Annotated in this window: 41 protein-coding genes (1 of these 41 running past the window's edge); 35 read left to right on the plus strand and 6 right to left on the minus strand. The window is 47.0% G+C overall.

Going from position 1 to position 57,671, the window contains the following annotated elements; all coding sequences use genetic code 11:
- Positions 1-271: 271 nt before the first annotated feature.
- The 3 genes from AC58QT_RS33625 to AC58QT_RS33635 all read left to right on the plus strand — a co-directional run bounded on the left by AC58QT_RS33625 (position 272) and on the right by AC58QT_RS33635 (position 4,288).
- Entirely contained in the window at positions 272-757 is a 486-nt protein-coding gene (locus tag AC58QT_RS33625; RefSeq protein ID WP_497412792.1) for a GNAT family N-acetyltransferase, read from the plus strand.
- 12 nt (positions 758-769) lie between these two features.
- Complete coding sequence (locus AC58QT_RS33630) at positions 770-1,258, plus strand: dihydrofolate reductase (protein WP_497412793.1); 489 nt, start codon at positions 770-772, stop codon at positions 1,256-1,258.
- Positions 1,259-1,411: 153 nt separating this feature from the next.
- Positions 1,412-4,288, plus strand: a complete 2,877-nt coding sequence (locus AC58QT_RS33635) for a golvesin C-terminal-like domain-containing protein (RefSeq protein ID WP_497412794.1) — start codon at positions 1,412-1,414, stop codon at positions 4,286-4,288.
- 51 nt (positions 4,289-4,339) lie between these two features.
- On the opposite strand, the gene AC58QT_RS33640 is transcribed toward AC58QT_RS33635, so the two are convergent.
- The 4 genes from AC58QT_RS33640 to AC58QT_RS33655 form a co-directional block, all read right to left on the minus strand.
- Entirely contained in the window at positions 4,340-4,645 is a 306-nt protein-coding gene (locus AC58QT_RS33640; RefSeq protein WP_310502641.1) for a hypothetical protein, read from the minus strand.
- Between the two features lie 154 nt (positions 4,646-4,799).
- Positions 4,800-5,729, minus strand: coding sequence for an ABC transporter substrate-binding protein (locus tag AC58QT_RS33645; protein WP_497412795.1), 930 nt, complete (start codon positions 5,727-5,729; stop codon positions 4,800-4,802).
- A gap of 101 nt (positions 5,730-5,830) precedes the next feature.
- On the minus strand, positions 5,831-6,655 hold the full coding sequence (locus tag AC58QT_RS33650) for a helix-turn-helix domain-containing protein (protein WP_497412796.1): 825 nt from the start codon (positions 6,653-6,655) through the stop codon (positions 5,831-5,833).
- Between the two features lie 151 nt (positions 6,656-6,806).
- Positions 6,807-7,781 carry an aldo/keto reductase family protein gene (locus tag AC58QT_RS33655; RefSeq protein WP_497412797.1) on the minus strand — a complete coding sequence of 325 codons (975 nt, stop codon included), beginning with the start codon at positions 7,779-7,781 and terminating at the stop codon, positions 6,807-6,809.
- Between the two features lie 249 nt (positions 7,782-8,030).
- Between AC58QT_RS33655 and AC58QT_RS33660 the strand changes: the two genes are divergently transcribed.
- The 10 genes from AC58QT_RS33660 to AC58QT_RS33705 all read left to right on the plus strand — a co-directional run bounded on the left by AC58QT_RS33660 (position 8,031) and on the right by AC58QT_RS33705 (position 24,088).
- The gene (locus tag AC58QT_RS33660) at positions 8,031-8,993 is read left to right on the plus strand and encodes an ABC transporter permease (RefSeq protein ID WP_497412798.1); all 963 of its coding nucleotides are present in this window, start codon (positions 8,031-8,033) and stop codon (positions 8,991-8,993) included.
- A 26-nt stretch (positions 8,994-9,019) separates the two neighbouring features.
- Complete coding sequence (locus tag AC58QT_RS33665; RefSeq protein WP_497412799.1) at positions 9,020-9,898, plus strand: carbohydrate ABC transporter permease; 879 nt, start codon at positions 9,020-9,022, stop codon at positions 9,896-9,898.
- 108 nt (positions 9,899-10,006) lie between these two features.
- Positions 10,007-11,605 carry an extracellular solute-binding protein gene (locus AC58QT_RS33670; protein WP_497412800.1) on the plus strand — a complete coding sequence of 533 codons (1,599 nt, stop codon included), beginning with the start codon at positions 10,007-10,009 and terminating at the stop codon, positions 11,603-11,605.
- Between the two features lie 81 nt (positions 11,606-11,686).
- Positions 11,687-12,700, plus strand: a complete 1,014-nt coding sequence (locus AC58QT_RS33675; protein WP_497412801.1) for a response regulator transcription factor — start codon at positions 11,687-11,689, stop codon at positions 12,698-12,700.
- Complete coding sequence (locus AC58QT_RS33680) at positions 12,697-14,505, plus strand: sensor histidine kinase (RefSeq protein ID WP_497412802.1); 1,809 nt, start codon at positions 12,697-12,699, stop codon at positions 14,503-14,505. The genes AC58QT_RS33675 and AC58QT_RS33680 overlap by 4 nt, the downstream gene beginning before the upstream one ends.
- A gap of 378 nt (positions 14,506-14,883) precedes the next feature.
- Entirely contained in the window at positions 14,884-19,185 is a 4,302-nt protein-coding gene (locus AC58QT_RS33685; RefSeq protein WP_497412803.1) for a chondroitinase-B domain-containing protein, read from the plus strand.
- A gap of 33 nt (positions 19,186-19,218) precedes the next feature.
- Complete coding sequence (locus AC58QT_RS33690) at positions 19,219-20,256, plus strand: SGNH/GDSL hydrolase family protein (protein WP_497412804.1); 1,038 nt, start codon at positions 19,219-19,221, stop codon at positions 20,254-20,256.
- Positions 20,257-20,296: 40 nt separating this feature from the next.
- A complete protein-coding gene (locus AC58QT_RS33695; protein WP_497412805.1) occupies positions 20,297-21,067 on the plus strand; it encodes an SDR family NAD(P)-dependent oxidoreductase in 771 nt (256 codons plus the stop codon).
- On the plus strand, positions 21,064-23,115 hold the full coding sequence (locus AC58QT_RS33700) for a heparinase II/III domain-containing protein (RefSeq protein ID WP_497412806.1): 2,052 nt from the start codon (positions 21,064-21,066) through the stop codon (positions 23,113-23,115). Before AC58QT_RS33695 ends, AC58QT_RS33700 begins: the two co-directional genes overlap by 4 nt.
- 91 nt (positions 23,116-23,206) lie before the next feature.
- Positions 23,207-24,088: a TolB family protein gene (locus AC58QT_RS33705; protein ID WP_497412807.1), complete on the plus strand. Its 882-nt coding sequence runs from the start codon at positions 23,207-23,209 to the stop codon at positions 24,086-24,088.
- A gap of 469 nt (positions 24,089-24,557) precedes the next feature.
- Here AC58QT_RS33705 and AC58QT_RS33710 read toward each other — a convergent pair whose 3' ends face one another.
- Entirely contained in the window at positions 24,558-25,169 is a 612-nt protein-coding gene (locus tag AC58QT_RS33710) for an SGNH/GDSL hydrolase family protein (protein ID WP_497412808.1), read from the minus strand.
- Positions 25,169-26,572 (minus strand): FAD-dependent oxidoreductase, encoded by a 1,404-nt coding sequence (locus AC58QT_RS33715; RefSeq protein WP_497412809.1) that lies wholly within the window; start codon positions 26,570-26,572, stop codon positions 25,169-25,171. Before AC58QT_RS33715 ends, AC58QT_RS33710 begins: the two co-directional genes overlap by 1 nt.
- Positions 26,573-26,727: 155 nt before the next feature.
- Between AC58QT_RS33715 and AC58QT_RS33720 the strand changes: the two genes are divergently transcribed.
- From AC58QT_RS33720 to AC58QT_RS33825, 22 genes are all read left to right on the plus strand, one after another.
- Positions 26,728-27,768 carry a LacI family DNA-binding transcriptional regulator gene (locus AC58QT_RS33720; RefSeq protein WP_497412810.1) on the plus strand — a complete coding sequence of 347 codons (1,041 nt, stop codon included), beginning with the start codon at positions 26,728-26,730 and terminating at the stop codon, positions 27,766-27,768.
- 117 nt (positions 27,769-27,885) lie between these two features.
- Entirely contained in the window at positions 27,886-29,502 is a 1,617-nt protein-coding gene (locus AC58QT_RS33725; RefSeq protein WP_497412811.1) for a response regulator, read from the plus strand.
- A gap of 17 nt (positions 29,503-29,519) precedes the next feature.
- Positions 29,520-31,379, plus strand: coding sequence for a sensor histidine kinase (locus AC58QT_RS33730; RefSeq protein ID WP_497412812.1), 1,860 nt, complete (start codon positions 29,520-29,522; stop codon positions 31,377-31,379).
- Positions 31,380-31,603: 224 nt separating this feature from the next.
- Positions 31,604-33,097 (plus strand): carbohydrate-binding protein, encoded by a 1,494-nt coding sequence (locus AC58QT_RS33735; RefSeq protein ID WP_497412813.1) that lies wholly within the window; start codon positions 31,604-31,606, stop codon positions 33,095-33,097.
- A gap of 97 nt (positions 33,098-33,194) precedes the next feature.
- Positions 33,195-34,064 (plus strand): AraC family transcriptional regulator, encoded by an 870-nt coding sequence (locus tag AC58QT_RS33740; protein ID WP_497412814.1) that lies wholly within the window; start codon positions 33,195-33,197, stop codon positions 34,062-34,064.
- A gap of 107 nt (positions 34,065-34,171) precedes the next feature.
- Positions 34,172-35,431 carry a hypothetical protein gene (locus AC58QT_RS33745; RefSeq protein ID WP_497412815.1) on the plus strand — a complete coding sequence of 420 codons (1,260 nt, stop codon included), beginning with the start codon at positions 34,172-34,174 and terminating at the stop codon, positions 35,429-35,431.
- A gap of 195 nt (positions 35,432-35,626) precedes the next feature.
- Positions 35,627-36,901 carry an FAD-dependent oxidoreductase gene (locus AC58QT_RS33750; RefSeq protein ID WP_497412816.1) on the plus strand — a complete coding sequence of 425 codons (1,275 nt, stop codon included), beginning with the start codon at positions 35,627-35,629 and terminating at the stop codon, positions 36,899-36,901.
- Positions 36,902-37,075: 174 nt separating this feature from the next.
- On the plus strand, positions 37,076-37,264 hold the full coding sequence (locus AC58QT_RS33755; RefSeq protein WP_497412817.1) for a hypothetical protein: 189 nt from the start codon (positions 37,076-37,078) through the stop codon (positions 37,262-37,264).
- Positions 37,265-37,354: 90 nt separating this feature from the next.
- Entirely contained in the window at positions 37,355-38,320 is a 966-nt protein-coding gene (locus AC58QT_RS33760) for an ABC transporter permease (RefSeq protein ID WP_497412818.1), read from the plus strand.
- A 15-nt stretch (positions 38,321-38,335) separates the two neighbouring features.
- Positions 38,336-39,211, plus strand: coding sequence for a carbohydrate ABC transporter permease (locus AC58QT_RS33765; protein WP_497412819.1), 876 nt, complete (start codon positions 38,336-38,338; stop codon positions 39,209-39,211).
- Positions 39,212-39,288: 77 nt separating this feature from the next.
- Positions 39,289-40,845: an extracellular solute-binding protein gene (locus AC58QT_RS33770; protein WP_497412820.1), complete on the plus strand. Its 1,557-nt coding sequence runs from the start codon at positions 39,289-39,291 to the stop codon at positions 40,843-40,845.
- Positions 40,846-40,987: 142 nt separating this feature from the next.
- Positions 40,988-42,772 (plus strand): cache domain-containing sensor histidine kinase, encoded by a 1,785-nt coding sequence (locus AC58QT_RS33775; RefSeq protein WP_497412821.1) that lies wholly within the window; start codon positions 40,988-40,990, stop codon positions 42,770-42,772.
- Complete coding sequence (locus AC58QT_RS33780) at positions 42,769-44,265, plus strand: response regulator transcription factor (protein WP_497412822.1); 1,497 nt, start codon at positions 42,769-42,771, stop codon at positions 44,263-44,265. The genes AC58QT_RS33775 and AC58QT_RS33780 overlap by 4 nt, the downstream gene beginning before the upstream one ends.
- 188 nt (positions 44,266-44,453) lie before the next feature.
- Positions 44,454-45,380: an ABC transporter permease gene (locus AC58QT_RS33785; protein WP_497412832.1), complete on the plus strand. Its 927-nt coding sequence runs from the start codon at positions 44,454-44,456 to the stop codon at positions 45,378-45,380.
- Between the two features lie 21 nt (positions 45,381-45,401).
- Positions 45,402-46,271, plus strand: a complete 870-nt coding sequence (locus AC58QT_RS33790; RefSeq protein ID WP_497412823.1) for a carbohydrate ABC transporter permease — start codon at positions 45,402-45,404, stop codon at positions 46,269-46,271.
- A 64-nt stretch (positions 46,272-46,335) separates the two neighbouring features.
- A complete protein-coding gene (locus tag AC58QT_RS33795) occupies positions 46,336-48,054 on the plus strand; it encodes a type 2 periplasmic-binding domain-containing protein (protein ID WP_497412824.1) in 1,719 nt (572 codons plus the stop codon).
- A 19-nt stretch (positions 48,055-48,073) separates the two neighbouring features.
- A complete protein-coding gene (locus AC58QT_RS33800; RefSeq protein ID WP_497412825.1) occupies positions 48,074-50,329 on the plus strand; it encodes a glycoside hydrolase family 30 protein in 2,256 nt (751 codons plus the stop codon).
- An 825-nt stretch (positions 50,330-51,154) separates the two neighbouring features.
- Positions 51,155-53,440: a helix-turn-helix domain-containing protein gene (locus AC58QT_RS33805; protein WP_497412826.1), complete on the plus strand. Its 2,286-nt coding sequence runs from the start codon at positions 51,155-51,157 to the stop codon at positions 53,438-53,440.
- 234 nt (positions 53,441-53,674) lie between these two features.
- On the plus strand, positions 53,675-54,643 hold the full coding sequence (locus AC58QT_RS33810; RefSeq protein WP_310502619.1) for an ABC transporter permease: 969 nt from the start codon (positions 53,675-53,677) through the stop codon (positions 54,641-54,643).
- Positions 54,644-54,656: 13 nt separating this feature from the next.
- Entirely contained in the window at positions 54,657-55,544 is an 888-nt protein-coding gene (locus AC58QT_RS33815) for a carbohydrate ABC transporter permease (RefSeq protein ID WP_497412827.1), read from the plus strand.
- Between the two features lie 57 nt (positions 55,545-55,601).
- Entirely contained in the window at positions 55,602-57,239 is a 1,638-nt protein-coding gene (locus tag AC58QT_RS33820; RefSeq protein ID WP_497412828.1) for a type 2 periplasmic-binding domain-containing protein, read from the plus strand.
- 97 nt (positions 57,240-57,336) lie between these two features.
- Positions 57,337-57,671, plus strand: partial view of a heparinase II/III domain-containing protein gene (locus AC58QT_RS33825; protein ID WP_497412829.1) — the start only. 1,555 nt of this gene lie beyond the right edge of the window; only the first 335 of its 1,890 coding nucleotides appear in the window; it begins with the start codon at positions 57,337-57,339; its stop codon lies off the right edge, out of view.

The following is a 57,671-nucleotide window of genomic DNA, read 5'->3' on the forward strand; positions in this document are numbered from 1 at the left end:
TCATTATATCGTTGTCTTGAATCGCTCATGGACAAACACCTCTTAGTTCATAGTTAAGATTATTATTACTTCTACACTAAGAGACGTCCACTTTTTATTCTAGATGCATTTGGGGCCTTAAATGTTCCCTTGGCCGCCGCCCGGCGAGGAAAAGAGCACTTTAACGCCCTTTTTGGGCGCTAAAGCTAGTGCCGCTCCTGCGAGCACCCTTTCCTCAAACCGGATGCATTCGCTTTTCATTTTCTACTTTTCCATACTAGGAGGGGTTCCTATGTTCACATGTAGATCAGCAATTATCGCGGATTTCGAGACAATTAGCACTTTTCCACGGAACGCGGAAGAGTTGTATTTCATGTCTCCGGCATTCCAATTTCCGCTCACGCCTGAGCAACTCATAGCGTCTACCCAAAATAGGTTGAAGCAAACGGTCGTGGTAAATGAGAAGGGGCAGGTGCTCGGATATGCCAATATCTATGGCTATGAAGAGGGAAATCGCTGCTGGCTCGGCAATGTCATTGTATCTTCAGAGGCCAGAGGTAAGGGAGCGGCGGAATCGTTGATTCGAACGATGATGGCTCAAGCGAAGGATGAGCTCCAAGTAAAAGAATTGCATCTTGTTTGTCACAATGTGAACACAAGAGGGGTACTATTTTATGCCAAATTAGGATTCAAGCCCTATCAGGTTGAGAAGAAAAAGAATCAGGTAGATCAAACCATAGCAGGCATTATGATGAAAATGGTATTTTCAGAGGGATAAGGGTGTGATTGTATGAAAATTTCTTTTATTGTTGCCATGGACAAGAATCGCGTGATTGGTAAAAATAATGATTTACCGTGGAGACTGCCCAAAGAGTGGCAGTACGTGAAGAAAACGACGATGGGGCATGCGATTATTTTAGGTAGAAAAAATTTCGAATCTATCGGCAAAGCTCTTCCAGGTAGAAAAAATATCATTCTAACCCGAGATGTCACCTTTTCAGCGCAGGGGTGCGAGGTCGCACATTCCGTTACAGAGGTATTCGAGATGTGCCGTGGTGAGGAAGAGATCTTCATTTTTGGCGGAGAAGAGATATATCGTTTGTTTTTACCCTATGCGGACAAGCTTTACATGACCAAAATCGATTATGAATTTGATGGAGATACCTATTTTCCCGAGATTGACTATACGCAGTGGAATGAGGTTTCGGTGGAGCAAGGAGAGACAGATGAGGCCAATCCTTATATCTATTATTTTTATGTGTACACAAAGAAGGAATAGAAGGGCATATCCGATGATAAATAAGTCGTTCCGCAGGTCATATGACATGGCTGGGACGGCTTGTTTTTTATTTCGACAAACGTATTCAATCTTGTATAACGAACATATGACTAGGTGAAGGAGGTATTACAAGGATATAGGAGGTGTAAGATTATGACAAAATGTAGCAGGAAGGTGACTGCTTATCTACTTATAATCAGTTTGTTTACATGCATGCTCGGGATCTTACCAGCTGGAAATGGGGCTTACGCGGCAACGATCTTCAATGACAATTTCGAGGATGCGAATGCCACAGGGTGGACGGCTGCAAGTGGGACATGGTCTGTTGTATCAGATGGGACGTACACGTACAAACAGTCTAATACGAGTTCAACGGCAGAAGGGGTTGCATTTGTAGGAAGTACGAATTGGGCCAATTATTCGGTTACAGCTAGTATGAAGCTCAATACGATGAATGCAACAGCCGCTTCAGGCGTTATTGCGCGTTACACGGATGCAAACAATTATTATTTGCTCCGAATTCACGGAACGAACGGGCTGCAGCTCTATCGCAAAAGCAGTGGGACGTTTACACTCTTGGGTACATATAGTTTTGCGATGGATTTGAACACGTGGCACACGTTGAAGCTAGAAGTGAGTGGATCAGCGCTCAAAGGTTATTTAGACGATATGACAACAGCTAAAATCACCACAACGGACACGACCATCACACAAGGCGCAGTCGGTCTGCGTACGTATGGTCAGAGCGCTAGCTTCGACGCTATCGTCGTTGACGATGGAACGGCAGTTGCACCGATCATCATTACGAATGGAGATGCGGGTTACGCGGAGACAGGAACGTGGCTGAATAGTTCACTTACGGGCTTTAATGGAACCGCTTCCAGATATTCGACGGCTGCGAATAGTACGGCAACATGGAGCCAATATGCGCCAGCCACAGGCAATTACCATGTGTATGTGTGGTACCCGAGCAGTAATAACACGTCAAGTGCTGATTATACCGTTACCTCATTGAACGGGGTGTGGGCGAAAACGGTAAATCAGACGCTGAATCCGAACACGTGGAACAAAATTGCCACCGTCAGTGCAACTGCCGATGCGGCCCTCACGGTGTCGCTGAAAGTGAAGTCGGGGAATACGCGTGCTAATGCTGTGAAATTCGAGGCAACAGCGGACGCGGCAGAGCCTGTAACACCGCCGGGTGCGGGGTCAGATACTACGACGATTGCGGTATTTGTCAATCAGAGTGGGTATGATCTCGATAAACCGAAGCGGGCAACCGTCACGAATGTAGCGAATGGCACCCCTTTTTATGTGAAAAAGGCAACAGACAACTCCACTGTATTTACAGGTTCCGTCAACGGGCAAATCGCGGATTTCTCAAGCTTTAATCCTGCGAGCATCGGTGAGTACTACGTGCAAAGCAGTGGGCAGAACTCTTACAATTTTGCGATAGGCAAGTATTGGATGCAGCGGGTTTCGATTCTTCCTGCTTTGCGTTTTATGGATCAATCCCGTCAAGATACCTTTGATGTAGGTGGCAACACAGGGTATGGATGGCGCGATAGTCATCAGTTTTCGTTCGAATTAAACTCCTTAGTGCTGCAATATATGGCGAACCCAAGTGCCTATGACCGGATGCCGTATGGCATTTCCAATCTATCGACCAGTCAATATGCCGAGCTTCGTGTGCAAAATGAACCCGATATTGTGTGGCTCATGAAATTCGGTGCTCAACGTTATTACGATCTCAAGACGAATAATGCCAAAGATTTGCATGCGCTCATCAAAGGGCAGCTGGCTTATTTTCTCTACCTTTATCCGCAGATTAGCAACTATGTGAGCAGCAGTTTTTATACGCAGATTAGAGATTTTACGATTCAGCAGTGGTCGAATCCCAATTCGAATCTGCAATGGTATGATGTGGGTGGCTCCAGTGATAACAATTTATTTGCGACGCAGTCGGTCATCGGAACGGTGAAAGGGCAGCAGCCGCCAGGCTATGCCATTGTGCCGAATTTACTCATGTACGAAGTGGCAAAGCGTGATGGGTTATCGAATTATCAGGCATACTTTGATGCGGCGTATAACAATTGTTTGTGGTTAATTAACAATGTAGATCTGAACAATCCAGCTAACACCAAAGGACAACGCATGAGTGAGCATATTACGATGGAAGCATTGGCCTATTTCCAAGAAGTCTATCCAACTCTGGCACCGCCTGGACTATCAGCCAAAATTAATGCGTGGTCTGATCTGATGATCAAACGCTCCAATAATTTGTGGGATCTAAGAAAGTATGCCGATACTTCGGATGGGACGGGAACACTGGATCAATGGACGGGGGGATTAACAGCGTATAACGAACCGGGGAGTCCTGCAGGCTTCTTGGCATCAGCTTATGCTGCACGAAGAGTGCTCACGAATAGCACGATGAAGGATAGACTTGAGCAAATTGGTATTGCACAAATCGATGATGTGTTCGGACGCAATCCCTTTGGCAGGCACTTTAGTTATGATGCCGTTACGGAGATTGCAGGTGTTAATAAAGGTTGGTTTAACTTCTATAATGGTGGTTATGGTCATCTAATGAGTGTACCAGGCGTTCTAGATGGCGCACCAAAAGAAACGGCGTATCCATTCACGCCGACGGCGGATCATGGGTACACCGAGGGTTGGGTTGCTTTTAATACAGCATGGAATGATTCTCTTGCTTATTCTGCGGCGGATGATTTGGAAATCAAAGCATTCAATTCCGCATTCAGCACGGAGATTAGTTCAGCAGCAGCGGGATCGGCAATCGGAATTCGGCTGAAAGCACCGCTTAACTTCAACGAAAGTTCAGCCGAAACGGGGCAAGTCGTTATTACGACGAATACAGGAAGTCAGAGTAAGATCACGGTGACCGAGGCGAGCAGCAATGACTATTATTTGAGAGCGTCCTACACAATTCCAAGTGGTGTATCCTATCTAGATATCTCATACGGGATTGGATTTTTTAAGAAAACGGTGAGAGTGAACGTGAGCTAAAGCGTTTCATCCAGTGGACTGCCTGACACGAGGATGTGTCGGGTGGTCTCTTTAACGAGCCAACACCTTAATGCCCATCACAATATTCCAAATAAAGACGACCAAATAAGCAAGCCCGGTTAAAATCAACGGAATAATGAACTGTGACATGTGACCGCCATTCACGATACTGTTTAAACCCAATAGCCAGGTAAGAATGAAGCCTGCAATGGGTAAGCAATGGGAGAGGAACGCCCATTTCGCATGATGTTTAACCTCATGGTCCGTAACAACGAAATAAATAACAATAGGTAAAAGAAATGGAGCAAAAAATACGCTGAAATAGCTTAAAGCGGATAATATTTGCCGGTTATCCATAAAAGCCTCCCATTTTCTGATTTGTTAGATATGAAGTAATACGCCTCTTATTGGTTATTTATTACAAGACTTCCACTAGGAAATAACACCTATTCTATCATAAAAAGCCGTTCCTATGGTCATTTGACCTTAGAAACGGCATCTTTTGCATCGCTTATTTGGCAGAAAACAGTTTGCTCATATAGTCCAGCCCTTTAACTTGCCCCATGGCAAGAGGACCTAGAATTTCGGTATCGACAACGAACATTTTTTTGTTTTTGACAGCGGATAAAGAATTCCAAATCGGGTTCTGGTTGAGCGAATCTATTGTAACTTCACTCGTATTCGTATAATCTTTGCCGATGAAGATATACTCCGGATTCAATTCACTAACACCCTCCAGCGTAATTTCACCGACGTTTTTCATCCCTTCAAAAGGTTTAAAGCCCAGCTTCTCGTAGTATATGGCCATACGGGAACCGCTCCAGTAAGTAAAACCTTTCTTCCATGGCATGATGAATAACGCGGTTTTTCCTTTTACCCCAGATTTCTCGATCACGGAGCTGACTTCCGTTTGTTTGCTAAGGAACTGATTGACATAGGTGTCGGCAGCAGCCTCTTCCTCTACAGCAGCGGCAACGCCACGAATCGTTTCTTGCCAGTTCAAAGTGGCTTTCACTGTGACGGTTTTGGCGATTTTATTCAATTGATCAAGATCTTTCTGGTCAGCATCCGAAGCGATAATGAGATCGGGATTCAACGCCAGGATTTTCTCAAAATCAATTTTATCCCCGAGATTTGCAACCTTCCCGCTTTTCAGAAACGTGTCGTAGACCGGGAAATCTTGCAACGATTTCAGATTGACAACACCCGCTACCGCATCAGCTTTGCCAAGTGCAAAGAGGTGATCCGCATAGGGGAAATAGGTGACGACGATTTTGGAGGGACCTTTTTTGGCAGGGGCAGGTGTGGCAGTCGCTGCAGGTGATGAAGCAGGCACATCTGTTGAGCTAGCATTACCGCCATTTCCGCAGCCAGCTGCGAGTATTGCAAAGACACATAAGATACTGAATGTAACCATCCAGCCTTTTTTGAATAGAAACATGATTCATTCTCCTTGATAATGATTTTCATTACCAAAAGACTATAACAAACAAGTCCACTTTCTGAAAATGGACAAATGAAGAAACGGATATGGATTATTCGCTAATTCCTTTGGGATTGGCTTGGGGTGTAACCGAAGTGCTTTTTATATAATCGGCTAAAATACAGGGCATCTTCATAACCAACGCTCGCGGCAACCTGCTTAATCGAATAATTACCGAGTGAAAGCAGCTCCTGCGCACGTTTCATACGGTGTTGAATCAAGTAATCGATCGGGAACACACCTGTGTATTTTTTGAAAAAATAAGAAAAAGACTGCGGGCTTGTTCCATGGATGTCAGCAAGCTTTTGCAAATTCAAAGTGTCCATATAGTGGTTATGAATGTAATCTCGAGCAAGTGAAATCATGTCCTTACTGTTCCCATTGAGACGATTGAGGCAGGCAGCAAACAGTTCATAAATAATCATCTGGAATAGAAACCCAGTTCGAAGTAAAGCCATATGCCCTGGGGTAAAAAAGGATTCATAGAGTTGGCTTAAGTGTTCACTTAATATGGGATTGGCGCCGGGCTCTAATTGAAAATGGTCATTAACCAACGAAGGCTGAGCGGGTTGCGTTGTAGATGCTGCATCTTCTAGCGAATATCGTACAAGAATGTATTCGAGTTCGGAATCCTCAGTTGACAAGGTCAATGTCATTTGAGGTCCTCCGTGGACAACCATGCCAGCTTGTAAGTGATAGGCGGTTTCATTAAAAATGAACGAGCCGCTGCCTCTCACGATAAACACATAACCCGAAGTTAATGTGAGGCGTTCTTTGGTGTAGGAATGATAGGTGCATTTTGCGGGTATTACAGCTTTAAACACACCGGCAACCGTCACGACTCGTCCCGTATACTGTGCAGCGAGTGCATTGATATCAAGCACAAGGGTCACCTCTTCTTTTCACATGTGTACTATAAATAATAGTGTTCCCTTGAATATAGCTTGTTCTGTAGTTTATGTACAATAAGCAAAACAAAAGAAGACAGAGCTTAGTGGGCGCTGTCTTCTTTATATTCCGTCAGATGTCGATTCTCTATCGTGCAGGAGAGAAGTCGGCAACTTTTTTCAAAATAGCCTCAATCTGCTCCAATGTCTCTGCTCCGAGCGTAACGTCTACAGCCTTCACGTTTTCCTCGATCTGTTCAGGTTTGGTTGCACCAATCAGCGCGGTACTAATGCCTGGTTGGCGAAGAACCCATGCTATTGCAAGCTGCGCTAGGGACATGTCTAGCTTTTGCGCAAGTTCCTCCAGCTCATGAACGGTCTGGAGAATATGGTCGTTGAGATAGCTGTTAATGATGCTATTTACGGAGTTGTTCGCAGCACGACTATCGGCTGGTAGTGGCTGTCCCAGTTTATATTTACCAGTCAGAATCCCTTGTGCAAGCGGTGAAAAAACAACTTGTCCGAGTCCTTTTTGCTCGGAAACAGGAAGCACCTCGCGCTCAATATAGCGCTCGAACATATTATAGATCGGCTGATTCGAAATCAGCGGACGAAGACGAAGACGCTCAGCGATGCTTGCGGCTTCCGTAATTTGAGCGCCGTTCCATTCGCTGACGGCGGGGTAAAGAATTTTGCCTTGCGCGACCAAATCGTCCAGCGCGCGAAGCGTTTCCTCCAGCGGTGTGTGAACGTCGTACCGATGGCAGAAATAGATATCGACGTAGTCCACGCCAAGTCGTTTCAAGCTGGCATCGCATTGCTCGAAGATATGCTTGCGGGATAAACCGCGATCATTCGGGCCATCGCCCATCGGGAAATACACCTTCGTCGAGAGCACATAACTCGAGCGATCGTACCCTTTCAGCGCAGCTCCCATCGCTTTCTCGCCTTCGCCACGATTATAAGCATTCGCGGTGTCGAAGAAATTAATGCCGCTTTCAAAAGCTTTCGCGATGCAAGCATCTGCGGCTTTTTGCTCGGCGGCTGTTCCGTATGTAAGCCAGCTTCCTAAGGCGATTTCGCTTACTTTTAACCCGCTGCGTCCCATATTTCTATACTTCATCTGCTAGAATCATCCTCTCATCATCCCTTGTTGCTGTAAGTATAAAGGAGGTAGGGTTGGCCGACAAGAACGCACTATTAGTTCACTTAGTTACGTGGAGTTAAGTAGTGGGACGGTTCCACACCTCCCAGCGCCCAGCTAAGCCACAAATATTAAAAAAAGATAAGTGCCATTAATTCACGGTATCCCTCTTTCGACTCGCCTACGGTACACTTCATACATAACAACGATGATAGGGTGATGGAGAACATGAGCTATTCAGAGGTTAAGCCGACGCTAAGCAAGCCTCAAGAGCAATCGGCGAAAAAATCAGGGTTGTTGACCTATTACAATCGCTACAAAGTGCTGTACCTGTTGTCGATTCCGGGCATTGTTTACTTTTTAATCTTCAAATATATCCCGCTGACGGGGTCGGTGATGGCCTTTCAAGACTACAGTATTTTCACCGGGATATGGAAAAGCGATTGGGTGGGCTTGGACAATTTCCGGCGCATGTTCGAGTACGCGGATTTCTGGCGCATTTTAAAAAACACGATGGCCATCGGCTTCTACACTTTGTTCTTCGCCTTCCCGATCCCGATCCTATTGGCGTTAATGATGAATGAGCTACGCAACCAGATTTTCAAACGTTTTGTCCAGACGGCGGTCTACTTACCTCACTTTTTGTCATGGGTGGTGGTCGGAGGCATTGTGATCGAAATCTTGAATCCGACAAGCGGTGTCGTCAACTATATCGTGACGCTGTTCGGACATGAACCGATTTATTTCATGGGTGAGGATTCCTTCATCCGGACCATTATCGTGAGCTCAAGCGTTTGGCGGGATGCGGGCTGGAGTACCATTATTTATTTGGCAGCGATGAGCGGAATTAATCCAGACTTGTACGAAGCAGCGCAAATTGACGGCGCATCACGTTGGAAACAAACGTGGTCCATTACGATTCCGAGTATTTTAACGACGATTACGATCCTCTTTCTTTTGCAAATTGGTAATTTTCTGGATTTAGGTTTTGAGCGGGTGTTCGTGTTCTTAAATCCTTTGAATAATTCGCAAGGGGATATTTTGGATACGTACATTTATCGGGTGGGGCTCATTCAGCGTGAATATAGCTACACGACAGCCATTGGCCTATTTAAGTCGGTGATTGGGTTCGTTCTTATCGTAACTGCTAATATGTTCAGCAAAAAAGCAACCGGCGAGGGTTTATACTAACCTAGCGAAGAAAGGAGGCTCCTCGTATGTCTAAGCGTAAGTCAGCTTTAAATAAACCAAGTCCTATCTCCATCCTGAATCCGATTGGGCTCATTCTGATCAGCTTAATCATGGTGCTGCCGATATTAAATATTATCGCCCAGTCCTTCAGCGGACCTGTTGCACTCAGTGCGGGAAAGGTCGTCCTATGGCCTGTTCAATTCACGCTAGATAACTACGTAACCGTTCTGAAGCAAATCGCCATATGGCGCGCTTTTAGTGTAAGCGTAATTATTACGGTTTGTGGTACACTCATCAGTCTCGTCATGACGGCAAGCTTAGCGTATCCGCTATCCCGAAATGAATATCGAGAGCGCAAATATATTTTGCTGCTCGTCCTCATTACGATGATTTTTCATGCTCCACTTATCCCGAATTACTTGTTGGTTCGTAATCTGGGGCTGCTCGATAGCTTATGGGCGCTAATGCTGCCCGGGGCGATCAGTGCGTTTAACTTGTTCGTGATGCGCTCCTTTTTCCTGTCCATCCCAGGTGAGCTAATTGAGTCCGCACGGATTGACGGCGCAGGGGAGATTCGCACGATTTGGAGCATTATTTTGCCGCTTTCGAAGCCAGCGATGGCGACGATGAGTATCATTTATTCGGTGGCGTTGTGGAACAACTATTCGAATGCGCTCTATTTTATCAACAATCGTGCGCTGTTCCCGCTTCAAGTGAAATTACGTGAATTTGTCGTGACCGATTCCTCCGATTTAGCCAATACAGCAGGGGATATTGCCAATTTATCGCCGGAAGGACTGAAGATGGCTGTTATCGTCATTGCGACGATTCCGATCATGCTTGTGTACCCTTTCCTGCAAAAGCATTTTATCAAAGGAATGTTAATCGGTTCGATAAAATCGTAAAAACTGTATAATAAAGATCAACTGAGCTTAAAAAACACAATGTTCCAAGTTTTTCTTTCACGATAAGATGATCACGAATCAACAACATATCGATTAGGGGGATATACAATGAAAGCTTGGTTGAAAACGGGTCTCGTCTCAACGCTCATGGTGGCAGTTATCGCGGGTTGCTCCAATTCTTCAACGAGTACGACTGGAACTAGTGCAAGCTCAGCAAATCCAGTAAGCCCTGCAAGTTCCGCGAAAGCGCAAGCACCGGTGAAAATCTCGATTTCCTTAAGCGACTCCTTAAATAAATACGCACTCAGCAGCACAGACATCAACAATGATAAATGGGTGAAAAAGCTTGGTGAATTAACGAATACGCAGCTTGATCTTCGCCTTGTACCGCATGCGGAATTTAAACCAAAGACAGCGTTGATGTTCGCAAGCACGGATCTGCCGGATGTGATGAACACGATTCAAGGGATGTTCCCACAGGGACCCGATATGAGCGGAGCGATCAAGGGTGGATTGTTCATGCCGCTTGATGATCTGCTTAAGGAATATGGCAAAGATTTATTGAAAGCGATTCCTGAGCAAGCTTGGAATGAAGTGAAGTATAACGGCAAAATTTATGCCATTCCTGAATATTTGTCCAACGCTAGCCGTCGCTCTACGTTTATCCGGAAAGATCTGTTGGATCAAACGGGGCTGCCAGTACCGAAGACGGTAGACGATTTCCTTAACGTCTTGCGGGCCATGAAGAAGAATGGTGTTGCTGAACCGTATGCTTTCCGCAAAGATTTCGTCTATTCCGATGTGATTTTCGGAGCGTATGACGTTATGCCGTATAGCACGATGTTCGAGAAAATTGGCGATCAGGTTGTACCGAAGTTTTTCAAAGTGGAAGCCATGCAGAAAGCACTGACTGTCTACAAAACGATGTACGATGAAGGCTTAATGGCGAAGGATTTCGCAAGTCTTGACGGCAACAAATGGACGAACAACATCAATGCGGGTAAATCCGGTGTATGGAATCACAACGCAAACTTGTTGATGAACTGGATTAGTACAACGAAGCCTGCCAATGCCAAATCGGAAGTGATCATTATTCCGTCCCCAGTCGGTGATGATGGGAAGGGCGGGATGATGAAATACAGCTACACAGGCGGATTGTCCTACATCAATAGTAAGGTTAGCAAGGAGAAAGCCATCGCGATTGTAAAAATGATGAACTACATGGTGACTGAATCAGGCGATCGATTCTTTAACTTCGGTATTGAAGGCGACACGTACACGATGCAAGATAATAAAGTCGTTTACAAACAACCGACGACACCAGAAGGCTCGCTTGAAGAACAGTTCCGTTCGGTTATGCTGAGACTTGTGGAAGATACTGCGCTGAACAGAACACTTTTGAACACAACGGAAGATGGTAAAAAGTTAATCACACAATTTGACACCATCGTTACAAAAGAAGGAAGAAACGGGATCTCCTTCGCTCCGGAGCTTTCAACGACAGCGAAATTTACAGATGCGAGTCTGAAATTCTCCGACATGCCGCCGGTCATTCTAGATCATATGCTGAAAATGGTGTATGGTAAGGAGCCGATTTCGGATTGGCCGAAAGCGTTGGAAGATTGGAAGGCCAAAGGTGGAAATGAAATCATCAAGGAAGCAACGGAACGTTACAACAAAAAAGACGGCATCGTGATGGGTGACTAAAAAATAGCTTGTGGATTGGGTGGAAAGCATTTATTCTCGGGTTGAGGATAAATGTTTTTTGCCATAGGGGAGGGCGGCTGGATGAAGCAAATTCTGATTGTAGACGACGAACCGCTTATTCTAAAAGGTATGGTTATCATGCTGAAGCAGCATGCGCATAAATTTGATTCGATACGTACGGCTAGTAACGGTGTGAAGGCACTGCAAATGATCGAGGAATCGATGCCGCAGCTGCTTTTTACAGATATTCGGATGCCGAAAATGGATGGACTCGAGCTGTGTAAACAGGTACATGAGAAATATCCACTGATTCAGAAAGTCATTATTTCAGGTTACGGAGACTTCGAATATGCGCAGGCGGGCATGTCTTACGGGGTCAAAGAATATTTGTTGAAACCGTTTACGCCGGTCAAAATCCATGATCTGCTGAACAAACTGATTTCACAGAGCGGTCATGCGATTTTATCCATTTCGAAGTATGAGGATTGGATTGAGAAAATTGTAGAGGCGATCTGGACGCTGCGAATCGATGCGGTAGAGGCGCATTTGGAGGAATTGCGGTTGTATTGCATGTCGGCCTCCTCCTCGGATTCCGAGTTTATACAGCTGCTTCAGGATTGCTTACCCATGCTCAAGAAGCGCTTATCCCTTCGCAGCTTTCAGCCCAAAACGGAAGAAATAACCGATACAATGGATATGATGGCCTATTTCCAGCAGCTTCAGGAGCAAATCATGAAGATCATTGATGAACTGGCACTGCAGCGAGGTGGTCAGGATCTTATGCAAAAAGCGAAAATGTACATGGATGCCAACATTACGAATAGTCTCTCCCTAGAGGACGTTGCCGAATATCTCGGCATTACACCGCCTTATTTAAGTTTGTTGTTCAAGAAAGTGTTCAAGGAAACATTTGTGCAATACCGCATCACGAAACGAATTGAGTTGGCGAAGCGAATGCTGGAAATGCCGCACTACCGCACGAACGATATTGCTTATGAGATCGGCTATGAAAACTACCCGCATTTTTCCCGGATGTTCAAAAAAGTCACAGGTCTCTCACCGCTTGAATATCGGCATATGATGGGGATCAAATGATGAAGCCATCGTTAGCTCGCAGCATTTTCGCCTATGTGGCTGCCATTGTTCTCATTACCGTCATGTCGATCGGTTTCTCTTCCTACTATATTTCGTCGAACAAGCTGAAGGAGCAAACGGAGCAGCATTTGACGGAAATTGTATCGAATGCGGTCAATCATACGGATTTATATTTGAAAAATTATGAGCGCGCGCATCTATCGCTTTTTACCAATAGCTCGGTCAAAAAGTTCGTCGACGACCCACCAACGGGCGATTACGAGTATTATCAGTTCACGGATAGTTTGATAGATAACGTCATCAATCCGCTTTTTATTAAGTCGCCGGAGATTATGACCGTCTATTTGGCTGATTATTTCGATCACTATGTGTACTATGAGAATCCTGCGCTGAAGCCGATTGTAGATCCGGTACCTGCTTTTACGATGGAGGAGCTGGACAAAGAGACGGATCCGCAAGGCAACATGACGATTATTAGCAATAGTGTATTCTCTGAAAGTAGTAACCAATTTATCACGTTGGCGCGCAAAATTCATGGTGAAGTGTTCAATGAGTTCAAAGGCATCCTTGCCATCGAGATTAAAGCGGATGAGTTCGCAACCTTGTGGAAGGGGATCAATTTAGGGCCGAGCGGATTTTTTGCCATTGTCGATAATGAGGGGCGCATTGTGTATCATCCCGACAAGCAGCGGATTGGAACTACTGTGAACAAGGCGCTTATGGCGAAAATAGAAGGGAATGACTTGAGATCATTCAAGGATTCCTCATTTGGGGAAGAGCGGATGGTCGTCAGCTCGAAGTCGGCTTATACGGGCTGGAACCTCATGGTGTCGATCCCGACGGCGGATATTAATCGCCCACTATCGAGCATTCGCTACTCCGCCTTCTGGGTAGGGGGCATTACACTGCTGTTAGCGCTATTGCTATCCTATCGATTTGGGAGAAACATTACGAAGCCGATTCAAATTTTGAAAAATGGCATGCGCCAAACGGAAAAAGGAAACTGGGTGAAAATCCCCCAGCTGCAAACGAATAATGAGCTGGATGAGTTAATCCAGCGTTACAATCTGATGGTCGTTTCCCTGTCTGAATTAATGGACACCTTGTACCGAACAGAGCTCAGCAAGAAAGACGCTGAATTGGAGCGACAGAAGGCCGAGCTGCAATCGTTGCAGCTGCAAATCAACCCGCATTTTCTATATAATACGTTGGAAAATATTATCGTCTACGCCGTCATTCAGCAATCCACTGAAATTACAGAGATTGTGGATGCCATCGCCACGATGTTCCGTTATTCGGTGCAGACACATATTGAAGAGACGGCCATCGTTAATGAGCTCAAGCATGTGCTGAACTATATGACGATTATGAAGCACAGGGTGGGGCGGGAGTTCGAGCTAGATGTCAGAATTCCGCCGGAATTCTTCTTGAAGAAGACGGCCCGGTTGACGTTGCAGCCGTTGATCGAAAATATTTTCCAGCACGGCTTCGCCGATGGCATTGAGGAGCATCACTATATTCGGCTGGATGCGTGGGAGCAGGACGATGATCTGATTATCGTCCTCGAGGACAACGGCGTCGGGATGACGCCGGAGCATCTCGCTTCGCTGAACAAGCAGCTAAGCGCCAATCAATTGGCGGAAGCGAAGCTGCAAAAGGGCGCCGGCAACAGTGGCGGCATCGGCATGATGAACGTGCACCGCCGCATCCAGCTGGTGTTCGGCGAGCAGTACGGCCTGAGCATCGCGAGCGAGCTCGGCGTTGGTACACGGATCTATATTCGGTTTCCGAATATAGGGACGTGAGGGTGCTGGGGCATTAGGCTGAGCAACCCACCCCCCCCCCACCCCGAAAGCCTCGCCCCACTAAGGGAGCGGGGCTTTTTGCTGCGTCCTTCCACCAAGGGGAACGAGGATGCGCTATTTCCCTAAAAACTAGCATAATCACACGTAAATGAGGCAAATAGCGCACTGACGTTCCCCTCACCTTCGCACAAAGGCAGAATTCCTACTAATAGCGCACCAACGTTCCCTCACCTCTTTAAAAAAACACAATGCTGCTTAAATTCGATCATGTGTTTCAGCGTCACACCTTACTATAATGGGTCTTAACTCCATATAAAGGATGGTGAATTTATATTTATGAATGCCAGGATGGTTAGGAAAAGGAAGCTTGTAAGTGGCATGTTATCCGTACTTTTGCTGTTATCCCTGTGTCTGGCCATCATCCCTACACCTGCAGCCTGGGCAGCAGGATTGCCGCTATCGGAGGACTTCGAAAGCTACGGCAACGCGACAACCGGCTATACCTCACCAGTTGGGAGCACGTCGACCAGCACACAGCCATGGAAAACTGTCGTCGGCGGCAGCACGAATTGGACTATGGACGAGGAAGCTGTATCAGGTGGAGCGACACAGAATCACTTTTTGAGACAGACGGATGCAACCACTGGCGTCACATATGTCCTAACCAATGACCAGTGGGGCACAGCGACACCAGCGATCCAGACTAGCGACCTCACGTTGTCCGGCAAACTCAAGGTTACTGGTGCCAACAGCACGTACGCTGGACTCGTCACCAGATACTCAGGGAGTGGAACGACGGCGACGTATTACCGTTTTACGATGAAGAAGAACTCATCCAGCTATCAGTTTTATCTCGAAAAGGTGACAGGCAACACGAAGGTAAGCGTGCCTCAAACGGCAGGCACCCCGAATGCCAGCGGTGTTTCCGTGACGAACACGACGCTGAGCACTTCGTTCGATAGTCTTGGCTACTTGCCTATGAAGCTGCAATCGACTCAAAACGCAGATGGCAGCCTAACACTCCAAGGTTACTATGGCAGCACGCTCATTCTCTCGGGAACAGACACGATGCCATACACATCCGGTCAAGTCGGCGTGTACAGTTATGCGGGCGCGACAGCATTTGACGATATCCAAGTGGAACTCAAAACGGTCAAAGAAGACTTCGAAAGCTACGGCAATGCGACTAGCGGTTTTACGTCACCAGTTGGCAGCGCTTCCACCAGCGCACAGCCTTGGAAAACCGTCGTCGGAGGGAGCACAAGCTGGCAGATTGGGGAAGAGAGCGCTACAGTCGGACTCAATCACTATCTCAAACAGACAGATGCCACGACAGGTGTTACGTATGTACTGACGAATGACCAGTGGGGTGCAACGGCCCCTGCAATCCAGACGGGTGATCTCACCCTAACAGGTAAGCTGAAAGTGACTGGGGCGAATAGCACGTATGCTGGACTCGTCGCCAGATACTCAGGCAGCGGCACAACGGCGACGTATTACCGTTTTACGATGAAGAAAAACTCATCCAGTTATCAGTTTTACCTCGAAAAAGTGACAGGCAGCTCGAAGATTAGCGTGCCGCAAACGGCAGGAACGCCGAATGCTAGCGGTGTCTCCGTCACGAACACGACGCTGAGCACCTCTTTCGACAGTCTAGGCTACTTGCCTATGAAGCTCCAATCGACTCAGAACACAGATGGCAGCTTGAAGCTCGAAGGCTATTACGGCAGCACGCTTGTGCTTTCAGGAACAGACACAACGCCATACACATCCGGTCAAGTCGGCGTTTACAGCTATGCGGGTGCAACAGCTTTTGACGATATTACGGCAACCGCTACAAGTGGATCGACATCATCTCCGACAGTACCAAATGCTCCGACGAATGTAACGACGTCTTTACCTAGCACAGGTGCAGTGAACATAGCATGGACAGTATCAGCTACAGCTACTGGCTACAACGTGAAGATGGCGTCCAGTGGGAGTGGACCCTTCACTACGCTGAACACCTCTGCGATCTCAGCGACCAACTACATGGTGACGGGTTTAACGGTTGGTCAGACCTACTATTTCGTCGTTAGTGCTGTGAATACAGCAGGTGAAGGTTCGAATAGCACGCCAGCTATATCAGCGATACCGCAAACCATTGCGAATCCTCCTGTCTCTGTAAGCAACTCAACCCAGCTCGCGCAAGCGATAAATGCAGCGAACCCAGGTGCTGTGATCGAGCTCGAGAATGGGAATTATGCTTCCTTTAGCATCACAGGCAAACATGGTGACGCCAGCAATCCCATTGTAATTAAAGCGAAGAATAAAGGGATGGCTGTTTTCAACGCAGGTCCGATTAAATTCACAGACAGCTCTTACATCACCATCCAAGATATGACGTTCGTTATGGACAGTACAGCTTCTAACTGGATTCGAATTACAGGTTGTAACCATATGCGAATCACGAACAATTACTTTCACTCACCAAGTACAGCGACAGATGCCACGAAATCCAGTTGGGTGTACATCGATGGTTGGAGCTCTCATCACAACCAAGTGGACCACAATTTGATGGAAAACAAAAAGGATCGCGGTAAGTTTATTCTCTTCGACGGCAACCGAGACACCGTAGCGGGTACGTATGAAATTACGCAGTACGATGTGGTGGAGTACAATATTTTCCGCAATACGCTGCCTCGTCAGGAAAATGAATCCGAAGGCATCCGCCTCGGCGTGACGGATTTGGTGCATCTGAACGCGTATGCGACGATTCAGTACAATATTTTCGACCATGTGGATAGCGACCCTGAATATGTCTCCGTCAAAAGCGGTGGTAATGTCATTCGCTACAACTATTTCATTGAATCCCTAGGCGAAGTATCCCTTAGATCGGGTAACGGTTCCAGCGTCTATGGCAACATGTTTATTGGTAATGGTCGTGAAGTACTTCCAACCACCCCAGATAGCCGAACGTTGGGCACGGGCGGTGTGCGGGTTTACGGTCAAAATCACAAGGTGTATAACAATTATTTTCAAGGGCTGACAGGGACGGAATGGGATGCGACGATTGCCCTTACTACAGGCGATAACGATAATTTGACGCAACCGATCCCAAGCAATAATCACTACATTGCCAAGAATATTATGATCGCAAATAACACACTTGTGGACAATAAAAGCGGGATCGAGCTGGGATTTGTGCGTTACGGCATGGCTCCGCAGAATCTAACTTTTGCCAATAATGTGGTGGTTGGTGGTCAGCAAGAATTGATTAAAATTATGACGCCAATCCCAGGCTTGAGCTGGTCAGGAAATATCATGTATCCACAGCAGGGAGTACCCCTTGTAACGGGGAATTCGGCTGCGCTTACGGAATCGGAAGTGAAAGTGGCTTATCCGATGATGAAAGAAGCGGTGCTGAATTTGAGTCAGACCGATTACGCATGGCTTTGGACGTCAAGTGAATACGATAGACTCAGATCGATTCCTTATAAAAAGCTTGCAACTAACAGCCCCGCTATTAATGGCTCGGTTGGCAATTACGGCAGTGGCGGCGCCCTGTCCTTCGTGACGGAAGATGTAGAACACGAAGCAAGAGCTGGTGTTCCAGATGTCGGAGCGGATGAGTATACCGCTGATCTCCTGACAGATCTCACAGCACCAAGCTGGAGCTCAGGAACACCTTTATCGCTTGGGACGGTAACTCCGCGACAAGTAACGCTCAGCTGGCCAGCGGCAAATGATGATACCAACATTGTTGGTTATCGCATTTATAAGAACGGCGTTCTGTACGATACTACTTTTGGAAATAAGACGTCGTATACCGCAACTGGACTTCTGCCAGGCACGTCGTACACGTTCAAAGTTGAAGCGATGGATCAGGCGAATCGAACAATAGTGAGCAATACCATCTCTGCATCTACGCCTGCGATGACAGGCATTACGATCTCAGGTGTACCTGCGAGTATTGCGCTCGGCGGTGGAGTGAAGCAGCTTCAAGTAACGGCTCATTTCGCAGATTCATCAACGGAAGACGCAACTGCGGCAGGTGCTACTTTTACAAGTAGTCAGGGGAGTGTTGTTTCGGTATCGAACAGTGGTGGTATCACAGGTGTTAGTCTAGGAAGTGCCAATGTATCGGCATTGTATAACGGATTTACGTCTTCCGCACAGACCATCACGGTAAAAACGCCGACACAAACAACGAAAGTTGTGGATGCAGATACGTACGTGGACAGTGTTACCTCGACCAATGCGAATACGAACTACAGTACAACGACAACGATGCTTATTCAGACAGATGGTGGGAAGCAAGCGGGGTATATGAAAGCAACCCTGCCTACCTTGTCAGGTACCGTTGATACGGTGCAGTTGAAATTGTATGTGGCGAGTGCGCAAGCCGGAGCCGATCTTCTGCTCCATGGGATTGCCTCGGATAGCTGGGATCCAGCGCTTATCACTGCGATGAATCAACCAATTAGAGCATTTAGCGATGTGGATGCAGGCGATCTTCCTGTGACCGCAGGCAGCTACGTGACATTTGACGTAACGAAGTATGTCCAAACCCAAAGTGACGGCACACTTAGCTTCCGGTTAACGATGGTGTCCGACGATAATCCGGCGACGGTTTATACCAGAGAATATACAGATATCAACAAGGCACCAACCCTTATTTTTACAACCATCACCCCGTAATTCAAACATAGAGAGAAAGCGTGGAGAGAAGCGATGCTGGACAATGTGATGTTTCATAATACCGTGGAGTTGGAGTCTAGAACGTATCTGCCAGGATTTAGACTGCAACGGTTTCCCAAGCAAGTTCGGGAATCGCTAACCGAAAAAGGCCGAACCAAAGCTGCCGAGTCTAGCGGCTGTGAGATTCGATTTGTGACAGATGCTGCGAACATCAGAGTGACGATGGCTGCACAAGAAAAGGATGGACGTGTGCTCGTTTTCAGAGGTGACTTTTTCCATACTGCGTATGACTTGAAGGCTGGTGTCGTCACGACTTTACAATTGGAAGCACCAGAAAGATTTGCCGAGGTACCGCCTGCATTACTCGATAATGTTGCGTTCTCTTCCAAAGTGTGGCGTATCTATTGCGACCGGTTTACAGCGATCTTTTATGACATAGATGCTTATGGGTATGCGATTAGGCCTCCGGAGCGTCAGGAAGTGCCACAATTAACTATGCTCGCTTACGGTTCGTCGATTACACAAGGGGCTGGCGCGTTAAGTCATTATAACGGATATGTCCAGCAGACGGGACGCCGACTTGGTACGGATGTGTTGAACTTAGGACTCAGCGGGTCCTGCTATTGTGAGCTGGAGTTGGCGGACCATTTAGCGGAGCGGGAGGATTGGGATTTGGCCTATCTGGAACTGGGTGTCAATATGAGGGGCACCGTGAGCACTGAGGAATTTGAGCATCGCGCGACTTATTTATTGGATGGGATTATCCGTAAGCACCCTACGAAACCAATCTTTGTGACAACGATCTATCCGAATCGGGCAACGTATTTTCATGATACGTCACATCCGTTTAGCGTGGCTGAAACGCAATTTAATGAGGTGCTAAAACGCTACGCGGAAAGTCGTCAGCATACGAATTTGACCCTGTTAGATGGGGCGCAGATCATGAGTGATTTCACCTCTTTGACAAGTGATTTGATTCATCCTTCGGATTATGGACATTGTCGGATGGCGGAACAATTGGCTGGGTTTTTACGACCTTCTGTGGATAAGTTGCGGGCTGCACAAGGTTGATCAACATATAAAAAAGTATTCTATAGGAGGCAGAAATCATATGAATGGACTTCATCTTACTGGGAAAATTGCGCTTGTTACAGGATCAAATGCGGGGATTGGACGGGCGATTGCTCAGGCTATGGCTGCCAATGGAGCGAAGGTTGGCGTAAATTGCCTTTCTAACATAGCTCAGGGCGAAGAAACGGTAGCGGCCATTCGTGCGGCTGGCGGAGAGGCGATTCTTGTGCAAGGGGATGTGACGGATCCCGAGCAAATTAATCGGCTAGTGAACGAAGTTGAGCAGGCATTTGGCGGTTCCATAGATATTCTGGTGAATAACGCGGGTCATTTGGTACAGCGAGTGCCGAACGTAGAGATGACCGAAGAGATGTATGAACGCATCATGAATGTGAATTTGAAAAGCACGGTATTTATGTGCAAAAGAGTGCTGCCCGGCATGAAAGCCAAAGGCGCCGGTCGGATTATTAATATGTCATCGGTCGCTGCCTATAACGGTGGTGGGCCAGGTTCTAGCATTTATGCGGCAAGCAAGGCTGCAGTGATGGCCTATTCGAAGGGGCTTGCGAAGGAAGTGGCGGCAAGTGGCATCACCGTTAATAACGTGTCACCAGGGTTCATTGGCAACACGATGTTCCACGCCACCTTCACGAGTGACGCTGCACGTCAAGCGACCATCGGTGGCATCCCGCTTGGTCGCGAAGGTACACCAGAGGATGTGGCTGGTGCAGTTCTGTATTTGGCATCGGAGCTTGCAAGCTATGTGACGGGAGAAACGATTGAGGTTAACGGCGGGATGATGATGCGATGAGCGATGCCGTTAACGAGATGATTGGCGCGAAGGTACAGCGGCTAGATTGGGCGAGTGAGGTGGCGAACTCGCTGAGGGAAGAGATCGATGGGCTGCAGGCTAGTGGCAGCCTGATCATTCCACTGGAGCCAGGCGGCTGGTGGCACCAGTATGTGTGTCCACAGCACCACACGGAGCTGCTGTTCGATCCTTCCGTAGCCGATGCGACGCAATTTCATTGTCCACACGGCTGTATGGTGGAAGGCGCCGAGTATCGAGGCGCTTGGCTGGTGTATAAGCATCAGCTGCTAGCGCGAATCGCGCTGCAAGCAGCTGCGGTATATGCGGCACAGCGCGACGACGCCTATGCCGAGCTCAGCAAGCGGCTGATCGTGGACTATGCGGCGCAGTTTCCGATGTATCCTGTGCATCCAGATGCACAGCCTTGGATGCTGAAGGGGCGCGCGTTTCATCAAGCGCTGACGGAATCGATCTGGTCCACGACGCTGATTCGTGCGTATGTTTTGCTGATGGATGAAGGGGTTGTGTTCAGCTCTGCTGAGCAGCAAAAGGTAGATATCTTCCTTCATCTGCTTGAAGAGAGCATGCGTGCGTATCGTGGGATTTTGATCCACGAGCGGAACAATGCGGAGAACAATTATACCGCTTGGTTGAACGCAGCGCTTGCTTGTGTGTATGCCGCTCGCGGGGAGCGGCATGAGCTAGAAGAGCTGGTGGAAGCCGAGGGTGGCTTCCGTCATCATCTGTCGATCGGCGTGAAGCCCGATCAGCTAGAGTTCGAAGGCAGCACGTATTATCACGTTTTCGTGCTGCGAGCGTATTTGATCTTCGCTGAGATGGCGAAGCGATGTGGGAGAGATCTCTACACGTGCGAGGGAACGCTAGGACAATCCATGCGCGGCATGGTAGAAGCGCTAGCCGAGCTCGCCGATGACCAAGGCGTGCTGCCGGCGCTGCACGACGGGCCGATGGAGCGGCTGCCTTACGCCCGCGAAATCGCGGAGGTAGCTGAGCTGGGACTGAGCAGCTATGCGGTGGAGGGCCTCGTGCCGATTCTGCGTGAGGCCTATCGGCAGATGGGCTCTGAGGATGGCTCGCGCTGCGGGTTGGAAGCACTGTTGTACGGCGGAGCGACAGCTGCCTTGAATCTCGATACAGTCCCTGCGAATACGCGAGGGTCAAGGTTATGGCCTGCTTCGGGTTTTGTCGTAGGGAGGCAGGTGGATAACCCTCTCTCTTTTCTTGTGGATTTTGGCGAACACGGGGGAGCTCACGGGCATCTAGATAAGCTGCATTTGACGTTGATGCATAAGGATCGAACGCTTACGCCAGACTTCGGCGTAGTACCTTACGGATCCACGCTGCGTCCGTGGTTTGGTGAAACCGCCAGTCATAATACGGTTTCACTAGGTGGTAAATCACAAGCTGAGCACACGGGACGATGTATACGCTTTGAACAAACGGAAGCAAGCACCTATGCGTGGCTACAAAGTGATTTAGCCTACACCGATTGCAGGCTGAATCGTCATCTCCTTTTAACAAGCGATTGGCTGTTGGATTGGTTTGAGGTTACCTTGATGAGTGAAGAAAGCCAGTCGATCGAGTGGTGGATGCATCCCGTAGTTGCGCCACAATCCAAGCATCTGGTAGAGCTCTCTTTTGCGGATAAAGCCGATTATCCACCTATTCATTTCCATCCAAACTTACCGGAGCTGCCTATCGTGGGGCGTTTTTCCCCAGAGGCATGGAATGTTCAAATGAAGTATCCGCTTTCCCATGATCAAATCCAGATTCATCAAACGGCATTGGTGCTTCCAAGCCAGGAGCTGCTCTTGATCAATACGCCAGGCGATTCCATCGACCCAAGTGTACCTTTAACTGGATTGTTACATCGCCAGAGGGGGAAGCATGCTAGCTTCATCCATGTATACCGTGTTGGGGCGGGAGCGATGCTTGGTCATCTCCCGGGCGATCGTTTAGACGTTACCGTTGATGGGCGTACAACGATCGTTCAACTTTTGCCAGAGCAAGGGCTGCTAATTATTTAGCGGCTTTTTTTGCTAAGGAAGGCATAGGTTGGTGAGATTTGACAGTGCTTTTGGGGAGTGCGTATGATGAATTTAAAGGACGGTGGACCTAATGAATACGTTGCAGGAATCTCGCAAGCGTGAAGAACGAAATGTAATCAGCTATCTTGAAATTGTGGATGTGGTTACAGGGGAGCGCCAAGTGTTGGCTGAATTCGATGATCTTCTCATTGAGGCGCCTAACTGGACGAGCGATGGGGAACGTCTCATTTATAATCGACGAGGCTTGCTCTATGCCTTTGAACTTGCGACTGGTGAGAGCCGAGTGATCGACTCGGGATTTGCGAATTGGTGCAATAATGACCATGTGCTGTCCCCGGATAATGAGCAGATTGCGGTAAGTCATCATACGGAGGAGGATGGGCAGTCACGTATTTATGTCCTTCCTTTGGCAGGTGGACAACCTGTGCTGATTACGCCATTGGCTCCAAGCTATCTGCACGGATGGTCGCCAGATGGACGTGAACTAGCGTATTGTGCGGAACGGAATGGTGTCTACAACGTGTACGCGATACCAGTTGATGGCGGTGTGGAACGGCAGCTCACCGATGTTCCAGGTCTGGATGATGGCCCCGAGTACTCGCCGGATGGCCAGCATATCTGGTTCAACTCGACGCGATCGGGACTTATGCAAGTGTGGCGGATGAACGTAGATGGCAGCGAGCAGACGCAAATGACCGTGGACGAGAGCAACAACTGGTTCCCGAACGTAGCTCCGGACGGGAATACGGTAGCTTTTATCGCGTATCGGAAGGGCGACGTTGAACCTAATGCGCATCCACCGAATAAAGAGGTGGAAATCCGCTTAATGGCAAGCACAGGAGGTCCGTCGCGAACCTTAGTGTCACTGTTTGGCGGACAAGGTACGATCAACGTGAACTCGTGGTCACCGGATAGTCGGAGGTTAGCGTTTGTTAGCTATAAATTGAAGTAACTGGGGCGGGGGAGAAGAAGAGGCAGAGTTAGAGGTAGAAGTAGAAGTAGAAGTAGAAGTAGAAGTAGAAGTAGAAGTAGAAGTAGAAGTAGAAGTAGAAGTAGAAGTAGAAGTAGAAGTAGAAGTAGAAGTAGAAGTAGAAGTAGAGTTAAAGTTAAAGTTAAAGGACACTTGTTTATGCGGAAAAAGCTGTTTAGTTCGATTTTCCCTGCTTATTTAGGAAAGTTGGAGGCGTTTTGCGGCAGTAGTTCGATTTAGCCCACTAAAAATGCCCTAATTCGAGGCTCACCTCGAAAATTTGCCAATTAGTTGGGTGAGATCGAATTATACGGGGTACGGCGTAAGAATGAGCCCTTTTAGTTGGATTTTTCCTGACTGATGAGGCCCCCACCCCGACTCCGAACGCCCCCCACCCGTCACCCAAACAAACAGCCGCCACCTGTCGAAACCCGGTAGGCGGCTATTCCCATCACAAACCCAACAAAAACGGCACAATCCGATCAGCAATCCGCCGATGGCCAGCCTCATTCGGATGCAGACCATCCGAAGTGAAGTGCGGCAGCGTCAGTTTGTTCAGCCCGCTTTCCGCATACAGATTCAGCACAGGCAGTGCATACTGCTGGCCAATCTGCTGAATCACTTCCACATAATCAAGCAGTCGATGTCCCGCCGCATTGACGTAGAAAATGTCATACTGATCTTTGTCCCGCTGAAGCGGTGTCCACAAGCTCAGCCGGCACGTCGGATTCTTCGTTAAGATATCCTCGATTAATGTGGCATACGCGCCATGGAACGTATGCACATCTTGACTGCCAAGCTCGCCAAGCGGCTTATCCAACCGAAAATCATTGACCCCGGCGAAGATGGTCACGCAATCCAGCGACGTGTCAATTGTTCGCCCAACATGCGTCGTCGCACCGTAGTCGCGGTCGCCACCAGCGGTCATTGGACAGCCGCTTTTGCCATAGTTGATCACGCTCGCGAAGCCTAACGCTTCCTGTACTAGCGGCTGATAGCCGCCTGCTTCGGTAATGCTGTCACCGAGCGTGCCCCATGTTTTTCCTGACCATTTTGATAGCATTAGCACTCTTCCTCGAACTTAACGGCACCTGCCGCAACTTCGTGTACGGCGTCCGCCACGCCTGGGTTATCGCCTAGATAAGCACCTTGTTCGATCAGCTTGCGTTGGAGTACAGGTATGGATACCTCGCGGAAGCCAACGCCTTCTACACTTGCCATCGAAGCAGCAATACCAGCGGCTTCGCCCATAGCAAAGCAATTCGGCATAACCCGCAGTGAGCCTTGTACGGGTCTGTCGGAGGAGACGGAGCGTCCAGCGACGATCAGGTTTGATTTACCCTGAGGGAGCATGCAGCGATAAGGGACGCCGTGAGATTTTCCTTTTGGCAGATGCTTGATCGTCATTGTTGAACTGGCATTCGCCAAATGAATGTCGATGAAATAGGAATTGCGTGCAATATCATCCTCGAACGTACGCATCGTGAGGAAATCCTCGACAACAAGCGTATAGTCGCCTTGAATACGGCGTGTTTCGCGAATGCCGATCTGGTCGCCGGAGTGGACGAGGAAGATGTTTTCGAAGCCAGGCACGTATTTCTTCAAAAAGCGAATCTGCGTATCAATTAATTGACGGCCCTCGATGGCAGCGCGAGTCAAGTCTTCCGCTTTTGTCCCATCGATATTAAAAATATGCCCGAAGTTAAAGCCAACCACGGAGCCCGAAATCCAAGCCATACCAGAGATGCGTTTGCGGCCATCGGGTAGATCGCCGTTTTGCTGTGCTAACGTCACGGTTTTCTCAATTTGCCCACCTTGACCAGTTTCTGCGATAAACTTCTCGAAACGCTCCTTATCTGCCCCTGTCACCACATAGCACATCGTACCAGGCTGCAGCTCACCATGCTCACCGCCTACTTGAAAAGGAACCCCGGCCAATGCCGCAAGATCGGCATCTCCAGATGCATCAATGTACAGCTTCGCTTGTACGACCGAGCGACCAGACTTATTGCTAATGACGAGTCCGCTGATGCGATCGCCGTCGAGCAGCACTTGATCTGCCACGGTATGGAACAAAATTTGCGCACCGCTAGCAACGACTTCGGCATCATAGACGCGTTTGAGCGTTTCTACATCGATAGGCACCCAGTCCAACTGCTTCTCATATTTGTTTAGAAAGTCGGGTCCAGCCGCATGTTTCATTTTTTCGAGCAAATCCAAGCCAATGCCTCGGATTACTGGCTTTTCGCCATCTGTATAAGGGCAAAATGCCGGTACAAGCGCAGCCGTTCCCATCCCTCCGAGATAACCGCGCTGCTCAATTAAGAGTGTACTCGCACCATTGCGAGCTGCTGCGATGGCAGCCGCGATGCCTGTGGCACCGCCGCCAACGACGACGACGTCAGGGGTGTGGGAGACGGTAAGCTTTTGAGCGGGTATCGTAACGCTTAAGGTATTTTTATTCATGTGCGAATCTTCCTCCTCGAGTCTTTGTCTTCATTATAAATCGCTGTTCGCAAGGAACTAGTTTAATTTTTGTTTCATCAAAAAAGTAAGCGTGTTATGCTTACACCAATCAGCATTTCGTCATATGCCATCGCAGCCTGGAGGTGCACGACCCCATGACCACCCGCAAGTCCGTCACACTCAAAACGATTGCAAATGAACTCGGTTTAACCGTACAAACCGTGAATAAAGCGCTGAAAGGCAAGCACGGCATGTCCGAGGCGACCCGCCAGCTTATCGTCCATACCGCCGAGAAGCTCGGCTATTACACGATGGACCAGATTCGCAGCCTGCGGTTGGATCATATCGCGCCGTATCCGAACGAACGACTGCGTTTCCTACTCGTGCAGACAGCGGAGTCCGTGTCGTATAATCGTCTGCTGCTGCAAGGGCTGCAGGATCGATTTTTCTCCTTCGGGCATCGAATTGAACTGCTCTTGCTGCCGCAGCAGTTGAAACCAGACAAAATGGCCAATTGGCTGGAGGAAGCGGGAGTCTTATATGCGGACGGTGTCTTCATTGCGCCGAGCATCTTGCCGAAGGAATGGGAGACGCCGCTCTTTGCTCTTACCATTCCACGCATTCTGCTAAGCTTCCCGCCAACTGGCGTAAAAATAGATAGCGTGATCTGGGATGTCTACGAAGCGACCTGCCAAGCAGTCGCGTATCTGCGAAGCCAGGGACATGAGCGAATCATGTACGTAGGGGATATTCAGCTGCAGCGAGGTTCGATTTTACGCTGGCAAGCGTTTAATTACGCGATGCAAGACTCTGGCATCGCCACCGTACCTTCGGAGCATTGCATCGGTCTGCGCGATGACCAAGCACATTGGCGCGAACAACTCGCCAGCCAAATCGCAACCAATAAGCCAACTGCCATCATCTGTGGTATCGACCATGAAGTGCCTGTCGTCTATGAGACGTGCCAAGCGCTGCAACTCCGAATCCCAGAAGATATCTCTCTGGTAGGTTTCTTGAACGAGCAGCTGGATACGCTGCCTGAATTCACACGACCGCTTCTGCCCATCTCGCAGACCGGCTATCGCGCAGCGGATCGGATGTTGTGGCGGATTGCGAATCCTACGTTGCCTTTTGAACATATTCGCATTCAAGGTGAATTTCATATTGGTCTTACTACGACAGTGATCCCGACTTAAGGTTGTCATTCGGATCGCAACCATAAAAATGAACCAGAAATCATAAGATCTTTCTATGTGTCATGGCGATGTCCAAGCTATAATGAAAAGAACTGCTACTAGGGAGGCCGACACCAGATGTATAAACTTGTCATTGTGGACGATGAACCGACAGTACGTTTTGGGTTAAGCAATTATTTTGACTGGAAGACCTGGGGAATTGAAGTTGTAGGCGAGGCGGATGATGGTGATGTTGCGCTAGAGGTGATAGCGCGTGAGAGGCCGGATATTGTGCTAACCGATGTACGCATGCCGAATATGGATGGCATTCAAATGTCCAACCAATTAAGTGAACGTTTTCCGCATATCAAAATCGTGTTCGTCAGCGGTCATGATGATGCTGAATATTTGAAATCTGCGCTGAAAGTGAAAGCGGTTGATTATATGTTTAAGCCCGTCAATTTGAGCGAATTAGAAATCGTAATTGAACGATTAGTGGGTTTGCTGAATACGGAGCATCAAGAGCGCAAGCTCGTGGAGGACATGCAGATTAAGCTGATTCAGAGCATGCCATTGCTGCGGGAGAAATTCCTGATGTCTTTGATTCGTGAAGGTGTGATCTATCCAAACCGTGTGCAAGATCGTATCGATTTTCTTAGTTTGAATCTGCCGATGGAAGGCGCTTACTGGGTCATTGCGATTCGTATCGATGATGTTACGGAGGTTGCCCAGACGCGGTCCGAGCGAGATCAGCAGCTGCTTTCTTACTCGGTACTGAATATCGTGCAGGAGCTTATTGAACGAGATATTGGCGGCTATGTGTTTGAAAATCAGATCGGTGAATTCGTTGGGATTTTACGCATGTCTCAGGAAGAAGATCAGGAAAGCTTACTGTTTACTCTGGCCGAAGAAGTGCGTGAAAGTCTTCATAACTATTTGAAAATCAGTGTGACGATCGGTGTAGGCGAACGGATTTCCAAGCTGGCAAGCCTTCCGCAATCGTATTCGCAAGCGAAGGAAGCGGCCGATCAACGCTGGTTCTTGGGCAAAAATCAAATCATTTCCATGGATAACTTGGAACAAGATGAGGAAAGCGTGTACCGCTTCGATGCCTCGCAGCAAGAGCGTATCGTCTCTTCCTTGAAGTCCGCCGATACGTTGAAAGTGCAGGAAGATGTGCGAGAAGTTTACAACGCATTATCACGCAATCGATCCGATGGCATTGCCTATGGACGTAACATCAGTCTGCAGTTGTTGCTGCTAGCGAGCCGGATACTGCTGGAACTGCATGTGCAAAAACAGGATCTCGAAAGCAAAGAAAACGAGCTTCTAGCAAAGGTGTTCCAGCAGGAAACGTTAGGCGCGTTACGCGGGCTCGTGGAGTCGCACTTGCTTGAAGTGTGTGAACGCATCAGCGAGAAGCGAAATGGCAAATCTAAAAATGTCATTGAACGAACACGGGCTATCATCGATAAACGTTTTGCGGAGAACCTACAGGTGGGGGATATTGCAACCGAAGTATTCCTGTCCACGACGTATTTATGTTTGCTTTTCAAACAAGAGACAGGCGAAACCATCAACGAATATATGACCAAGGTTCGCGTAGAGCAAGCGAAAGCATTATTAAAAGATCCCGCCAATAAGTTTTATGAAGTGTGCTATGCGGTGGGGTACTCGGATCCTAGCTACTTTAGCAAAATATTTAAGAAGTATACAGGCTATACGCCAAGCACCTTCCGTGAACAAGTCATGTAGAGAGAGTAGGTTTATGCATGCATTTTACGCACCGAAGTTGGGCGTTTATTACGATGATTTTCAAAAGCGTTGTTGCCGCAAGGCTTTGGCTGATCGCCTATGTGGTTTTAATTATTGTTCCTGCTTCCATTTTTCTATATGCCTATTCCCAGCGATACTCGCAAATTCTCGAAGAAGAAGTGACGCGCTCGATGCTTCAAACGTTGAAGCAAGCTGAGATTAATTTAGATCACCAGTTTGATATCTTGCGTGATACATCGAATACGTTGTTTACGAATCGCAAGCTAATGGAGTATTTAAACAACTCATCTTCCTACGGTGAGCAAATTGATGCGTTAAAAGAAATGCGATATTTAATCGATAGCATCCAGACAAATACGAATGTATTTCGTGTACGGATATATGTAGATGAATCGAAGCTTTTCTCTCATGAAAAAGTAAACTTCTTCACGATGGACACACTCAAGACTCGTCCTTGGTATGCGGATGTTGAGCAGGCAGGCGGCCGCCTCGTTTGGACAGGTGTATATAAAGAAAGCTTTATCGATCGTGATGATGCCTATATTTTCTCGGGCATTCGGCTTTTGCGTGATCCAGACCATTTTGGAAACTTGTCAGGCTTTTTGTCCGTAGATGTAGACGCTAAGACCCTTGAGAGTATAACGGCAAGTATCTCGCTGAATAAAGACCAGCGTGTTTTCATTGTTGCTCCGGATGGCAGTATTGTGTTCCACAGCGATAAATCGTTACTGGGGACGAAGCTGTCAGATGCTGTTCTATCTGTTATAGATGGCAAGAAGGAAGGCGTATCACCGATCATTGAAAATGATAATCAGCAGTACGTTGTGCACACCACCGTTGATGCTACAGGATGGAAGCTCATTGCAGAAGTGCCGAAGAAGGGGATAAGCTCGCGCGCCACCTCGTTAAATCAATTTTCGAGTGTAGCGACGTTATCTGGCGTTACGGTGTTATTTCTTATCCTTGTTTTCATTCTACTCGCGTTTATTGTGCAAGGCATGAATCGCCGAGTTCAGACGGTCATCCGAGTGATCAAGCGTGAAGGTGTGGCAGGTCTCGATGAACGAACCACTGCACGGGATGGGGACTTTAATCTTTTGGAAAAAAGTGTGGATCATCTCATACATCGCGTGAGGGATCTTATGGAAGAGACATACAAATCCAAGGTCCAAGAACGAGAGGCACAATTACGTGCCCTGCAGGCACAAATCAACCCTCATTTTCTCTATAATACGTTGGATACGATTAACTGGATTGCCATTGGCCATAAGGCGCATGATATAAGCCAAATGATCGATGGTCTAGCGAAATATTTCCGCCTGAGCTTGAACAAGGGAAAAGACGTCGTTACAGTGACGGATGAACTGGAGCTTGCCAAAGTGTACTTGGAAATTCAACAGACACGCTTTCCCAAAAGCTTTGAGTTCGAGTTTCAACTCGTTGGCAAGGAGGAAGAGGGAGAGCAACTGAAGACGGAGGTTTCTCTAGAATCGTGCTTCATCCCCAAGCTAACCTTGCAACCAATTGTTGAAAATGCGCTTCTCCATGGTATACGTAAATCGAAGGGGAAAACAGGTAAAATTATAATCCGCGCCGCGATTGAAGGAGACGATCTGCTCCTCTCCGTCTCTGACGATGGCATCGGCATGGATCCTGAGTTCGCGCAAAGCTTGCTGACAGAACCTAGGCCGGCTATGCGGACAGATGGTTCAGGAAGTTCCTATGGCATTTACAATGTCAATGAGCGAATTCGGTTGTTCGCAGGCGAAGCCTACGGGCTTAGCATCCAATCAGAGCTTGGAGAAGGGACGACGATTACAGCCAGATTTCAACTTCAACGGCAGGCAATGGAATGATGCAGCTATCCTAGAATATTTCCTGGATTAGAGGTGGGAATGTTCTGGGGGGTGTCTTTAAATATCGAAAGATTACACCAGAAATACAAATTTTATCATCTACCTCTCATTATGAGCCCTAGCTATAATAATCTCAAGGAGTTGATGTAAGCGTTTACCTAAACGATACGCAGAGATTATGAGATTCACATGCTAGTAGTCGACGTTCATAAGGAGGAGTAAAAATGATGAAGAAAAAACGGATGTTTACAGGTGGTTTGGTTTTGACGCTATCGGCGATGTTTGCTTTCTCGAGCACAGCGATGGCCTATTCCCACACGGGAGGTTTGACAACCGAGTATGACCTCTCTTTCACTCAAAGCAAAGTAACGGCGAATCAAGCACCTTGGAACAGCGCCTACACGAGTATGATTGCCGACGCGAATGCGGGGCTTTCCGTTTCTAGCCATGCCGTCGCAACGTGGAATATTCCAAATGCTTATACAGATGCTACGGGGCACAATGCGGCAAAGCTGCTGATGGAGATTGATGCGAAGGCAGCGTACTCGACGGCACTAGCTTACCGCTACACAGGGGACACCGCGTATGCGAACAAAGCAAGAGATTTAATTCATAGTTGGGCAACGACGAATACCAATATTACGGGTTCTGATGCTCCGTTAGTCACGGCTTACTTGGCTGTTGGCTTAATTAAAGCCGCTGAACTGATTAAGGGTTATTCCGGCTGGAGCAGTGCGGATCAAACGCAATTCGTCTCCTGGGTGACAACGAAATGTCTGCCCAAATGGGACGCAATCGCGCAACGCAACAACTGGTGGGATTGGAGTCTGTATGCCCAGTTGTCTCTCTACCATTTTACAGATAACAGCACAGCTTTTGCGGCAGAAGTCGCCAATCTGAAAACACAAATCGATACGTCGATTGATTCGCAAGGCTTCATCACAGATGAGACAACTCGTGGAGCTAATTCAATGTGGTATCACTACTTCGCGCTTTCGCCGATGACTGCGGCAGCGGAAATTATCTACAATGATACTGGCGAAGATTTGTATAACTGGACCTCGGCTAACGGCAAAAGCATCAAGCTGGCCTTAGATAAATATTTCTATTATGTCAATGGACATGTTAGCGAATTCCCTTACGGCGGAACGCAAAACTTCGCGAACCCGATGGTGGCCAACAAATGGCCGGTAGATCTGTTTGAGGCTATGGCAGAAGTATATCAAGACGCGAGCTATGACAGTTATGTTGCACCGTACCGCCCGATTACGGCTAACGTGAACAGCAACAGCGGTTATTACTTGTCCTACTCGTGGATGTATCCGACCTTGCTGAAGTCTACAACCAAAGTGGAAGCAGAAAGCTATAGCGGACAGTCTGGCGTCGTCGTAGCCGCGACGGCCGATGTCGGCGGAGGCAGCAAAGTCGGTCAAACCGCAAATAACGATTACGTATACTACAACAACGTCAATTTCGGAAGCGGTGTCTCCAATATTCGTTTCCGATACGCAACGCCGAATACGAATGCGGTTCTGGAACTGCGCAGCGGCAGCTCGACAGGCACATTGCTAGGGACAGTCTCTTTATCCAGTACGGGCAGTTGGACAACATATCAGACAGCATCTGTCCCTGTGACTGGGGCGAGTGGGACGAAGAATGTGTACATTGTGTTCAAAGGTGGCACATCTGTTGCTGATTTGAACTGGTTCACTTATTAATACGTAAACGAATAGGGCTGTCTACCCGAGTTGCATCAACTGCTGGGGTGGACAGCTCTTCATCACATCAAGCGGACAGTTGAAAGGAGGAGAGGTAATGGCAGCTGAATCAATTCTAAATCAAGACTTGAGACCGCATATTCGACATACGGATCTGTTGCATTTCAAACAGTGGAATACGCATGCGAGAATCATAACCGATTATCTACTGTTATATGTGCAAGCGGGTACTGCCCAATTGTCCATGAATGGGGAGAAGTATCCCATACCGCCAGGTCAGTTCAGTTTTATCCAGCCGGGTGTTGTGCATCAGCTTGAATCGGAATTACCGTTGACGGTTATGGCCCTTCATTTCGAGCTGTTCCCAACGGAAGGTGATGAGCGGCTGCCAATGATGATGCCGGTCGAGAGTGGCGCTAATGCGAATTTGAGTCATATGCAGCCTAACCTAACAACATTTGCTGATATCGATATACCCATTGTTTTCAAATCTTCCAGACACGAGTGGATGGTTGATGTTTTTCTGCACATTATCGAGCATTGGAACCGGAAAAATGCGATTGATCAGCTGCAGGCACATGTCCATGCTGCTGAAGTCATTTTGGCCTTAATCAAGGAATACACATCCCAAGACAGCTCCGAACACAAAAGCTTAACCTCGCTAAATTGGGTACCCGCTTACATGCAATATCGCCTGTCTGAGCCGCTGTCTGTGGAGGAAATGGCACGCAAAGCGCTCATGTCGCGCTCCTATTTCTCCATGGTATTTCGAAATCAATTCGATATGGCTCCGCATCAATATTTGCTGAAGCTAAGACTTGATTATGCGACAGAGCTATTGCGAGGCACTTCCATGTCGCTGCAAAGCATCTCCGACAGCTGCGGCTTTTCAAGTGTTCATCATTTTTCAAAAATGTATAAGCAACGCTTCGAATGTCCGCCAAGTCATGTGAGAAGGGAATTATGAAAAAGACGTTTTGATAAATTTATTGCGTGTTTTGATAAAGCCAACTGACACTTTTTCCCTCTATAATGGTGCCATACACCATTCTACTTCTAGTTAGGGAGGCCCTTATGATCTCTTATGCTGGCATTTCAAATCCGTTCTCCGTTGGAACCTATAGTGTGGAGCAGAATTCGAAGTTGTTGCGCAGATACAGGTACATTCATGAGCAGTTGTTCCGCTTGGCAGCAGGTCAACTCCCAGCGAGAGCCAATTGGCATATAAAGGCAGCGTTAGGCAAGCACCTTTACGAGGACGCAGAAGCGACAGGTTCTCTCCGTCAGCGAGTTCTGGAACTTAGAACTTCTCCGATGCTCTTGCAAAAAGATCCGAATGCAACACTCGCGCTGCTATTTGAGGAGTTGATTCATGCAGAGAGCGATATGGAGCTGCTGGTCGGCGTGTATCGCGTGCTGAAGCCGGCTTTACTGCAAGCGTTTGCGACGCATATCGCGAATACCCAGCCCCTTGTCGATTATCCGACGGTTCGCCTGCTTAAGACGCTTTCCTCCGATTTACGCGAACAAATCGAGTGGGGGGAAGGGATGATTGCGTCGCTGCAGCAAGATGGGGAGTCCTTGGAGCAAGCGGCGGAATTCGGATGCAGAATCCGAGGCTATTTAGAAGCAGCCGGGGGGATTAGCGGCGATCAAGGCACTTCCCCACATGTACCTGCGAGATGGCGATCAGGCAAAGTCTATGAGATGCCGAAGCAAGCAGTACGAGATGCGAAAAGAATGGGGCCACCTGCAATCGGACGTACAGCCATACCCAACTTGCCCGACGACCCAGTAAAAGTCCGATTGATTCAAATGATGAAAGCCAGACAAGAGGAAATGTCGGCTGTGGAAAATCTGGCAAGCGTCATCTACGACCTAAAGCAGATGCCATGGGAGTTTTATCAGGATCTAGCCCGGCACCTGTGGGATGAAGTGCGGCACGCCTTGTTCGGCCAAGCGGCGCTTGAGGCAGAAGGCGTGGATTGGATGTCGCTGCGGCAATACGTTGGCGGCTACGATCCACTCATCGAGAAGTTGCCGGCTCAGCGATATGCGCTTTTGAGCATAGGCTTTGAAGAGAAAGCGATGCGGCGTCCGGGCAAAATCGCGGAGTACGAGTTCTGCCGTGACGATGCCAAGCACCCGCTAATGGAGCGGTTCCAGGATTACGACTGGGCTGACGAAGTGACGCATGCGGCATTCGGTCGCAAGTGGACACCTGAGTTGTTCGGGGAGGACCTGGATTACGTTAGACAGGTTGCGGAAGTAGATATGGCGGAGCGCGAGAAGTTTTTCCAAGCATGGGCGAAGCTGCAAGAGGCAGAGGGGTAACATGCTAAATATGCTGGACGAATCTCTGAAAATTTTAGATGAACAGTTGTGCGATGTATCACGCGGTTGAGTACTATACGTATCACACCGAACAAATTATTTTATTAGCTAAAATTTTTCAACCATCCAATGACAGAATCTTGCAGTGGAAGCATTAGGTTTTTAATCATTTAATTAAACGAAAGAGGGATGAGAATGAGCAACCAACCAACTCAAACTTATGATTTTCAAAGAAAGATTGAAACGTACGATTCATCGGATGTCGTTGTCATTGGCGGAGGGCCGGCTGGAACAGCGGCTGCCATTAGTGCGGCTAGACTAGGGAAGAAAGTTACCCTACTAGAAAAATCAGGCCAATTAGGCGGCATGGGTACTCTTGCGAATGTTAGTGTTTTTATGCCAATTGGAAATGTAACCGGGATTTACCGTGAAATGATTGCGGAAGCACTCGCGGATCATTTACCGAAAGATCATGATGTATCCATTGCCCCGCAATATTCTCCTTTCATTATAAGACAGTACTTAAATGAGAAGATGAAGAAGGAAGGGATCAAGGTCATCTATCATGCGGAGTTTATCGGTACGGTGAAGGAAGACAGAACCGTGAAAGCAGTCATCGTATCCACGCGTGAAGGATTAAAAGCGTTCGAAGGCAAACAGTTCATCGACTGTACGGGTGATGCAAGAGCCGCAATTGATGGTGGCGCAGCCTACACGTCAGGTAGAGAAGAAGACGGCATGACACAGCCGATGACATTGATGTTTATGATGCAAAATACAGGTCAGCCCGTGAAGCAATTTTTGCCTGAAGGCTGCTATCATTATGAAGAAATCTCGGATTTACCTCAAGGCCGCCGGTTATATTGGGAACGAAACAATGATGGCCAATTGCTTGTAAATATGACGCGAGTCAAGGGCAATGGGGCTAAAATCGAAGACATTAACTTCGCGGAGACCGAAGCCTTAAGACAAGTATTCTCCGTCGTGAATTACTTGCAGCGAAATGGATTTCCAACCTACGCACTCTCCCATGTTCCGAATCAAGTCGGCGTTCGGGAAACGAACCAGATTCAAGGTCTCTACACGTTGACGGAGCAGGACGTTGTACAAGGAACACGCTTTGCAGACGTTGTTGCACAAACGAACTACGAAATCGACATCCACAGTCCTGATGGCCAAAAAACGTGTGATGAGCGGAAAGTCGATGGCTACGATATCCCATACCGTTGTATGGTGAGCGAGCAGCTGGATAATCTGCTGGTAGCAGGCAGATCGATCTCAGCGACGCATGTGGCAATGTCCTCGATGCGCGTACAGGCGACTTGCTACGCTTTGGGGCAAGCGGCAGGGATTGCAGCATCCATTGCTACGGACGCGGCATGCGCAGTCCGGGACGTTTCCATCGAATCCCTGCATAGCGCGCTAGCTGCTCAAAACGTCGTATTTTATAAGCAAGTGTCCTATCAATAATTTGTTACCAACATAAGCTCTGCAAGCCACCTCCCCGTGAGGTGGTTTTTTTACTAAAGACCATAATATTCCACCAGAAATAGGAAGATTACCACCTAGAAGTCGTCATTTAATCTGATACAATCACAATTATGCAAAATGGAAATCGTTATCTGATTCGGAATGAGGGACTACATGAAAAATGAAATTCGAGTAGAAAACAGTAAGAAAGGCTACTTTATTGTTTTAGTCATTCGTAGCGTTCGGTATGAATTAGACAAGCGTACGACATGGGAAGAAGCCTTAGCCTGTGCACAATATGTTGCCAGAAGAATGAGATTACCGGTGATGACGAGTGAAGGGGTAATTTTCGAAAGACCATAAGATTGCACCAGAAACAGAAATATTACCATCTACAAGGCACCTCTTGTCACTTATATAATTGTCTTATAAGAACACGGAGGTGAGCCATACATGAGTGTAACACTTGCAGAGACTGAACGAAAAACAGCTCACGCCAAGCCGAAAACCCAAGGTAGCGGCCGTTGGAAGCTGATTGTCTCTAATTATGATTTATACCTTTTATTAATCCCAGGGATATTATTTTTGCTTTTATTCAAATATGCGCCTATGTACGGGATTATCATCGCTTTTCAAGACTTTAATATTTTCGATGGGTTTACAGGAAGTAAATTTGTCGGTCTAGATCAATTCGAGAAGCTCATTCATTCCGAAGAGTTTTATCAGGTTTTCATCAATACCTTGTTAATTAGTATATACAAAATCGTACTTCTATTTCCGATTCCGATTATCATTGCACTATTTTTAAATGAGGTTCGGAAGGCCATCTTCAAGAAGACAATACAGACGATTATCTTTCTCCCGCATTTCTTGTCATGGGTTATCATTTCAGGATTGTTCATTAATATCCTTTCACCATCAGGTGGACTAGTGAACAATGTTATTGAGTGGTTTGGAGGGACACCCATTTCCTTCTTCCTGGACAATCAGTTTTTCCGAAGTGTAGTCGTATTCACCGCAGGTTGGAAGGAATCGGGTTGGAACGCGATTATCTTTATTGCAGCCATTGCAGGTATCGAGCAGGAACAGTATGAAGCTGCTTCTATTGATGGCGCAGGCCGAATCAGGCAAATGCTTCATATTACTTTACCAGGTATTGTACCAACAATTGTCCTAATTTTAATTTTACGCATGGGGTACTTGCTTGAAGCGGGTACAGAGCAGATTTTGACTATGTACAATTCCGTCGTTTACCAATCCGGTGATGTGATCGGGACATTCGTTTATCGGCAGGGGCTTGGTCAACAGGATTATAGCTTTAGTACAGCGGTCGGGTTGTTCAACTCACTTGTTGGTTTTATTCTAATCATAGCTGGTAATGAACTCAGCAAAAAGCTAATTAAGCGAAGCATATGGTAGGAGGTACTGAAGACCATGCATAAAAAAACACTAGGCGATTGGACTTTTGATATTTGTATTTATCTCGTTCTACTACTTTGCGGCTTAGCGACATTGCTGCCACTAGCGAATATTTTATCCAAAGCCATTAGTGATGAATCAGCTGTCATTTCCGGTAAAGTAGGGATTTTTCCAGTCGGCTTTCAGTTAGATACGATGAAGTACGTAGTGTCCTCAAGTCAGTTTCTTCATTCAATAGGGATATCTATACTAATTACAGTTGTAGGTACAGTAATTGCTATTGTGGTAACTGCACTAACCGCGTATCCATTGTCCAAGAGGCATCTTCCCGGTATTTCTATTATTATGGTGCTGTTTATCTTCACCATGATGTTTAATGGCGGAATTATTCCAAATTACTTACTGATGAAGAAACTTCATTTAATCAATAGCTTATGGTCTCTGATGCTGCCTGCATTGATTAGTGTGTTCAATATGCTAGTTATCAAAAGTTATTATGAATCCTTGCCTGAGGCGCTTGAGGAATCAGCCAAGATGGATGGCGCTCGTAATTTTACGATTCTATTTCGTATTATTATTCCTTTAAGTGTACCCGTTATTGCTACCATTGCTCTTTTCTATGCGGTCTATTTCTGGAATGACTTTTTCCATCCGATGCTTTACATCAATGACGCAGGACTTAAGCCACTTCAGCTCTATTTGCGTGATATTGTCATGGATGCAGACAGCTCTAGCGCTGTGAACAAAAGTGTTGACGATATGATGAACGTATCGCCTGAAGGTATTCGGGCTGCAACTGTTATCGCTTCGATCATCCCGATGTTACTTGTGTATCCTTATTTACAAAAACATTTTGTCAAAGGTGTTCTTATTGGATCTGTAAAAGGGTGAATTTGCATTAAAGCCCTTGATGATAACATCGAGGGTTTAATGATATATTAAGCAGAAGACTAGGGAGGTTTACACACATGTTAAAAAACAAAAAGAAAATGATGCTTCTAGCTGTAGCAGCAAGCTTATCTGTAACATCTCTTGTCGGTTGTGCTTCCAAAAGCACGGATACAGGTAGCAGCACACCAGCACCTGCTGGTACAGCAGCTGCAAGTACTGCTCCAGCTGGACCAAAGCCAGAATTGAAATCGCTTCAAATTTGGCAAAAGGATGACTATAACACGTATCCAGTTGCTAAATACCTGGAACAAGCAACAGGTTATAAAGTGCAATATGATATGTTGCCACAGGATAAGCCACAAGATAAGTTGAACATCTTGATTGCTTCCGGTGAACCCTATGACGCTGTCACAACAGCCGGTGGAACAGATTTCAAAGCGTTATATGCCGACTATGCAAAAAAAGGTGCTTTAACGGACTTAGGACCGCTAATTGACAAATATGGACCTAATATTAAAGCAGCGATATCTCCTGCTGCCGTGGAAGCAGCAAAAGTAGAAGGTAAACTTTACGCGATACCAACTACAACACTCTCTTTTGTGGGTGAAAGCTTGTTTATTCGTCAAGATTGGCTGGATAAAGTAGGAATGAAAGCGCCTACAACAACAGACGAGCTTGTTGCTGTCCTTAAAGCTTTTAAAGAGAAAGATCCTGGAGGAAACGGGGATAAAAATATTCCATTTACAGTAAAAGGGGATGCTCCGCTTATTCCTAACATTATCGGTGCGTTCGGAATACCGAATGTATGGAATGATTTGAACGGGAAGTTAACACCTCGGATTCTAGACCCAGGATACAAAGAGTATGTGAACTTTGCTTCGGATCTATTCAAACAGGGCTTACTTGATAAAGAATTTGCGGCTAATAAAGATGCTACTGCTAAAGAGAAATTCACAAGCGGAAGAGCAGGTATGATCATGCTTCATTGGGCTGATATACCTACCGTCATGGATGCATTGGTCAAAAATATTCCTACAGCTAAAGCTAACTATATTCCGGCATTAAAAGGAAAAGACGGTAAAATGGGTCTAGGTGCTTCGCAAGGTTTTGATCGTATCACTTTTATTCCTAAAGCTTCCAAACATCCTGAAGATGCGATCAAATGGATGAACGCCAAGCTTGAAAAAGATACGTTCAGAACGATGGCTATTGGCGAAGAGAACAAGCATTTCACGTTAAAAGATGGCGCTTATACGCCGATTCTACCGATTTTTACTGATGAGCGCAATCAAGCCAATAACTTCCTGACAGGTACAGATGATAAAATCTATCCAACATATTGGCAAGCACGTGTACGTAAAGATATGCGTTTATTCGATGGTTGGAACTTCTTGAATACCATTCAACCAGCGAATACGAGAGTTCCAGATCCGTTAGGTTTTGCTCCTTACTTATCGGAGTTCTCGAAGAATTTTGCACAACTGAACACATTGGTTGGAGACTACACAACGAAGCTAATCTTTGGCGCTGAACCGATTACAGGTCTTGAAGCATTCCAAGCGAAATTCAAATCTTCAGGCGGAGATGCAAGCTTCAAAGAAGTTAACGATTGGTACGCAACTGCGAAGAAATAATTCGTGCAAACGAATCGGTCACTTACGAAAACCTCTGGTACTTGTACCAGAGGTTTTTCTATATAATTTTCGAGAGAAAACGTATGATTTTCAAGGCGTTAGAATCTCCTGTAAGCTATAATACGTGTACGGGGGTGCGTACATGTTCAAGAAGAATCTATCGTTTAAACTCATCGCCTCGTTATCCGTGTTAATCATGGTGATCTTCCTCATTTCTGGGTATGCCACCTATACCGTTTATCTCAAACTTTTCACGACGGAAATTAGCAAACAGTTCGCTAAGGCCAATGAGCAAGCAACTGCTCGTGTGGAAACACAAATTCAGAATCTATATAAAGCAACCAATTATATTGTGTTCCATCCCTACATCGAAGATATTCTTAGGCGCTCAGCAGAGCGTGCCGAAGATACTTTCTACAACCGCTTACTTGATCAGGACGAGCTGACGAAGCTGCTGAATCAGATCTCGATTGATGAACCCAAGCTTTCCAGCATGTATGTGTACAATACGAAAGGCTCTGGCTATTTTTTTGAAAATAATGCAGGTACCGTCATCCCCCTCAGTGATGCCAACTATGCAGCGGTTCTTCGCTCCTTAGAGGGATCTAACGGTGAGCTGGTATGGCAGCCTCTGAAAATATCGAGCATCGAAAGCTCCGGCTATCGCAACGTGATCTCGGCGGCACGCTATATGAAGAACAAGAAGCAAGAGCTCTACGGCAACCTGATTTTATTTTACGATCAATCCATCTTTGGTTCGATTCTCGATGAATTAGCCAGAGGTGAGAATGCGCAGGTGATCTTGCTTGATAGTCATGATAAAGTCGTGTATACAAATGTGAAGCCTAATCGCAACTTTACGTTAGAGGACTTGTTACATGTACCAAACTCTCAAATAGTGAAGTCGAATGGGGAGTCGATCCTCGTTAGTCGCAATAAGACGCAAGACTCCGGGATGACACTCATCAGCACCTTATCACTGAAGTCCATTAACGAGAAGAGTCAGGTTATTTTCCAAATCGCCCTCTATTCAGGTCTTGTCAGTATATTACTAGCTTCTTTACTCATTTTCTTCACGGGCAAAAGATTGCTGGGTCCCCTGCACACGTTAGTTACGGGGATGAAAAAGCTCCGCAGCGGCCGCTTCGATACGCGGATTCGCATCTCCACCCAAGACGAGCTCGCGTTTCTAGGCCATAGCTTTAATGAAATGGCAGCGAATATTGAGTCGCTTGTTGAGGAAGTGTATGAACGTAAGTTGAATGAGCGGGAAGCTGAGCTTAGAGCGCTGCAAGCGCAACTGAATCCTCATTTCCTTTATAACACTTTGGATACGATTCATATGAAGCTGTACCTGGGTGAGAATGATGAACAAGCGGCTCAGTTGGTGCTGTCCTTGTCTGGGCTGCTGCGCTATGCGCTGCAGAATCCAAATGCCTATACGACCGTAAAAGATGAGATCGAACACATTACGAAATATATCCATATTCAACGTGTACGGATTGGCGGCAGGCTCGAGACGTTCATTCAAGTAGACGAGGAAGCGGAGCAGCTTCCAGTGATTCGGCTCATTTTGCAGCCGCTGGTGGAGAACGCTTTTGTGCACGCTTTTGCCCAAATGTCCAAAATCTGCATTCTGCGCATTAAGGTCTACATTAATCAATCCTTATTATGTATCGAAATTAGTGATAATGGTCGAGGCATGACACAGGAGCAGATAGAGACAATCATGCAGCTGCAGCATCGCAGGGTAGAGGAGCCAAACAGTGCCACTGGTGGAATTGGACTGAAAACCGTGATCAGACGTGTCAGTCTTATGTATGGTTCTCCGTATGGATTAGTTATCCACAGTGAACCTAATGCGGGCACGACGATGAAACTAATACTCCCCGTTCAAACCCAGATGGAAGGAAGTCGGCAGCGATGAAAGGGAAACTGTTACTTGTAGACGATGAGCATCTCATACGCAGGGGCTTGTCTAAAATGATCGAAGCAAGCCATGCCGGTTGGACTGTCATTGGCGAGGCTGAGAACGGAGTGCAAGCTTTATCTCTCATCGAAGAGCTTGAGCCTGATCTGGTCATTACAGATATTCGCATGCCCGAAATGGACGGTGTCGAGCTTTGCCAGCGCATTTCTGAGTTAGGCCGCTCCATCGACGTGATGGTGCTGACAGCGCATAAAGATTTTGAATTTGCACAAGCGGCGCTACGCTATGGGGCCATTGATTTCCTGCTGAAGCCTATCTCCGCTCAAGAATTGGTACCTCCACTGGAGAAAGCTTATCGCTTATATGCGGAGCGCCAAGAGCAGGCTGAACGCAGTCAACTCGAGCAAACTCGCTTGCTCGAGCATCAAATTCAGTCATGGCTAGTGGGCCTCCCGATGGATGAAGATGCAGTGGCACGTCTGCAAATGACCTGTGAGGGTAGACAGCTATTGGTATTTAGAGTCGACACGTACACACCGTCATCCAAAAGCTATCGGCGCGAAGATGCGAGACTGCTGCAATTTGCCCTACTGAATATGATGAAGGAATGGCTCACCATCTCGCAGTTATCTGGCAGCATTACGAATGTGAAGCACGATGTTTTCGCTGTGATGAGCGATAAATCTTACTCGCTCACTTCCTTCGAGCTTGGGTTGGTGGCATCCACACAAAGCCTGCTCGGCTTAACACTCCGGTCAGAAGCTTATGAGAGCATACGCCCCTTATATGGTCATTTCGCTTCTTATGAGGGGAGCGGCAAAGCGGAACTGCAGATCCCTGATCATGCTGCTCGGAGCAAAAGCATCCAAACCGAAGTGATGTCCTTCATCGTACAGGGAAAAACAGAGCAGCTGCGTGAATACTTGGAGATGCATCTCCGGCAAGTGACCGAGATGAATGTGAACGATGCCAAAATCGAGGGACTCAGCACGGCTCTAGCATTGGCGGCAGCAAGTAAGCGGGCCTTGGATGGAGAGGACGCCGAAGAGAAGAGGCTCGGGGAGTGGATTGAGGCGCTGCAGCCCATTCGATTATCCACCGAAGTCGCGGAGTGGCTATCCAAACAGATACAGGCCTTTATGTGGTTGTTAAATTCGTGGTTAGCCGGTAAAAATGTCAATTTACTGGATAAAGCCATAGCCTATATGGAGCGAAATTACGAGGGAGCTTGCTCCATTCATGATGTCGCCCAGCATGTACATCTCAGTGTGAGCTACTTTAGCAACCTTTTCAAAAAAGAAACGGGCGAAAGCTATACCAACTACTTAACGAAGTTCCGTTTGGAGAAGGCGAAAATTTTACTAAGCAATACGAATATGAAAATATCCGAAATTGCCGAATCGGTCGGCTACGAGGATCCGAACTATTTTACCACCGTATTTCGAACGTGGGTGCATTGCTCGCCGAGTGAATATCGGAAGATGGGCTAGTTTAGCTGTAAGTCAAAGGCATGTAGCGCAATTCGCTGCGTGCCTTCTCTTTTTACTCCTTAATCTCCGTATAATTTTCGAGGTATTGCTTATCAGATTCAAGGTAGGTTTAAAACTTTCCTTCTATAATAAGAAGTAGAAAGGAGAGAGATACGATGAACCCAAATTCGGAGATACATACCACAGTCATGCCGAATCAGCTGCGTAATGTGAAAGCCAAATCTAGGCTTCGCTGGAAGGAAAGTTTACCGCTTATTCTCATGTTGATTCCCGGCATATTGTTCTATGTGCTGTTTAAATATTTGCCGATGGGAGGGCTTGTCATTGCCTTCAAAGACTACAATTTCACGGACGGTATTCTTCACAGCCCTTGGATCGGGACGAACAATTTCGAAACCTTGTTTAAACAAGACCAGACGTTGGACATTATCCGCAACACACTTGTACTAAGCGGTTTAACGATTATTTGTGGGTTTCCCATTCCAATTGCGCTTGCGATCATGTTGAATGAAGCTCGTCGAATGTGGTTCAAACGGATCGTGCAGACCATTCTCTATATGCCTCACTTTTTCTCATGGGTCATTGTGGGTGGCTTGATTATCTCAATCCTGTCGATTGAATCAGGCACCGTGAACAACTGGATCAAGCTTTCGGGCGGGGAGCCCTTCGCATTCTTATACAACACGAAGAGTTGGATCGCTGTTTTTATCTCCTCAGGGGTATGGAAGGAAATGGGTTTTAATGCCATCATCTACTTGGCTGCATTGACGGCCATTGATCCCTCTCTATATGAATCGGCTAATATCGACGGTGCGAACAAATGGCAGCAGATTCGTCATGTGACGATTCCCGGAATTAGCACAACGATCGTCCTTCTGCTCATTTTACAGTTAGGCAAGGTAATGGAGATTGGCTTCGATCATGTGTATGTGTTGCAAAATTCATTAAACGCCAGTGTCTCCGAGGTCATTTCGACCTACATGTATCGCGTGGGACTTCAAGGTGGGCAATTTAGCCTGACGGCAGCAATGGGCTTTTTTGAATCCGTTGTAGGCTTTGTACTTGTCTATTCTGCTAATGCGCTGGCTCGCCGTTTCGGACATGGATTATTTTAAAAGTGGAGGTGACATAAAAACATGAGAACGTCCTTCGGAGACCGCCTCTTTTTCGGACTTAATTATAGTTTACTGGCGCTGATCGCCTTGACCTGTTTGCTGCCTTTGCTGCATATTGCCTCGTTATCGCTGAGTCATACGCAGGAAATTCTTTCAGGCAGAGTCACGTTCTGGCCGGTTGGCTGGAATACGGATGCCTTTACGTCGATGATTGAAGGGACACGGATGCTATCTGCTTTCAGAAATAGTGTTGTGATCACTGTCGTGGGTGTTGCACTAAGTATGCTAGTAACCATACTGACGGCTTATCCGTTGTCACGTAAATTATTTCCCGGCAGACGCTATGTGACCTTGGCTTTGATTTTTACCATGATGTTTACCGGTGGAATGATTCCCACGTATCTCATTGTGAAAACATTTGGACTTGTGAACAGTTACTGGGCACTATGGATTCCCGCTCTCGTGAATACATACAATATGCTCGTCATGAAGACGTACTTCGAGAACATCCCAGATGAGCTGGAAGAAGCGGGGAAAATGGATGGATGCGGGCAATGGCGTCAGCTGCTGCAAATCATTTTGCCATTATCTAAGCCTGTACTGGCGACGATCACGCTATTTTATGCGGTCAGCTATTGGAACTCATTTTTCAATGTAATGCTTTATATCAATGAGTCCGCGAAATATAATTTGGCGGTCCTTGTCCAAAATATGATTCAAAATCAGCAGCTTCTGCAGGAGATTGTTTTAACAGGTGCCCAAGTTGAAGTTGTGCCAGAATCCTTGAAGGCGGCAAGTGTCATGATTATGATGCTGCCGATGATCGTGATCTATCCTTTTTTGCAAAAGTATTTCGTGAAAGGTGTTATGCTCGGCGCTGTAAAAGGTTAGATTCATCCAGTATCGGATTCACCATGCTTATCAAGCGTTTTATATATGAAAGGGGTATGTAGACATGAGAAATATGAAAGTGAAGCTTGCTTTAGCGGGAACGGCTGTACTAGCTGTAACGGTTATCGGCTGTTCCAAGGATGAGGGAAGTACTTCTACTGCATCACCAGCGGCATCGTCATCAGTATCAGCAGCACCAACCAAAGCGCCGGAGGTTCGCAAAGACATTACCGTAACCGCTTACGACACAGGACGTGTTTCCCAAGATGAAGGAACCAATGAGTCTAATCGCTGGACCAAATGGATCAACGAAAAAGGGCCTGAGAATGTGAAATTCACAGCGGTTTCTTTTGCCCAAATTAAAGAAAAAACGAATGTCATGTTCGCCTCCGGATCTGCACCCGATCTCTTAATGGTGTTCGATCCAACGATCAGAAACCCCTTGTACGAGCAGAAGCAACTGCTGCCTCTCGATGATTTGATTGCCAAGAGTTCCACAGATTACAAGAAGCTGCTTGAGCAAAATCCACTGCTCCGTAAAGCTGGCACCAAGCCAGACGGTAAGCTCTATGAAGTTGGGCATATTCAATGGGTGAATCCGCTTCGTGGCGTCATTATCCGTACAGACTGGTTGAAGAAGCTCGGTCTCGACATGCCGAAAACAACGGACGATTTGTATAAGGTTGCGAAGGCTTTTGCGGAACAGGATCCAGACGGCAATGGTAAAAAGGATACGTTTGGTATCGCCTTGGCTGGCTCCATGGAATACACAATCAACCAAATGTTCTATGCGATTAAGCCTTGGGTTGTCAAAGACGGCAAGTTGACGTACAGCTGGGAAAACATTAAGGTTGCGACTGATTTTAAGAAAAAGCTATACAGTGAAGGCATTGTAGATAAGGACTTTTTCAATGATAAAAATATGGCGAAGGCCAAACAAGACTTTATCACAGGTAAAGTTGGCATCATTTCACCGAACTTTAATACACCGCAGGATATCGTGTCACAGTTTCTAGATCCGCTTCAAAAGAACGTGCCGACTGCAACGATGACGCTGATGCCGTTCCCGACAAGTCCATTCGGACGCTATACGCCTTCGTTGGAAAATCCGGTGCAAATGACAGGTGCCGTTGCGGCCTCCACGAAAAACGCAGACGCTGTGATGAAATATATTGATTTCATGGCGAAAGACTCCACGGCCGATGTTCTCGATAATGGAACGGAAGGCGTTCATACGAAAACAGTTGACGGCTGTGCACAAATTATCGATGCCGACAAATTTAAGAAAGAAGTTAGCGATATCACGGTTTATATGAAAATGCTGACGAATACAGGCTTGCGCTTTAATAAATGTTCCACAGCAGCGGTTCAGTATAAGAGTGACCCACGTGTGCAGGATTACTACCAATTGCTGCGTGATACTTATCTAACGTTCGATTTACCTTACGCAGAATTGACGCACTCGGAACATATGCCGCAGCTGCCGAAAGATCTTGCAACGATTGTGACGAACACAGACAAACAAGTGAATAGCATGGTTGGTGCTGGCAATGGAACGGTTTGGGCCAAATCCATCGTGGAAGGCGATAAATACTCCACCGATGATGCGATGAAAGAAGCGATCAGCATTTGGGAAAAAGCAGATGGTAAGAAAGTCGAAGAGTGGATGGCCAACTGGTACGCAACGCAGAAAGATAGTGCTTTCTTAGCGAAGGATATGTATGAAATCGCGAAGCAGCAGGATCAGAAGTATAAACAAATTATGAGTGAAATTAAAAAATAATCCTTAGGAGGGCAGACGCATGACGCGAGTCATTAAGTGTGTGGATGCCAAGCAGGGCCGAGTGTTTGAAGGCATTGGCGGCATTACGAGCAACGGCATGTCAAAGCTGCTTATGGATTATCCGGAGCAGCAACGTAACGAAATTATGGATTTATTGTTTAAACCGATGTATGGGGTTAGCTTGCAGCATTTGAAGGTGGAGCTGGGTTCCGATGTGAACACTTCGGCGGGTACCGAGCCTTCGCATATGCGGAGTCGATCGGACTTTGACATTACGCGAGGCTACGGGCTGCCGATCGCTAAGCTGGCTAAGGCGATTAACCCAGCGCTGCTGCTAGACGCGTTGCGCTGGGGGACGCCGCTCTGGATTCAGAACGATGAGGATAAGCTGGCGTATTACTTGAACTTTTTGCGCGGAGCAAGGGACGAATACGGACTCGAATTCGATTTCCTCGGTCCGGATATCAATGAGGGCGCATTCAGTCGCGACTGGACGGTGAATACGCTGGTCCCTGGCCTCAAGCGGGAAGGCTTCGGCCATATCAAGCTGGTCGCTGACGATAGCGACCATGGCTGGGAAATCGCCGACCATGCGGCCGAGGATCCGGAGCTGTTCGACGCGGTGCACGCGTATGGCGTGCATTATCGCCAAGACAGCACGGAGACGGCCAAGGTCAGCGGGAAATCGCTATGGCTAAGCGAGGACCTCGCGCCATTCCGCCACAGCTTTAGCCGAGGTGCTTTGCATATCGGCCAACGCATCATCGACATGTATGTCGATGGCAAGATGGTGAAATACGAGCTGCATCCTTTGCTGGAAGCGGAGTATGAGAACACGCCTTTCAACTACAAAGGCATCTTGGTTGCCACTTGGCCATGGTCGGGGCATTACCGGATCGATCCTGGTTTCTGGGTGATTGCGCATTTCACGCAGTTCATGCAGCCAGGCTGGATCTATCTCGATGACGCATGTGGACAATTGGAGACAGGCGGCTATGTGACGCTGACCGATCCGTGTACGACGGATATCTCGATAGTTGTTGTAAATAATGGACCAGCGTCATGTAGTTACCAATTCGACACCGGAAATACCGATCGGAAGCTGTATATCTGGAAGACAACCGAATATGCTCATTTTCAACTGGTTGCTACACATCTGGAGTCAGAGGGCCCGTATCAATTCACAGCCGAGCCGTATGCTATCTATACGATCACGACGACAACTGGGCAGCGCAAAGGCGATGAAGAGCTCAGCATAACAGCGGAAACGGCATTCCCACTTCCATATCGTGATGACTTCACGGACGGTCGTCCCAGTGGCAATCCGAAGTACTTGTCTGATCAAGGAGGCGCATTTGAATTCGAGCCGAATTCTGATGACGGGGGCCTAATCCTGCGCCAGCAAGTAAGGGAAGAGCAAATCCCGATTGACTGGACGTATCGTCGAACACCCGAACCCTATACGCTCTTCGGCAGCCTGGAATGGACCAACTATCGTTTGTCGGTAGAAGTCCAGCTGGAACAGCAGGCAGGCTATATCGGATTAGGCGGCCGCATCAGCTATACATCCAAAAGCAATGAGCCGCCGGAAGGCTACTGGCTGCGCATGCGACATACGGGGCGGTATGAGCTGATGAAAGGGAAATATCCCCTTTTGCAGGGAGACACAACCGCCTTGGATCCGCAAGCATGGTACGCCTTGGAATTAGCGTTTGAAGGAAAAACCATTAAAGCCTATTGGAACGGTGAGCAATTGTTTGACTATACAGATAGCGAAATTCCGAGCGGCCATGCTGCGCTGCTAAGCAGCTATCATCGTCACGCCTTCCGTGGATTGCGGATCGAACCCATCCGGGAATCTTCTTCTGTGTCGTGTACGCGCTATCTAAACACAAATTCAGCCATTCATTACTCAGGTGAGTGGGATCGTGCTGATGGTGATTGGAACGTCTACGCTCGAACACTGGCCAAATCAGGTACAGCTGGAGCTGAATTATCATTCCGATTCAAGGGTGAAGCTGCCAGCATTATTGGAAAGAAATGCGCAGACGGTGGATTCTTCGATGTTTACCTGAATGGCACTTATCAAGGGACAGTTGATACGTATAGACAGCAAACTGGATTCCGCAAATCAGTTTATAGTGTGTCTAGTTTAGATCCTGAGACAGAGACGGAGATCCGATTAGTCGTCAAAGGAATGAAGCATCCAGAATCCGTAGATACGCATGTGTACATTAACGCCGTGGAAGTAGTTGCAGGACAGCTGCTGTCTTAGAAAACGCTTATTAAAGATTGAGGGCCAAGAGTCATTCTTGGCTCTTTTTTGCGTGGTAGTCTTAAAAACTTACCCCCTAAATTGGGAAGCCGTATGCTAGGCTGGTCATCTTCGAGACCCGATAGTCCGACATTATCGAATTAATTTCACTGTCTGCGCCAACATATCTTCATTAGTCCTAATTCGCCCAACTAAATCGCCCCAAACACACTTTTCTTAACCAAACTGATTAATTAGTTCGGCAGATTCTGACTATTACTACTTTCTTGAGAGGTATCCTCGTTTTAATTCGGAAATATCGGGCTAACACTAACCCTGATGCTCAATGCACAGCAAATCGCTGACCCAGCGCCGTCCTCGCCCAATAAGACCCCAAAAAGGTCTTATATCCCAGCGAATCGCCGCCCCAGCGCCGTCCTCGCCCCAATAAGACCCTAAAAGGGTCTTATATCCCAACAAATCGCCGCCCCAGCCCCGGATCCGCCGCAATAAGACCCCAAAAGGGTCTTATATCCCACCAAATCGCTGACCCAGCGTCGGCCTCGCTCCAATAAAACCCCAAAAGGGTCTTATATCCCAGCAAATCACTGCCCCAGCCCCGCATTCGCCCTAATAAGACCCCAAGAGAGTCTTATATCCCAACATTTCTCGAAGCCCTCCATCAACTCCACGCTCTAACGCGCCAGTAACTCCGCCGAACGACCATTAATCACTCATGACAAGCCTCCAATTTATGATATAGTAGAATTAATGTTTGAAAACGCTTTATCACGCTCCCGATCTGCCACCATTTATCCCACCTTGCAAGGAGGTGCTCCATCTTACATGTTTAACATCCGAGCTAGGATGAGCACTATCTACTCACGAATCCTCTTGTTCAACATCTTGCTTGTGATCATTCTTTCGTTAGCGCCTCAGCTCTTTTATATCCACTATTTCTCTACCGCCTATAATCAAGAAATCAATAGACAGAGTACCCAAGATGTCAACAAGCTGAAATATGCCGTGGACGAAACCATCCTAGATCGTGTCATCCGGTTGGTGAATATTTATTTCTCGGATATTCCAAGTAATGAAGTACTCGCTTATCCACTCACACACGATATTAGCGGCAATGGCTACAAGATTGCTGAGGTTAGCAACTTTTTGACGGACATCCCTTACAAGTTGAACTTCTTGCAATCCGTTGAAGTGTGGTATACAGCGGGCAACATGTACATTAATGATAAATATAGTTCGTACTTGGATTCGGCAGGCTCACTCAAAAGCTTAGATGAAACATGGATTAATTTCCTGCGTACGATGAATACTCCCAATCGGTGGTTGCCCCCTCGTGTAACCACGCCATCGAATACGACGGTAATCACCTATCTATCCAATATTCCGTTGATCGATAGCCTTGCGAATCGGCAAGCTGTCGTTGCCATTAACATCAAAGAGAGTGCGATCCACAATCTCATTCAATCCTCTCCGACAGACGGCGAAGTACTATTTATTGTAGATGAAACAGGAAAAGTGCTTGTCCACAGTGACAGCCAGTGGGTCGGCCAAAATTTTAACCAGAAGGATTACATGACGACGCTCCTGCAACAAACAGAATCAGGTACATTCGAAGCTTCCGTCGACGGCGTTCAAAGTGTTGTTTCCTACGCCAAATCCAAGTATAACAATTGGAAATACGTATCTGTCATTTCAATCGACACCCTGTATCAGAAATCCAAGCAGCTTAAGCATTATTTGCTGATCACAACGATCGGGCTGCTCACAGTAAGCTTACTTTTCTCGATTTATATGACCCACTGGGCAAATAAACCGCTGCGCAGCATCATTCAAACCATTCGCAATTTGGGAAGCTCGGATGGTCAAGAGAAGCAAGCCAAGAATGAATATACGATGCTTCATCAGGTAATTGATCGTGTATCCCATACCATCACTGATCTGAATCATCAAATGGAGACGAATAAACCAATTATTCGCGACAAGTTCATCATGCGGCTGCTGCAAGGGGACCTCGATCAGACCGATCCACAAGTAGCGAATATGGAGAAAACGCTCCAGCTTCATTTTGACGGTGAGAAAACAGCCTGTATGGCTCTTAAGGTTTTCGGTACAGAGGGAATTGGCCTGAAGAACGAGATGATGATTCAATACAGTATGCTGCAGCATGTTGAAGAACTTGGTCATTATAAACTAAATTCAACCATGGATAACGCCGGGCATATTATTGTGATACTCAATTATTCGCACCAATTGGATAAGGAGCAAATTCACAGCAGCATCAGCCAGCAGATGAAAGGGAGATTTGTACTCGGCTTCGGACGTGAGTACGACCATGCCTACGCCAACATCGCACAATCCTACACAGAAGCATGCGAGTGTTTGAACTACGCCTTCATCATGCCAACGGAATCATGCATCGCTTATGAAGACCTCGCCATCGCTCAACGCAAAGAGCACGGAAGCGGCCTGCAAATTATCGAGCAGTTGTCTGTCGCAGTACGTAATCGGAATCAGGAGATGGTGACTTCGATTCTGGATATATTACGGAAAGCGCTAGTTTCGGGCAGGTATCATATTGATTACTGCCGGAATACGGTGTTTGATGCGATTTCAATTATCCGGACAACCGCGATTTCAATGGATATTGATTTAGAGCGATTCCTTGGTTATGACATTCGGGATTATGGCCGAAAAATGGACAATGTTGCTGATTTAACGGACTGGCTCACCGGCGTAGCTGTGCAAATTATGGAGTACCACACCACCAATGTGACCAATGATGATCCCGGTACCGCACTAGAACGTCAGATCCTTGCTTATATTGAGATGAACATCTACAACGAGATCTCCTTGTCTTCATTGAGCGAAGGCATTCATATGAACTCCAGTTATGTGAGTCGGATCTACAAATCCGTTATGGGGTCAAATTTTTCGGAGCATGTGGCTGGTATCAAAATGAAACACGCGGAAAGCCTCCTCAGAGAAACGGACTTATCGATTAAAGAGATCGCAGCGAAGCTCGGTTATACGAGTCCTCGTTATTTTGCAAATGTGTTTAAAGATAACTTCGGATGTACACCCAAAAGTTATCGAGATAACCTCGAAATCTAGTCTTCCCCACAAGAGCTGCGATGCACTATGCATGGCAGTTTTTTCTTTCCCGCCGAAGCAAAAAAACAACACAGGTAAAAATCTCTGTCATTGCACAGCTAAAATATAGCGTATAGCCCTGCTCCGTACGAAGATGTAAAAAAAACAGCACTTCCGTAAAGTTATTGGGCGTTGTCGATCTCCCTGCATAGGCCGTACGATAAGCACACAAGACTTCGGAACAGGAGGCATAGCATGGAAAGCAACGCAATCATCGCAGCACGGGAAGCAAAGCAGCGCGTGCAACCGCAGATCAATAAAGAACGTGCTATCAAGCTCTATTGGAAACAAAAATATTTTTTCTTCATGTTAATACCCGTCATAGCCTACTATCTCATCTTCCACTACGCCCCCTTATATGGCATTGTTATTGCCTTTCAGAATTACTATCCACTGAAGGGCGTCGCAGGGAGCGAATGGGTAGGGTTAGATCATTTTAAGGAGCTATTCACGGGTCTGTATTTCTTACCGGTACTGAAGAATACCCTTATCATCTCTACGTATAAATTGATCTTTGGGTTCCCAGCACCGATCATTCTCTGTCTCATATTGAATGAGGTACGCCTAGTTTTCTTCAAGAAAGCCGTTCAGACCATCACTTATTTACCGCATTTCATTTCCTGGGTAATTCTTGGTGGTATTGTGATCGAATTTCTGTCACCGACACGAGGTTTGATCAATGCGATCATCATGGAATTTGGCCATAAACCGATCCTGTTCGTGACGAGTGAGACCTACTTTCGGTCCATCCTAGTCCTCTCCTCCATATGGAAGGAAGTCGGTTGGTCAACGATCATCTATCTAGCAGCCATCACAAGTGTTGATCCAGAGCTATATGATGCGGCGGATATGGATGGGGCGGGACGTCTCCGGAAAATATGGAACATCACGATGCCATCCATCATGCCAGTCGTAACCATCATGTTCATTTTTGCGGTAGGCGGCATCATTAATGATGATTTTGATCAAATTTACAACTTGCTCAATGCTTCCGTTCTCTCCGTTGGTGATGTAATTTCCACCTATACGTATCAGATTGGGCTTGTGAAAGGCGATTACAGTTTCGCAACGACTGTCGGTTTGTTCAAAAATATCATTGCCTTCTTCCTCATCTTGCTAACCAATTATGTCGCTAAGAAAACGAATGATTATTCCCTATGGTAGGTGATTTCAAGCAATGGTAACGACACGCAAGAAAAAGAAACGAACCTTTGAAGATCTCGTAATTGATACGATTGTTTATACGACGCTCATTCTGCTCAGTGTGCTGACCATTATCCCCTTCATGCAGGTCGTCACAGTGTCAATGAGCCCGCCAGAAGTGGTGAGCAGTTACGGTATTCATCTGATTCCGCTCAAATTTGATTGGGACGGTTATCGCAAAATATTTGCCTATCAGCAAATTTGGATTGGATACCAGAATACCATCGTACGTGTCATTCTCGGTATCGTCGTATCGATGACCTTAATGATTTTAGCAGCGTATCCCTTATCGAAAAAAAATCTGGTACACCGCAAGTTCTGGACGATTTTCATGGTGTTTACGATGTTTTTCAGCGGTGGTTTGATCCCGACTTACCTCATTGTCAAAGGTGTCGGACTCTATAACAGCGTTTGGGCACTTATCCTCCCTGTCGCAATTAATACCTTTACCATGCTAATTATCCGCAATTACTTTATGTCCCTACCCGAGGAGATTCAAGAGTCAGCCCGTATCGATGGGGCGAATGAGTTCGTTATTCTAACGCGCATCATCTTGCCGATTTCCATCCCGATCCTCGCTACAGTGGGCCTGTGGACGATGGTCTACCATTGGAATGAATGGTTTAACGCCATGATCTATCTCAAGGATTCGAAGAAAGCGGTCCTGCAGCTTGTGTTGCGCAAAATTATGTTTGAAGGCTCTGAGCCCCAGGCTGTTGAGGCAGCGAATACGATTTATGCGAACACCGACACGATGAAAATGGCTGCACTCATGGTATCCCTGATTCCACTGCTTGTTGTTTACCCTTTCCTGCAAAAATATTTCGTTAAAGGCGTCATGATTGGCTCATTAAAAGGTTAATCCCAGCCCCCTCACAGGGGATGGTTCACTAACATACATGTCTAGGAGGGTCTAAAAATGAAGCGTAAAGCAATTCGTCATGTAGGCAGCTTGGTGAGCGCAGCTTTATTAGTAGGGAGTTTGGCAGCATGCAGCAGCGGCACAGAGAGCAGTACGACAAGTACCCCAGCACCCGCAGCAACAGGTACAACAGCAACAGCAGCAGCGAAGAATGAAGCACCAGTAACAATTGAATGGGCAGGCTATAACATCAACGATGTCGCACCAGATGCGAATTCAGAGATCATACAGGAAGTGTCCAAACGTTTTAATGCAAAAATCAATGTCTGGACCGCGGATTCGCAGAAATACAGTGAAGTGTTCAACGTCCGCATGGCATCGGGAGAAATTCCGGATATTTTGAGGCTGAAAGGCTTTGAATTATCCAAACTCGTGGACAGTGGGGTAGCCGCTGAAATTCCAGTAGATACGATTAAGCAGAAAGCACCGAACTACTACAAATTAATCATGGACAATGACACTTCAGGGTCAGCTTTCCGTTCCAGCATGTACAAAGGCAAAAACTATGGCTTGTCCGCTTTCCAACTAGACGGCACCTATCCAACCAGCCTTGTATGGCGCACTGATTGGCTCAAAAATGTCGGTATTACCAAAGTACCTGAAACGTTAGCTGAGTTTGAGGATGCGATTTACAAGTTTACGAACAATGATCCTGATAAAAATGGCAAAAAAGACACGTACGGCCTCTCCAGCACGGCGATGCAAACAGTGTTGGGCGCTTTCGGACCGATCCCGACGGATGTCATCAAAGGCACAACGCCTTACTCGGCCCTCTGGTATACCGTGAAGGATAACAAAGTGACAATGGATGCAATCCAACCAGAAATGAAAGAAGGCCTCAAGTTGCTGGCCAAATGGTACAAAGACGGCGTCATCGATCCTGAATTCGTAACCGGTGAAAATAAGGGCGGCTATTGGGCGACTTCGCATGCCTTCATTAACAATCGCGTTGGTGTGACAGGTAACGTGATGTACTACCACTGGACACCGCCGCTTACAGAGGGAGATAAAGGTGGGGCCGTGTATCAAGAATTCATCAAAGTAAAGCCAGATGCCAAATACGATGAAACGTATTCACTCGGTAAAGCCATTAAAGGACCGGATGGCAAAGCCTTTGGGGCAAACATTTGGGGCTATAATAACGAAACACTGGTGATCACGAAGAATGCAGCGAAAGATCCGAGAAAGCTCGATACGATTCTGAAAATGCTGGATACACTGGTCACCGACAAAGACTATTACATGCTGGCTAACTACGGTGTCAAAGACAAGGATTATGCCATTAACGCAGACGGCTCTGTCGCTTCTAAGCTCAAGAATCCAACTGAAACCGCACAACGCGCTGTCTCCACTTTCGGCATGTACACGAACAATCCGGATGTAGTGAAGCAGATCTTCAAAGCGAAATATGTTGTAGCGGATAAAGTGAAAGGAACAGGCACACCGCCATCTTATCTGCCAAGTGTAGAAGCTTCCGGCAAGTACACAGCGGATTTACAGAAGCTGACGACGGAAAACTACATCAAAATCATTACAGGTGAGCAAACCGTTGATTCCTTTGATGATTATGTCAAAAAGGCACGATCAGCTGGAGCAAACGAGATTGAAAAGCAATACACCGAAGTCATTAAATAAAGCGTAACGATTGAACCGAAGACAGACTGTCACATTCGTAGCCAAACTGCAAATGAGGCAGTCTTTTCTTTACCCCGATAAGGAGGAGCTTAACGATATGAAGCTGACAGATTTCATCACCATTTCCGATGTGAGAACTCATATTTTAGGCAAAAGCATGGCGGGACGCATTTTCCCAGCACGCGATGATCGCGAGGCTTGGGCTGGCGTACCCATCGACTTACAGCAAGCTTGGGTGACACAAGCAGAGTCGTACCTGGACTATGAATGGCCATCTTTGCGTGCGACCGCCTTTATGGCCTATTTCGAAGAGGGAAGCCGTAAGCCTTACGATTCGGTTGAAACAGAAAGACGCAATGGGCTTTGCACACTCCTGATCGCAGAATGCATCGAAGCCAATGGGCGGTTCCTGCGGGAAATTATGAACGTGGT

The sequence above is a fragment of the Paenibacillus sp. J31R109 genome, from assembly GCF_059692055.1.

Excerpts from the sequence above, each read along its gene's own strand:
- AC58QT_RS33780 (WP_497412822.1), top strand. The coding sequence starts at position 42,769 with ATGAAAGGGAAACTGTTACTTGTAGACGATGAGCATCTCATACGCAGG.
- AC58QT_RS33630 (WP_497412793.1), top strand. The coding sequence starts at position 770 with ATGAAAATTTCTTTTATTGTTGCCATGGACAAGAATCGCGTGATTGGT.
- AC58QT_RS33700 (WP_497412806.1), top strand. The coding sequence starts at position 21,064 with ATGAGCGATGCCGTTAACGAGATGATTGGCGCGAAGGTACAGCGGCTA.
- AC58QT_RS33625 (WP_497412792.1), top strand. The coding sequence starts at position 272 with ATGTTCACATGTAGATCAGCAATTATCGCGGATTTCGAGACAATTAGC.
- AC58QT_RS33785 (WP_497412832.1), top strand. The coding sequence starts at position 44,454 with ATGCCGAATCAGCTGCGTAATGTGAAAGCCAAATCTAGGCTTCGCTGG.
- AC58QT_RS33800 (WP_497412825.1), top strand. The coding sequence starts at position 48,074 with ATGACGCGAGTCATTAAGTGTGTGGATGCCAAGCAGGGCCGAGTGTTT.
- AC58QT_RS33645 (WP_497412795.1), bottom strand. The coding sequence starts at position 5,729 with ATGTTTCTATTCAAAAAAGGCTGGATGGTTACATTCAGTATCTTATGT.
- AC58QT_RS33715 (WP_497412809.1), bottom strand. The coding sequence starts at position 26,572 with ATGAATAAAAATACCTTAAGCGTTACGATACCCGCTCAAAAGCTTACC.
- AC58QT_RS33775 (WP_497412821.1), top strand. The coding sequence starts at position 40,988 with ATGTTCAAGAAGAATCTATCGTTTAAACTCATCGCCTCGTTATCCGTG.
- AC58QT_RS33820 (WP_497412828.1), top strand. The coding sequence starts at position 55,602 with ATGAAGCGTAAAGCAATTCGTCATGTAGGCAGCTTGGTGAGCGCAGCT.
- AC58QT_RS33810 (WP_310502619.1), top strand. The coding sequence starts at position 53,675 with ATGGAAAGCAACGCAATCATCGCAGCACGGGAAGCAAAGCAGCGCGTG.
- AC58QT_RS33790 (WP_497412823.1), top strand. The coding sequence starts at position 45,402 with ATGAGAACGTCCTTCGGAGACCGCCTCTTTTTCGGACTTAATTATAGT.
- AC58QT_RS33655 (WP_497412797.1), bottom strand. The coding sequence starts at position 7,781 with ATGAAGTATAGAAATATGGGACGCAGCGGGTTAAAAGTAAGCGAAATC.
- AC58QT_RS33745 (WP_497412815.1), top strand. The coding sequence starts at position 34,172 with ATGATCTCTTATGCTGGCATTTCAAATCCGTTCTCCGTTGGAACCTAT.
- AC58QT_RS33770 (WP_497412820.1), top strand. The coding sequence starts at position 39,289 with ATGTTAAAAAACAAAAAGAAAATGATGCTTCTAGCTGTAGCAGCAAGC.
- AC58QT_RS33690 (WP_497412804.1), top strand. The coding sequence starts at position 19,219 with ATGCTGGACAATGTGATGTTTCATAATACCGTGGAGTTGGAGTCTAGA.
- AC58QT_RS33730 (WP_497412812.1), top strand. The coding sequence starts at position 29,520 with ATGCATTTTACGCACCGAAGTTGGGCGTTTATTACGATGATTTTCAAA.
- AC58QT_RS33815 (WP_497412827.1), top strand. The coding sequence starts at position 54,657 with ATGGTAACGACACGCAAGAAAAAGAAACGAACCTTTGAAGATCTCGTA.
- AC58QT_RS33705 (WP_497412807.1), top strand. The coding sequence starts at position 23,207 with ATGAATACGTTGCAGGAATCTCGCAAGCGTGAAGAACGAAATGTAATC.
- AC58QT_RS33695 (WP_497412805.1), top strand. The coding sequence starts at position 20,297 with ATGAATGGACTTCATCTTACTGGGAAAATTGCGCTTGTTACAGGATCA.
- AC58QT_RS33795 (WP_497412824.1), top strand. The coding sequence starts at position 46,336 with ATGAGAAATATGAAAGTGAAGCTTGCTTTAGCGGGAACGGCTGTACTA.
- AC58QT_RS33720 (WP_497412810.1), top strand. The coding sequence starts at position 26,728 with ATGACCACCCGCAAGTCCGTCACACTCAAAACGATTGCAAATGAACTC.
- AC58QT_RS33710 (WP_497412808.1), bottom strand. The coding sequence starts at position 25,169 with ATGCTATCAAAATGGTCAGGAAAAACATGGGGCACGCTCGGTGACAGC.
- AC58QT_RS33675 (WP_497412801.1), top strand. The coding sequence starts at position 11,687 with ATGAAGCAAATTCTGATTGTAGACGACGAACCGCTTATTCTAAAAGGT.
- AC58QT_RS33670 (WP_497412800.1), top strand. The coding sequence starts at position 10,007 with ATGAAAGCTTGGTTGAAAACGGGTCTCGTCTCAACGCTCATGGTGGCA.
- AC58QT_RS33685 (WP_497412803.1), top strand. The coding sequence starts at position 14,884 with ATGTTATCCGTACTTTTGCTGTTATCCCTGTGTCTGGCCATCATCCCT.
- AC58QT_RS33805 (WP_497412826.1), top strand. The coding sequence starts at position 51,155 with ATGTTTAACATCCGAGCTAGGATGAGCACTATCTACTCACGAATCCTC.
- AC58QT_RS33660 (WP_497412798.1), top strand. The coding sequence starts at position 8,031 with ATGAGCTATTCAGAGGTTAAGCCGACGCTAAGCAAGCCTCAAGAGCAA.
- AC58QT_RS33755 (WP_497412817.1), top strand. The coding sequence starts at position 37,076 with ATGAAAAATGAAATTCGAGTAGAAAACAGTAAGAAAGGCTACTTTATT.
- AC58QT_RS33635 (WP_497412794.1), top strand. The coding sequence starts at position 1,412 with ATGACAAAATGTAGCAGGAAGGTGACTGCTTATCTACTTATAATCAGT.
- AC58QT_RS33740 (WP_497412814.1), top strand. The coding sequence starts at position 33,195 with ATGGCAGCTGAATCAATTCTAAATCAAGACTTGAGACCGCATATTCGA.
- AC58QT_RS33640 (WP_310502641.1), bottom strand. The coding sequence starts at position 4,645 with ATGGATAACCGGCAAATATTATCCGCTTTAAGCTATTTCAGCGTATTT.
- AC58QT_RS33680 (WP_497412802.1), top strand. The coding sequence starts at position 12,697 with ATGATGAAGCCATCGTTAGCTCGCAGCATTTTCGCCTATGTGGCTGCC.
- AC58QT_RS33735 (WP_497412813.1), top strand. The coding sequence starts at position 31,604 with ATGATGAAGAAAAAACGGATGTTTACAGGTGGTTTGGTTTTGACGCTA.
- AC58QT_RS33665 (WP_497412799.1), top strand. The coding sequence starts at position 9,020 with ATGTCTAAGCGTAAGTCAGCTTTAAATAAACCAAGTCCTATCTCCATC.
- AC58QT_RS33750 (WP_497412816.1), top strand. The coding sequence starts at position 35,627 with ATGAGCAACCAACCAACTCAAACTTATGATTTTCAAAGAAAGATTGAA.
- AC58QT_RS33725 (WP_497412811.1), top strand. The coding sequence starts at position 27,886 with ATGTATAAACTTGTCATTGTGGACGATGAACCGACAGTACGTTTTGGG.
- AC58QT_RS33765 (WP_497412819.1), top strand. The coding sequence starts at position 38,336 with ATGCATAAAAAAACACTAGGCGATTGGACTTTTGATATTTGTATTTAT.
- AC58QT_RS33760 (WP_497412818.1), top strand. The coding sequence starts at position 37,355 with ATGAGTGTAACACTTGCAGAGACTGAACGAAAAACAGCTCACGCCAAG.